Origin of the sequence: Plantactinospora mayteni, assembly GCF_016862935.1 — a bacterium.
In the GTDB taxonomy this organism is placed as follows: domain Bacteria; phylum Actinomycetota; class Actinomycetes; order Mycobacteriales; family Micromonosporaceae; genus Plantactinospora; species Plantactinospora mayteni.
Map to the genome: position 1 here is coordinate 1 of NZ_BONX01000001.1, position 57,671 is coordinate 57,671.

Consider the following 57,671-nt stretch of genomic DNA (forward strand, 5'->3'; position numbering starts at 1 on the left):
ATGAACGGCGCCGATCGGCAGTGGGAGGACGTGCCTGCCTGGCCGAAGGTCCTCGTACACGGCAACGCCACCCCCGAGCAGCTCGCCGCTGTCATGGTCGTACTCGCAGGCACCGCAAGGACGTGCGGCCCTGCCCTCGGCCGTACCTCGGTATGGGGCGAACGTGGCCGCCCTGCGCGCCAACCGTCAGCACCCGGGCCCGATGCCTGGCGCAGGTCGGCCCTGCCCCGCTGACCAGGGTGAGCCCTCGGAGCACCATCCCCGAAATCGTCGAAACCGTCGGTCGACTCAGCCTCTGCCCTGACTAGCCATGGAGCCCACCATGCTGAAGAAAGTGTTGATCGCAAACCGTGGCGAGATCGCCGTCCGTATCGCTCGGGCATGCAGAGACAGCGGCATCGGGTCGGTTGCCGTCTATGCCGATCCGGACCGGGACGCGTTGCACGTCAAGGTCGCGGACGAGGCGTACGCCATCGGAGGGACCACTCCTGCCGGTTCCTACCTCGTCCAGCAGAGGTTGCTCGAGGTCGCCCGCAAGTCGGGCGCGGACGCGGTCCACCCCGGCTACGGCTTCCTCGCGGAGAACGCCTCGTTCGCCCAGGCGGTCATCGACGCCGGCCTCACCTGGATCGGCCCCTCCCCCGAAGCCATCGACGCGCTGGGCGACAAGATCAAGGCTCGGCACATCGCGGCCCGGGCCAACGCCCCACTCGTACCCGGCACGCCCGACCCGGTCGCCGACGCCGAGGAGGTCGTCGCCTTCGCCAAGGAACACGGCCTGCCCGTGGCCATCAAGGCCGCCTACGGCGGGGGTGGGCGCGGCCTGAAGGTCGCGCGCGCCCTGGCGGAGATCCCGGAACTCTTCGAGTCCGCCAGCCGCGAGGCCGTGGCGGCGTTCGGGCGCGGGGAGTGCTTCGTCGAGCGATACCTGGACAAGCCCCGCCACGTCGAAACCCAGTGCCTTGCCGACATCCACGGCAACGTCGTGGTCGTCTCCACCCGCGACTGCACGTTGCAGCGCCGCCACCAGAAGCTTGTCGAGGAGGCACCCGCCCCGTTCCTGACCGACGAGCAGAACGCCGAACTGGTCCGCGCGTCCAAGGCCATCCTGAAAGAAGCCGGCTACCGCGGGGCCGGCACGTGCGAGTTTCTCGTCGGACAGGACGGCGCCATCTCGTTCCTCGAGGTCAACACCCGCCTCCAGGTCGAACACCCGGTCACCGAGGAGGTCACCGGCATCGACCTCGTACGCGAGCAGTTCCGCATCGCCAACGGCGAGTCGCTCGGCTACGACGACCCCGCCCCGACGCGGCACTCCATCGAGTTCCGGATCAACGGCGAGGACGCCGGCCGGGGCTTCCTGCCCGCACCGGGCGTCATCACCCGGTTCCGCGCGCCGACCGGACCGGGTGTGCGGCTCGACAGCGGTGTCGAAGCCGGCGACGTCGTCGGCGGCGCCTTCGACTCGATGCTGGCCAAGCTGATCGTCACCGGCCGCAACCGCAGCCAGGCCCTGGAGCGCTCCCGGCGTGCGCTGGCTGAATTCGTCGTCGACGGCATGCCCACGGTGATCCCGTTCCACCGCGCCGTGGTCGACGACGAGGCGTTCGCCCCGGCCGACCCGAACGAGGCGTTCTCCGTGCACACGCGGTGGATCGAGACCGAGTGGGAGAACACCGTCGAGCCCCACCCCGGCCCGGTCGCCGGGACGGACGAGAACGAGGGCGAGCGGCAGACCGTCGTCGTCGAGGTCGACGGCAAGCGGCTCGAGGTCGTACTACCGGGCGGGATGAGCTTCGATGGCAGCCCGGCGAGGAAGAAGCCGTCCACGCGCGCCAACGGCAGCAAGCGGGGCGCGGCGGTGTCCGGCGACGTACTCACCGCACCCATGCAGGGCACCATCGTCAAGATCTCAGTTGAGGAAGGTCAAGCCGTCGAGGCCGGCGAGCTGGTCGCGGTCCTGGAAGCCATGAAGATGGAACAGCCCATCAACGCCCACAAGGCCGGCACCATCACAGGCATCGCCACCGCCGTCGGCGACACCGTCCCCAGCGGCGCGGTCATCGTCGAGATCAAGGACATGGCGCCGTAAAACGCGAGCGCCTACCTCGGCGGCACCAGAACACCGTGCCGGCCGTCCGGGACCGGGTGGCTCGGGCGGGCATCGCCGGGCGGGGCAGACGTCGATGGCTGCCCCGGTGGTGGGCGATGCCGCCCGCCGTGGGCCAGCCCCTGGTGGGGCGGCCCACGGTCCGGCCTCGGACGACCCGCAGGTCGATCGCGGTACGGGTTCAGCCCGCCCTACAGGTCGGGGCGCTGCCGACCCCGCTCCCGTTGCCCTGGAAGCCGAACTCGGTCGCCTGGCCAGGAGCAAGCTGTCCGTTGTAGCCGACGTTGCCGAACCGGATGGTGCCGGTGCTGCCGCTGGCGGTGGCGTTCCAGGTGTTCGTCACCGACGCGCCACCCGGCAGAGTCAGGCTGACCGTCCAGCCGTCGGTGCCGCCGGAGCCGGCGGTGACGCGTACCGTGGTGACGAACCCACCGGTCCAGGACTGGACCGAGGCGGTGGCCGAACAACCACCGGGGGCCGGCGGCGAGGTGGTGGCCGGCGGGGTGGTCGGGTTCCCCGGCGGGGTGGTGGCGGGCGGCGTCGTCGGACCCGTGGCGCCGTCGAGGCCGAGGAAGCGGACAGCCTGGGCCCCGTCGAAGGGGATGGAATGGCCGTACCCCTGGAAACTGATCGCCTCGACCGGCGCCGTGCCACCGGTGCCGCCGTAGCGGGTACGGGTGGCGCTGGACTGCGGGTAGTCGGTATAGCTGGGGGTCTGGGACACTCCGTGCAGGTTGGTCCACTGCTTGATCTGCTCGCCGAAGTTGACGTAGCTCAGCGTGGTGTCCGTGGTGCCGTGCCAGATCTGGATCCGAGGGCGTCGCCCGGGGTAGCCGGGGTAGGCGTTGCGGACCAGGTCGCCCCACTGCTGCGGGGTCCTGGTGATCCGCCCACCGGAGCATTCGCTGTTCCACTCCGAGCCGTTGGTGGTGGCGAAACAGCCGAACGGAACGCCGGAGGAACTCACCCCGGCGCTGAACACGTCCGGATAGAGGCCGAGCATCACGTTGGTCATCATGGCGCCGGAGGAGAAGCCGGCGGCGACGATCCTGCTCGCGTCGACGGGGTAGCGCTGTCGCACGTAGTCGACCATGGATTTGAGGCCGATCGGATCACTGCCGCCGTCCCGCCGCAGGGCCTGCGGGGACGAGACGTCCCAGCACTTGCTGCTGCGGGTCACCGACGGGTAGATCACGATGTAGCCGTAGCGGTCGGCCAGGGAGCTGAGCGGGAAGCCGGTGTGCAGCGCCGGTCCGCTGCCCGTGCAGTAGTGCAGGGCGAGGAGTAGCGCCGGCCGGGCCGCCACCCGGTCCGGCACGTAGAGGTGCATCTGTAGGTTGGTCGGATTGGCACCGAAGTTGGTGACCTGGGTCAAGGTGGCGGCCTGCGCCGGTGCGGCGACCATCAGCACGGTGGTCACCGCGGCCACGGCCGTCGCCAGCCCGGCCGCCAGCAGGGAGCTTCTCGTTCTCATCGGCACTTCCTTGTCGGAATCGACGGTGGAGGTTCCAGCCCCACGGATGCCCGGCCCACGGATCGTTGCCGTTCCTGGCCGGGACGAGGCGCCGGATCCGAGCCGTCGGTGCAGGGCGGGCCGGCCCGGCCCGGGTGAATCCCGGGCCGGGCCGGCGGTGGATCAGGTCGCGGTGCAACTCGGAGTCATGCCGGATCCGCTCCCATTGCCCTGGAAGCCGAACTCGGTCGCCTGACCAGGCGCGAGCTGTCCGTTGTAGCTGACATTGCTGAACCGCACCGTGCCGGTACTGCCACTGGCCGTGGCACTCCAGGTGCTGGTGACACTGGCCCCACCGGGTAGCGTCACCGCCACCGTCCAGCCCCGGGTACCGGCCGATCCGGCGGTGACCCGCAGATTGGCGACGAACCCGCCGGTCCACTGGTTCAGCGTCACCGACGCGGTGCAGCCCGCACCACCGGCCGGTGGCGTGGTCGGGTTGCCCGGAGGCGTGGTGGCCGGCGGGGTGCCACCGCCGGCGTTCAGCTCGGCGAGAACCGCGTCGTACGCCGGCTTCTTGTTGCCGTTGCAGTCGAAGAGCAACGGGTTCTGGCCGGTACGCCACGAATCGCAGTCCCGCACGCCCCAGACCGTGATACCCGTGCAGCGCGAGATCGCCATGCAGGCGCGGGTCACCGTACGGAAGATGTTGGCCTGGTTGGAGCCCTGCTGGACGTCCAGCTCGGTGATCTGCACCTCGACGCCCAGGTCGGCGAAGCGTTGCAGGTTGGCCTGGTAGTCGCCGGGGACTGAGGTGCCCAGGTGCGACTGGAATCCGACGCAGTCGATCGGTACGCCCCGGGCCCTGAAGTCGCGCACCATGTTGTAGATGCCGGTCGACTTCGCGTTGATCCCGTCGGTGTTGTAGTCGTTGTAGCAGAGCTTGGCGCCCGGGTCGGCGGCGTCCGCGGCCCGGAACGCGGCCTCGATCCAGTCGTTGCCGGTGCGTTGCAGGTTCGAGTCGCGCCGGCCACCGCTGCCGCCGTCGGCGAACGCCTCGTTCACCACGTCCCAGGCGTAGATCTTGCCGCGCCAGTGCGACGCGACCTGGGTGACGTGGTTGATCGCGGCGCTGCGCAGGTCGCTACCGGAGAGGTTCTGCGCCCACCCGGGCTGCTGCGCGTGCCAGAGGAGCGCGTGCCCGCGCACTCTCATGCCACGTGCCTGCGCGTGCGCCACCAGTTGGTCGCCGCGGGCCCAGTTGAACTGGTTCCGCTGCGGCTCGGTCGCGTCCCATTTCATGCCGTTCTCGTTCGTGAGCTGGTTGAACTCACGGTTCAGCACGGTCATGTACGCGGAGTTGCTGAACATGTGGGGATCGGTCGCCGTACCGAAGTAGCGGCCCTTCTCCGCCGCCGCGCCGCCCAGCGTGGTACCCGCGCTGGCGGGCGGCGCCAGCGCCACCGTCATGCCGGCCACGAGTGCGCCGGCGGCGGTGATGGTCGCCATCAGTTGCAGTGTTCGCTTCCTACTCATGTCGCTGCCTTCTCGGTGTCGGTTTCCTATGGTGTGGGTGAGTGCCCGGACTCACGCGCGGTAACGCTCATGGGGTGGTGAGGTCGAAGCGGCGTACGGTGACGGCGCCGCCGAGTGCCTGGGTGGCGTGGTTGAAGATGCCGAAGCGGTAGCCCATGAAGAACTGCCAGGCGTTGTTGAGGGTGAAGGCCGGCCCGAGGCTGGTGAAGGTGGTGCCGTCGGTGCTGTAGGAGAAGCGGGCCTGTCGGCCGCTGCCGGGCCGGATGTCGGCGTTGACGCGCAGCCAGAGCCGGCCGCCGGAGACGGTGGCGGAGGCGCGCTCGGTGCCGGTGCCGGTGGTGTTCCAGTTGCTGTCCATGGTGAGGCCGTCGGTCATCACGACCCGGGCGGCGCCGTTGTCGCGTTTGACGCCGATCCAGGCGGACTGGTCGCGGAGCATGGCCAGGCCGGTCCGGTCACCGTCGCGCATGGTGGAGTAGTCCAGCTCGATGGTGGCGGTCGACGACGGCCCCTGGATGCGGTGGGTCAGGGTGTTGCGGGCGTTGTAGAGATCGTTCGTGACGGTGGCGGTCTGTAGCCGCAGGCCGTTGTTGACCGACCAGCGGGCGTTGTCCGGGACGTGGTTCCACTCGTACTGCGGACCCAGCGCCGTGCCGGCGAACGTGTCGGAGCCGGTGAGGGGCTTGACCGGCCGGATGGGCAGCGGATTGGGATAGTTGACGCCCCAGCCGCCGTTGACGGTCTGGATGCTGGGCCAACCGTCGCCGCTCCAGGTGATCGGGGCGAGCGCGGGGACCCGGCCGCCCGGATAGGCGTCGACGAAGCTCATGTAGTACCAGGCGCCGTTCTGGGTCTGGACGAGGCCGCCCTGGTGGGGTACCCCGCCGCCGGAGATCGGGCCGGGCATGTTGAGCAGCACCTGGCGCATCTCGTACGGGCCCCACGGGTTGTTCGCCTTCAGCACGTACTGGCCGTTGGCCGGGCGGGTGAGCCAGATGTAGTAGCTGCCGTTGCGCTTGTAGAAGCGGGCCCCCTCCAGGGTTCCCACGCTCGACGGGGTCTGGAACACCTGCTGCGCGCGGACCTGGGACAGGCCGTCGGCGGAGAGCTGCGCGACACTGATGGTGCCGTTGCCGTACGCGACGTACATGGTGTCGTTGTCGTCGACGAGCAGGCCGGCGTCGTAGTAGCAGTTGTTGATCCGTGAGCGCTTCGTCCACGGTCCCTCCGCCGCGCTGGCGGTGTAGACGTAGCTGCGGTTGAACTCGGTGCAGCCGACCCAGTAGAAGGTGTTGTTGCTGCGCCGGTGGCCGAGGGTGGAGGCCCAGATGCCCCGCACGTACGCCCGTCCGCCGGTCAGGCTGTAGGCGTTGTTCTCGAACTCGGCCAGGCTCGGCACCGAGTGCCCGGCGAACTCCCAGTTCACCAGGTCGTACGACCGCAGGATCGGCGCACCTGGCGAGTAGTGCATGGTCGAGGCCGTCATGTAGTAGACGTCGTTCACCCGGATGACCTCGACATCGGCGAAGTCCTGCCACACCACCGGGTTCGTGTACGAGCCGCCGGGCGGCGGTGTGCTGGGGTTGCCGCCGCCGCCCACCCGGACGAGCTGCCACTGCTGGTTGGCACCGTTCCAGTCGTCGTACTGCACGACGTTCCCGCCGTCGGCGGTCGAGGCGTTCTGCACCTCCATCACCTTGTTGCTGTTCCGGTTGACCAACCGGACGTAGCCGCCGTCGGAGTCGACCAACCGGAACTGCTGGTTCGTCCCGTTGCCGTCCGCCCACTGCACGACGGCGGCACCGTTCGCGGTCGAGAAGTTGTAGACGTCCAGCACCTTGCCGGAATGCCGCGACTTCAGCCGGTAGTAGCCACCGCCGGAGTCCACGAACTGCCACTGCTGCTGGTTACCGTCGTTCCGCGTCCACTGGGTGATCCGCGCACCGTCGTTGGTGGCCGAGTTGTACACATCCAGCGCCTTGCCGCTGTTCCGGTTCACCAACACGTACCAGGCACTGGTATCCACTGTCGCCGCGGCGGCCGGCACCGAGCCCACCGCCACGGCACCACCGCCCACCAGCACCGCCGCCACTGCCCCGGCGACAGCCCGCGGCAACCACCTCAGCCGTGCCGGTGCGGGCAAAGAAGATCCGCCAAAAATACCCATGGTTCTCCTCCAACTGGCGATACTCGGGCTAGCCGCCCCGCCGGCAGGTGCACGGCGACGCACGAGGTGCGACCCACCCTCACCGGCTGATCTAGAACGCTCACAGGGCGTCCGCATGCCCTGACGCACGCCTGGAGCGGAGGTACGACGAGGCGGCTCGCCCGGTGAGCCATCTTCACGTCGCCCTCGCCCATCGACTGTGAGCGATAACATGCCCGTCGTCAAGTTGTGGCGGCGCCGCAAAATCGATACAGCCGGGCAACCGCTTTCTTCCCCCGTTCCACCAGTCCGCACCCCCGGGCCGCCTGGCAACAGGTCCCCGCCACCCGCTTCGGGCAGCAGATACGGCCGCCAGGCGGGGCGTCGTCGCACTTGAACCTGTGTCGCCCGGATCTCGGCCGGGTATCGGGGCGGCAATGGCAGGCTTGCGGACGCGTTATCGGCGGGTGTATGTTACCGCTCACATCGACGCTCGCTTATGGCATCACTGACGTACCGTCCCCTACCCGTCAGGTAACGACCTCGGCCCGAGCGGTCCAGACGGCACAGCCGGGTCGCCGGCCGCCCGGACAGCGCCACAGCGCTTCCGTGGGCTCCGGAAGTCCCCGAGACCCGCTCGGCCGGATGCCCGCCCGCGGCGACAGGTTCGGGCAACGAGAAAGCTTCCCCCTCACTGCCGTCCCAAGCTCGACCGCAGGCCCGGCGGTCAGAAAGGTCAACATCGTGGCGATAACCCGACGACAGTTCACCCTGGGGGCCCTCGCCTCCTCCGCGCTCACCGCGACCGGTCTGGCCGCCAGCCCGGGAGCCGCGCTGGCCGCGACATACACCGCCTACGTCATGACCTACTTCACCGAGTCGCCCAACCAGAGCGGTGCCAACTACGGCCTGCACGTCGCGGTGAGCCGGGACGGGCTCACCTGGACACCGCTGAACCAGAACAATCCGCTCGTCACCCCGACCGCCGGTGACCTGGGCCTGCGCGACCCCTACATCTTCCGCAAGCAGGACGGCACCTTCGTGGTGGTCGCGACCGACCTGTACGGCACCAACTTCGGCCGCAACAGCCAGTACCTACACGTGTACGACTCGACGGACCTGACGAGCTTCACCGGGTACCGGCGGATCCGCATGCACACCTACACCAACGTCCACACCTGGGCGCCGACGGTCTTCTGGGACGCCGGGCGCGGCCAGTACGCCATCGTCTACTCGGCCAACACCAGCACGGACCTGTTCCTGGTGAACTACACCTCGGACTTCCGCACCGCCAGTGGGCCGCAGACCTACTTCAGCCCGGGATTCCCCATTCTCGACGCGGACATCCGGGTCAGCGGCGGCGTCACGTACATGTTCTACAAGAACCTCTCGAACGGGAACCTGTACGGGGCACGGTCCAGCACCGGCGCGCCGAACAGCTTCACCACCTACACCAGTGGGCTGCGGCAGGGCAACGCCATCGAGGGAGCGCACCTGGTGCCGCGCAACGACGGCGGCGCCTGGTGGCTGTGGGGTGACTCGTTCTCCCCGGTCAACAACGACATGTACCTGTGGTCCACCGGCAACGTCGGCGGCAACTCGTGGTCCGTGATGAACCAGCGCGACTACACCCCGCCGCTCAACTCCAAGCACGGCTCGATCACCGGAATCACCGACGCCGAGTACAACGCCGCGGTCAACCGCTGGGGTACGCCGAACTGGGTCCGGCTCAAGTCCTCCAACTTCCCCGACTACTTCGTCCGGCATTCCAACAACGCGGTCCGGATCGACCCGTACCCGTTCGAGCCGTACCAGGACCAGATGTGGCGGATGGTGCCCGGCCTCGCCGACTCGGCCGGGGTCTCCTTCGAGTCGGTGAACCGCCCCGGCCAGTACATCCGGCACAGCGGCTACGTGGCGCGGATCGACCCGAACGACAACAGCTCGACCTTCCGCGCCGACGCCACCTTCTACCGCACCGCGGGCCTGGCCGACAGCTCGTGGTCGTCCTTCCGCTCGTACAACGTCCCCGACCGTTACCTGCGGCACGCCGGATACGTCCTGCGCATCGACCCGCTCAGCTCCAGTTCCAGCGCGACGGACCGGCAGGACGCCACCTTCCGCGTCACCTCGTAGTCACCACCGCCCGCGGCCGGGGCTTCCGCCGTCCGGCCCGGCTCCCGCCGCCTCGACCCGTCGCACCCCACAGCACACCGCTCCTCGCCAACCTGGAGAGCCACCGTGTCACTTCCGCACCTGAGCCGGCGCCGGCTGTTGCAGGCCGCCGGCGCCGCCACCGTCGCCACCGCCGTCGGCCCAGCGATCGCCGGCGCCCACGCGGCAGCCGCAGTCCCCCCGGTCCGGCCGGACATCGGCGTCTCCGCGTACCCGTTCGAGCTCGGCCGGGTACGGCTGACCAACAGCCGATGGCTGGACAACCAGAACCGGACGATGAACTACCTGCGTTTCGTCGACGTCAACCGGCTGCTCTACAACTTCCGGGCCAACCACCGGTTGTCCACCAACGGCGCCGCCTCGAACGGCGGCTGGGACGCGCCGTCGTTCCCGTTCCGCACCCACATGCAGGGGCACTTCCTGACCGCCTGGGCGCAGGCGTACGCGGTGCTCGGCGACACCACCTGCCGGGACAAGGCCAACTCCATGGTGGCCGAACTCGCCAGGTGCCAGGCCAACAACGCCGCCGCCGGATTCAACCCCGGATACCTCTCCGGCTTCCCCGAGTCCGACTTCAACGCCCTGGAGGCGCGCACGCTGAGCAACGGCAACGTGCCGTACTACGTCATCCACAAGACCCTGGCGGGCCTGCTCGACGTGTGGCGCCTCATCGGCAACAACCAGGCCCGCGACGTGCTCCTGTCGCTCGCCGGCTGGGTCGACTGGCGCACCGGCCGGCTGACTCCCAGCCAGATGCAGAACATGCTCGGCACCGAGTTCGGCGGCATGAACGCCGTACTCACCGACATCTACCAGCAGACCGGCGACGGTCGCTGGCTGACCGCGGCGCAACGGTTCGACCACGCCGCCGTGTTCAACCCGTTGGCGGCCAACTCCGACCAACTCAACGGGCTGCACGCCAACACGCAGGTGCCGAAGTGGGTGGGGGCCGCCCGGGAGTACAAGGCCACCGGCACCACGCGGTACCGCGACATCGCCAGCAACGCCTGGAGCATCTGCGTCGGCGCGCACACGTACGCGATCGGCGGCAACAGCCAGGCCGAGCACTTCCGCCCGCCGAACGCCATCGCCGGCTACCTCCGGCAGGACACCTGCGAGCACTGCAACACCTACAACATGCTCAAGCTGACCCGGGAACTGTGGCTGCTGGACCCGAACCGGGCCGCCTACTTCGACTTCTACGAGCGAGCCCTGCTCAACCACATCGTCGGGGCGCAGAACCCGACCGACAGCCACGGGCACATCACCTACTTCACCCCACTCAACCCTGGCGGCAGGCGTGGTGTGGGTCCGGCGTGGGGCGGCGGCACCTGGAGCACCGACTACAACTCCTTCTGGTGCTGCCAGGGCACGGGCATCGAGGTGAACACGGCGCTGATGGACTCCGTCTACTTCTACAACGGCAGCACGCTGACCGTGAACCTGTTCCTGCCGTCGGTACTCACCTGGGCCCAGCGGGGCATCACCGTCACCCAGACCACCAGCTACCCGGTCAGCGACACCACCACGCTCGCCCTGTCCGGCACGATGAGCGGCTCGTGGAGCATCCGGGTACGGATCCCGGCCTGGACCACCGGCGCGACGATCAGCGTCAACGGCACGGCGCAGAGCATCGCCACCACCCCTGGCAGCTACGCGACCATCACCCGCACCTGGTCCGCGGGCGACACCATCACCGTCCGGCTGCCCATGCGGGCCGTCACGCAGGCCGCCAACGACAACCCGAACGTCGCCGCGGTCACGTACGGCCCGGTCGTGCTGTCCGGGAACTACGGCAACACCGCCCTCAGCGCCCTGCCGGCGCTCACCGTCTCGTCGGTCACCCGCACCAGTGGCAGTTCGCTGGCCTTCACCGCCGCCGCGAACGGCGCCACGGTCAACCTGGGCCCCTTCTACGACGCCCACGGGCACAACTACACCGTCTACTGGAGCACCAGCGGCGGCGGCGACCCCGGTGGTGCCAGCCACCGGCTGGTCAACGCCGGCACCGGCCAGGTCCTCGGCATCCAGGACATGTCCACCGCCGACGGCGGACTCGCGGTCCAATGGGGTGACACCGGCACCGCCGACCACAACTGGGTCGTGGTCACCGAGGGCAGCGCCGTCAAGCTACGCAACGTCAACAGCGGCAAGGTCCTCGGCGTGGAGAACATGTCCACCGCCGACAACGCCCGCGTCCTGCAATGGTCTGACAACGGCACCGCCGACCACCTGTGGACGCTCCTGGACCAGGGCGACGGAACCTACAAGATCCGCAATGTGCACAGCGGCAAGCTGCTCGGCATCCTCGACGGCTCCACCGCCTGGGGGGCGCAGGCCGTGCAGGACTCCGACAACGGCAGCGCCGACAACCGCTGGCGACTCGTCCGCAACAACTGAACATTCGCGAGCTGGCAGCGTACGTCCACCGGCAGGCCCGGGATCAGCGCTGCCACTTCGCGAGGATTGGAGAGCCAATGCGCGTACACATCCGATGGCTGGCCGCGCTGAGCATCGCCCTGGTCGCGGCCGGCACCACCGTGGTCGACGCGGTTCTCTCACCGCGTCCGGCACAGGCGTTGAACAACGGCGTGGCCCGCACTCCGCCGATGGGTTGGAACAGCTGGAACACCTTCGGCTGCAACATCAACGAAACCCTGATCCGGCAGATGGCCGATGCGATCGTCAACTCCGGCATGCGGGACCTGGGCTACAAGTACGTCGTGGTCGACGACTGCTGGATGAACTCGACCCGGGACGCGCAGGGCAACCTCCAGGCCAGCCCGAGCCGGTTCCCCAGCGGTATGAAGGCCCTCGGCGACTACCTGCACTCCCGTGGCCTGCTCTTCGGCATCTACCAGGCGCCGCTGGACCGCACCTGCGCCCAGTACTTCGGCGCCTATCCCGGCGCGACCGGCGCCCAGGGCCACGAGGTCCAGGACGCCCGCCAGTTCGCCGCCTGGGGCGTCGACTACCTGAAGTACGACTGGTGCTCCCCCAGCGGCACCATCGACGAGCAGGTGGCGAGGTTCGCCGTCATGCGCGACGCCCTCGCCGCCACCGGCCGTCCCATCCTCTACAGCATCAACCCGAACAGCATCCACGCCAAGACCGGACCGCTGCGTAACTGGGGCGACGTCGCCAACATCTGGCGTACCACCGAGGACATCACCAACGCCTGGAACACCGGCCAGACCAACGGCTACCCCATGGGCATCCAGAACATCGTCGACGTCAACGTGCCGCTGGCCCACTACGCCGGACCCGGTGCGTTCAACGACCCGGACATGATGGAGGTCGGCCGGGGCGGCATGACCGACACCGAGATGCGCAGCCACTTCGCCCTGTGGGCCATCATGGCGGCGCCACTCGTCGCCGGCAACGACATTCGCAGCATGGACGCCGCCACCCAGACCATCCTGAAGGCCCAGAACCTGATCGCGATCAACCAGGATCCATTGGGCCTACAGGCGGCACAGGTGTCCAACGACGGTACCCGGCGGGTGCTCGCCAAGCGGCTGGGCAACGGGGACGTCGCGGTGGCCCTGTTCAACCAGGGCAGCACCAGCACGACCGTCACCACCACGGCAGCGGCGATCGGCAAGTCCGGCACCTCGTTCACGCTGCGCGATGCCTGGACCAATGCCACCTCCACGACCTCCGGATCGATCAGCGCGTCGGTGCCGGCGCACGGCACCGTCGTCTACCGGGTCAGCGGCGGGGGCACCACCCCGCCACCCACGACCGCCTTCCGGCTGCGTAGCGAGTCCAGCGGCCGATGCCTCGACCTCGACGACAACAACACCGCCAACGGCACCGGAATGCTGGTCTGGGACTGCCACACCAGCGCCAACCAGCAATTCACCCAGTCCGGTCAGTCGCTGCGGGTGCTCGGCAAGTGCCTGGACATACCGACGAACGCCACCGCCGGTACCCGGGTGCAGATCTGGGACTGTAACGGCGGAACCAACCAGCAGTGGACCTTCAACGGCAACGGCACCATCAGCAACGTCAGGTTCCCCTCGCTCTGTCTGGACGTCGACAACAACGGCACGGCCAACGGCACCGCCGTGCTCGTCTGGACCTGCCACACCGCCGCCAACCAACGGTGGGCTCGGGCGTGACCGTGCTCGACCGGGTGGCCCGGGGACGTCAACCTCGGGAAGCCTTCCCCCTGGCCACCCGGTCGAGCTCGCACGCCAGAACCTCGCTCGCCCGCCCGCCCCCAGCGTGGCCAACTGAACCCCGGGTTTGAGGATCATGCCGTCCCCTACCACTTGACACGGCGGCGGGTGGCGCGCATCCTCCTGCTAAATCAGTTTAGCGACCCGCCTCCCAGACAACCCGCCGAGCGCTGGCGCCGTGTGTCGGCCGGCTGCGCGGACCGGGCGGGCCGCCTCCGGGAGGAAGGGATCTGGATGAGGCTACGAAGAGGGGTGATCGTCGGGCTCGTCTCCGTGCTGGCGCTCGCCTCTTCTGGTACTGCCTACGGAAGCCTGGGTAACCAGGGCGCTTCGGAGACGGGTGTCCGGAGCGTCACGCCGATCACCACGGTCTACACGTACGGGCAGAAGGTGTCCGCGGTCGCGGTCGAGTACGCCGGGACGGTCAACCCACGGACGGTGGACAAGACGACGTTCGGGGTGTCGGACACGATCTACAACTTCCGGTTCAACCCCATCGAGGATCTCCCGAAGCTGGCCGACCGGACCGTCACGCACACCTACACCAACAGCGCACCGACGACCCGACCGGACCGCCGCTCGGTGCCGGGCAGGTACGTCATCGTCGAGCTGGATCCGGCCGACCCCGGCGGCTGGACGGTCATCGTCTCCAAGTGCCCGACCTTTCTCTGCACCGTGAAGGTGAATCCCGAGCTCCCGACCCGGGTGGTGCAGCGGAAGGACGTCCACGGCCAACCGGGGCACGGGTCGGGTAAGGGCCCGGTACTCGCCAAAGCCGCGCCGCACCGCTCTCTCGGTGTCACCGAGAAGGCGGTCAACCTCCTCGTCGACGAGTTCACGTACGGCTCGTTCCTGAGCGGCGGAATGGTGCTGCCCTACCACTACCACCTGCCGAAGAACTACCAGCCCGGCAGGAGATATCCGCTCGTGGTCGTCCTGCCCGGTCACGGCATGGGCTGGGACGGAGACAACCTGGGGGTCCAGATCGCGGCCGACATCCCCGCGACCGCGTGGCTGCGGCCGAGCTGGACCGGCAGCAGCGAGGACGTGATCGTGCTGGCCCCGCAGAACCAGCGGGTCGGTGCCGCCGCCGAGGCCGACCTGCTGGTCAAGCTGCTCGACCAGTTCGTCCGCGACTTCGCCGTGGACACCCGACGGGTCTACGCGTCGACCGTCTCGTACGGCTCCAGGCTGCTGTGGGAGGCATTCGCGAAACGCCCTGACCTGTTCGCCGCCGGACTGCTCACCGGTGGTTTCCCGGTCAGCGCGGAGCAGGCGACCGCGATCGCGAACGCCGAGATTCCGCTCTGGATCACGCACGGCGTACACGACCACCTGCTCAACGTCTCGGGGGCGCGCAACTCCGCCGCGGCGTTGCGGGCGGCGTACGCGGGGCGGGGGAAGACACCGGAGCAGACCGCCGATCTCGTGCGCTACATCGAGTACGAGGACAACGCCTTCTCGTTGCCGGACTACCACGCGGCGTTCGGACCGACGTACGAGGACAGCGGAATCCTGCGCTGGCTGCTGGCCCAGACGAAGCCGTCAGCGTAACGCCCGGTCGGCCCGTCCTGCTCTGTCGAGGGCGGGCCGACCGGCCCGGCTCGTCCTGATGCAATCGGGCGGGGTCCGGGTGCCACCGTGCGGACGAGCTGAACCTGACCAGCACCTGGACCGACACCAAGCCCAGCCCGGACAAGATACTGGTCTGACGCGCGCCGAACCTTTACCTGTCTCTCCCGGGAGTCACCAGTGAACCTTTTTCAACCTGAACCGCGCGGCGCTCACACACCGCCTCCGACCTTGCGCTGCGACAGACCGCAAGGGGAGGTTGAAAAAGGTTCAGTGATCAGACCGACGCCGACGGCGATCGAGTGGAACGACCGCCCCTGGTGGGTAACCGGGAAGGCCGCCGTACCGTCATGACAGAGGGCACCACCCATTTTCGTGATCACGCCAGCCGTTCGGCAGGTTCGCTGGCAGGGCACGTGCTCGTCGTCGGCGAGGCGCTGATCGACATCGTCGGCACCGGCAACTCGACGCACGGCACCAAGGCGATCCCGGGCGGCTCGCCGGCCAACGTCGCGGTCGGCCTCGCCCGGCTCGGCGTTCCGACCGAGTTGGTCACCCGGTTCGGCACCGACCGGTACGGTCACCAACTCGGCGCACATCTCTCGGGCAACGGCGTCCAGCTCGCGCCGGGCTCGGTGGACCCTGGGTTCCGGACCAGCACGGCGACCGCGGTCCTGGACCGGGATGGTGTCGCGTCGTACGAGTTCGACATTCGCTGGGAGCCGCCTGGTCTGACCATGAACCGTGGCTGCTCCGCCATCCACACCGGGTCCATCGCGGCCGTCCTGGAGCCAGGGGCCGACGCGATCCGGACGTTCCTCGGCGAGGTGGCGGATCATCCGGTCACGGTGACCCTGGACCCGAACGCCCGCCCGACGATCACCCCGGATTCCGACACCACCTGGTCCGCGATACGAGGGCTGGCCGCACTGTCGGATCTGGTCAAGCTCAGCGATGAGGATTGCGCGTTCCTCCGGGCCGGATCGTCGCCGGACGAGGTCGCGGCCGAGTTGCTCGCGGCGGACCGGACCAGGTGCGTCGTGATCACCCGGGGTGGCGACGGCGCGATCGGCCTCACCCGCACAGCTCGGGTCGAGGTCAACGCGCCGGACATCACGGTGATCGACACCGTGGGCGCGGGCGACTCGTTCATGTCCGCGCTGATCGCCGGACTGCACGCGCGCGGGCTGCTCGGCGGCGCCCGGCTCGATGGCCTGGACGACGTCGTCCTGCGCGATGTCCTCGACTACGCGGTGAAGGCAGCAGCAATCACGTGTACCCGGCATGGCGCCGACCCGCCGACGGCCACCGAGCACACCAACACCTGGGGCTGACGACGTGCCGGGGTCGGGCCGATCGCTGGCCGGCGAGTCCTGATCGGCATCGGCCCGCTCATCCTCGTCAAAGGAGGCGCCTTCGGCCGGTAAACGCCTGGTAGCCGACGAGCGGTAACACCCCCTCGTGGGTGCGCTGCCGCTCGTCCACCTCAGCACATCTGCTCAGGTAACCGCCGCGATGCTCACCGCGCTGTAGATCGCCGCCAGAGCGCCGAGGGCGGTGACGGTGAAGGCGACGACAGGGCGAAGCGCGGCGCCTGCTACCCGTCCCGGGGCGGGTTGCAGGCGGGCGAGGGGAAGAATGACCGTCTCGGGCAGTCGTGCGGCTGTCGCCACCGTCACCAGCCAGCAGGCTCCCAGCGCCCAACCGGCCAGGACGTCGCTCGGGTAGTGCACACCCAGGTACACGCGTGACAGGCCCACCGCGACGGCGAGGACGCCGGCGGTCAGCCAGGCGGTGGCCTGGAGAGTCCGGCTCGCCGTGACCATGGAGATCAACCAGGCCACCGTGCCGAGGATGACCAGCGCACTGGCCGCGTGCCCGGACGGGAACGAGAACCCGGACTCGAACACGGCCCGGTACAGCGGGTCGGGCCGGTCACGGCTGATCAGAGCCTTGATGCCGGCCACGAGCAGCGCTCCACCGCCACCGGCGACGGCAGCGAGTACGACGGGCCGCCATGACCGCAGCCGCAGCGCGACGGCGCAGGCCACTGTGCTGAGGATGGCGGCGAGCAGGACCTTGCCGCCGATATCGGTGACGAGCACGACGACGTGATCGCCGCCGCCGCGCCGGTCGGCTATCCATTCGACAATCGGACGATCGACAACGGTGAGGTCGTCGTTGTCGAGTACCCCGTCCAGGATCTCCAGGAAGACCGCGATGAGCGCGAACGCCGTCGCCACGCCCGCGACGATGACGAGCAGACCCCGCACCGTCTCGTGCTCAAGCCAGCGCGGTGGTCGCCGGCGGTCCGAGCGGGCCCGGAACCGGCGCACGGCCGGTCGCGCGCAGACCACGACCCCGAACGCGACCGCCACCGCGACCAGCGCGAGGGCCAAGCTGACGAACATGGTTGCGCTCAACGGTGTTCCCACCTTCGCTCAGGCAGCGGCTCGGAGACGTCGCACGGCCTGAGTATCCCGGTTCGGGCGGGCAAAGGCGCCCGGCCCGACCCCTCGCTCCGCCGCGGACGTGTCGTCGACGGCTATCCCTTCAGGGATCCCTGGAGCAGTGCCTTGATGAACTGGCGCTGGAAGATCAGGAACACGATGAGGGTCGGGGTGAGGATGAGCAGCGATCCGGCGCACAGCAGCACCAGGTCCGTGCCCCACTGGCCCTGGAACGCGCCGAGGGCGCCGGCCATGGTGCGTTTGGTGGCGTCGTCGACGAGCACGATGGCGAGCAGGAACTGGTTCCAGGTCCACAGGAACAGCAGGATCGTCAGGGACGCGATCGCCGGCCGCGCGAGCGGCACCTGGATCCGCCAGAACAGTTGCCAGGTGGTGCTGCCGTCCATCCGTGCCGCCTCGGAGAGTTCGGTCGGCACGTTGCTGAAGTGCGCCCGCATCCAGAACACCGCGAACGGCATGTAGAGCGCGATGAGCGGCAGGATGATCGCCCACCGGGTGTTGAGCAGGCCGAGGTCCCGCATCTGGTAGTAGATCGGGGTTATCACGGCTTCGAAGGGAAGGGTCAGACCGAGCAGCAGGAGGCCGAAGGCGAACCTGCCGCCGGGCACCCGCAGCTGGCCGAGCCCGAAGCCGGCCATGGTGGCGATCAGTACGGAGATCGGTACGACCCCGACCACGATCAGCAGGCTGGAGCGGAGCAGCGCGGCCATGTTCGCGACGGTGAACGCGTCGACGAAGTTTCCCCACTGCGGATCCGACGGCCAGGCCAGCCCGGTGGGTACGGTGCCGCGGGGCTGCAACGCCGCCGACAGCATGCTCACGAACGGCAGGAGTGTGACGAGGACCAGCGCGATCAGGAAGACGCGGCCGGTCAGCCACTCGCGTCGACTCAGGTTCATCCCTTGTCCTCCCGGGTCAACCGCTGGATCGGCAGTACACACGCCAGCACCAGCAGCATGAGCACGACGGCCAGCGCCGAGGCGAGCCCGACCTGACGCTGGGAGAACGCGAGCCGGTAGATCTCCAGACCCGGCACGGTGGTTTGCAGGCCGGGGCCGCCGCTGGTGGAGATGTAGACGATGTCGAAGCTGGCCAGGGCCGCGATCACGGTCACGGTGAGGCACACCCCGATCTCGTGTCGCAGGCTGGGCAGGGTGACGGCGAAGAACTCGCGTACCGGTCCGGCGCCGTCGATGCGGGCCGCCTCGTAGAGCGCCGGGTCGATCTTGCTCATACCGGTGACCATCAGGATCGTGCAGAGGCCGAGCAGGACCCACGCGCCGATCACCCCGACAGCGGGCAGCGCCGTGTCGAAGTCGCCGAGCCAGGCACGGGCGAGCCCACCCAGGCCGACCGCGCCGAGCACCTGGTTGACCAGGCCGTTCGAGGAGAGCAGCCAACTCCACGCGATGCCGGCCGCCACCAGTGGGATCACCTGCGGCAGGAACAGGATGGTACGCACGGCGGTGCCGAACGGGCCCGCGCTGATCCGTCGGACCAGGCTGGCGACCAGCAGGCCGAGCGCGACCGGGATGAGGCTGAAGAAGATGATCAGTACGAACGCGTTCGAGATGATCTTCAACAGATCGCTGTCGGTGAACACGGTGAGGTAGTTGTCCAGCCCCGCCCACCGGGCCACGCCGATACCGTTCCACTGGTAGAGCGAGTACTGGAACGTCAGCGCGAGGGGGCGCAGCACGAAGACGGCGTACATGAGCATGGCGGGCAGCACGTACAGCCAGCCACTCCATCGGGCCGTGCGGCCCCACCGAGGTCGGTGGGGCCGCACGGGCGACGGGTGGTCCGTCGCCCGACTGGTCCGAGCGCTGCCAGCGGCAGACGTCATCGGGACAGTTCCTTCTCGTACTCGGCCTGGACCGCCTTGACGTACCCCTCCGGGGTCTGCTGGCCGGCGACCAGCTTCTGCATCTCAGGGGTGATCGCCGCGGCGAAGATGCCACCGGTGGCGTTCGCGGTGAAGTCCACCGCCCCGTTCTCCGACCCGAGTTGCTGCGACGCCTTGAGCGTCTGGGCCAACACGCTCCCCTCGGCAACGGCCGGGACAGCCAGGTCGGACGGGCCGCCAGGGTGGGAACCACCGACGGTCACGGAGATCTCCCGGGCCTTGGCGTTGGTGTGGACCCAGTTGAGGAAGAAGGCGGCGGCGTCCGGGTGCTTGGCCTTCGCGCCGACGCCGAAGGTGTTGGGCGCGGACATCGCCACGTGCCTGCCACCGCCGGCCTCGGTGGGGAACAGGAAGAAGCCCACGTTGCCGCTCGTGGACTTGTCGAGGGTGCCCGACTCCCAGTCACCGTTGAACATGAACAGGCCGTTGCCCTTCTGGAACTCACCCATCATCGCGGTGTAGTCCAGGGCGTTCGCGTCCTTCGGGAAGTACCCGGCCCGCGCCCACCGTTGGATGGTCTGGGTGGCTTTCAGCGCGGCCGGCGTGTCGAACGTGGCGCCCGGCTTCTGGAAGATCCAGTCGGCGATCTGGGCGGGGTCGCCGAACTGGTTCTGTAGCGCCTGGTGGGGGAAGTTGACACCGGCGGTGTTCTTGTTGAACTGCATGATCGGTTGCACGCCGGCGGTCTTGGCCTTGGCCAGCAGGTCCTCGAACTCGGCGATGGTGGCCGGCGGCTGGGTCATGCCGACCCGCTCGGCCAGGGTCTTGTTGTAGAACACCCCGGTCACGCTGTAGCCCAGTCCCATCCCGTACAGCGAACCGGTGCCGCGCGGACGACCTCCCTCGGCGACCCGAAGCTGCACGAGTTGCGAGGCAGGGAACGTGTCCCAGCCGTACGCGGTGAAGTACGGGTCCAGGTTCTTCAGCAGCCCGTCCTTGACCAGGTCGACCATGGTGGGCAGCCGGATGACGTCCGGCGCGTTGTCCGAGGCCAGCACCCGAGGTGCGTTCTCCACGATCACCGTGAACTGGTCCTCCCGGACGTTGAACGTCACGTTCGGGTGCTGCTTGGTGAACTCGTCGGCGAGCGCCTTCGCCAGCGGAAATCCGGTCTCCGCGTACATCTCCAGGGTGATCGGCTCGGTTCCCAGCTCGGTGCGGGCCGGTGCGGCGGAATCACCCGGGGATTCCGGATCCGCCCCAGGTGCACTACATGCAGTAACCGTCGCAGCGGCAGCCAGTAGCGAAGCAAGCACCACCAGCCTGCGTCGCGAGTACTTCGTCGAAAATCCGTACATTCCTACGGCTCCTTGACTCCTCCGTGCGCGCCTCGCCGACCGGCGGTTGTCCCGGCAGTTACCTCGGACCCGCCATGACAGCCCAGGGCCGCCACGTGGTTCGGGCTCGCGAGCCAGACCCTGACCCAGGCGCGCAGTACCAACCATGTCCGTCTCCAGGCAGGGGGCGTCAGGTGCCCTCCGCAGGAGCACAACGTGCGCTAAACTGATTTAGCAGAGCATGGACGCGAGCCGCGAAGCTGTCAAGGACAAGCCGGCAACGGCTCGGAAACGGCTGGTTCACACACCGCGCCGACGCCGACACTGGACACCGTCCGCCGACGCAGCATGATGGGCGGGGGCGGTGTCGGATCAACCGCCTCGATTCGGAGGACTGATGGGCCGCAACAGAGCAACCCTGGCCGATGTCGCACGGCGTGCCGGGCTCTCCAAGACCGCCGCGTCGATGGTGCTCAACGGGCGGGAGGGCACCCGACTCTCCGCCGAGGCGCACCAACGCGTCTTCGCGGCAGCGGAAGAGCTCGGCTACCGGCCCAACGTCGCCGCGCGCAGCCTGCGTACCCGCAAGACGGCCACCATCGCGTTCGTCTCCGACATCGTCGCCACCACCCGGTTCGCCGGCGGCCTCATCCGTGGCGCGCTGGACGCGGCCCGCGAACGCGACCACGTACTGCTCATCACCGAGACGCAGGGCGACGCGGCGTTCGAGCAGTACGCCATCGAGGCGATGCTCGACCGCCAGGTCGACGGCGTCATCTACGCGGCGATGGCGACCCGACGGCTGGCAGTACCGCCCGCCATCCTGAGCGGCCCCGTGGTGCTGCTCAACGCCACCAGCCCGGAGGCCCTGCCCTGCGTCCTACCCGACGACGAGCGAGCCGGTCGAACCGTCACCACCGCGCTCCTCGAACAGGGCCACCGCGACCGGATCGCGCTCATCGGCCGGGCCCGGCTCAAGGAGCGCGACCCCGAGGTCTCCCTCGCCGCGCAGGCTCGCCTGCGCGGAATCCGGGACATCCTCTCGGGCGCCGGCGCCACCCTGCTCGCCGAGGCGTTCTGCGGCGACTGGCTACCCGAACACGGCTACGCCGCCATGCGCGGCCTGCTGAGCAAGCCGACCCGCCCGAGCGCGGTCATCTGCATGAACGACCGGCTGGCCTTCGGCGCCTACCAGGCACTCGGCGAGGCCGGGCTGGCCGTTCCCACCGACATCTCCGTCGTCTCCTTCGACGACGACCCGATCGCCACCTGGCTGCGCCCCGGCCTGTCCACCGCCGCCCTGCCGCACGAACAGATGGGGCGCCGCGCGGTGGAGATCCTCCTTGACGACCGTGGCACGGAACCGGTCCTCGTCCCCATGCCGCTGCGTCGACGCAGGTCCATCGCCACGCCCGCGTCGTAGGCCGTACCCTCCGGCGGGGAGATGAGGCTCCGACGGGCTAAACCGATTTATCTGGTAGCTTTCCCGCCATGTTACGTCTGCCAGACCACTGGGTGTGGGATAGCTGGTACGTGCAGGACGACGATGGAGTGCGGCACGCGTTCTTCCTGCGCGCCTCCCGCGCCCTGCTCGACCCGAACCGCCGCCACCTGCGCGCCGCCATCGGCCACGCCGTCTCCACCGACCTGCGCTCCTGGCGCCTGGTTGCCGACGCGCTCGTCCCGGCCGACACACCTGGGTGGGACGACCTGGCCACCTGGACCGGAAGCACCCTACGGGGACCGGACGGCCGGTGGTACCTGTTCTACACCGGCGTCAGCCGCGCCGAGGACGGGCTGGTCCAACGCATCGGCCTGGCCGTCTCCGACGACCTGACCACCTGGCACCGGTACGGCACCGCTCCCCTCGTCGTCGCCGACCCGACCTGGTACGAACTCCTCGACCTGAACCTCTGGTACGAACAAGCCTGGCGCGATCCGTGGGTCTTCCCCGACCCCACCGGCACCGGCTGGCACATGCTCGTCACCGCCCGGGCCAACCACGGGGCGGCGGCCGAGCGCGGCGTCATCGGCCACGCGACCTCCGATGACCTGGTCAACTGGACCGTCCAGCCGCCGCTGTCCACCCCCGCGGGGTTCGGGCACCTCGAGGTCCCGCAGGTCGCGGTCGTCGACGGGCAGCCCCTCCTGCTCTTCTGCACCAACGCCGTGGCAACCCCGCACCGCGCCGAGCACCAGATCTGGACCGCCACCGGCCCCTCCATCACCGGCCCCTGGGACGTCGCGTCCGCGCAACCGGTCCGGCACCCACACCTGTACGCCCCCCGGCTGGTCCCCGACCTCGACGGAGGATGGGCTCTCATCGGCTTCGTCGACCATGTCGACGGCGAGTTCGTCGGCGAGCTCACCGATCCCATACCCGTGCACCGGCACCCCACCGGCGAGCTGGTGGTGGGCAGGCAGGCGGACGAGAGCTCGACGTCCCACCGGACGAGCCGATCCGGTGGTGGCGCATGACATTCCGTACCGCCCGGCACCCGGCGGTCGCTGCGGGGCGGGTCAGACCGCGGTGATGGTCCATTGGAGGTTGGTGCTGGAGTCCGGCGTCCAGAGCTTCACCCTCGAGCCGACCGCGGAGTCGCCGCCGCTGTCGAGTGCCGTGCCGGTACCACGGTTGAGGATCTGGTGGCGGCCGTTGCCGAGACTGCTCAGCCGCCACTGCTGGTTGTTGCTGCCGCTCCACGGGGCCTGCATGGCGGTCGCGCCGTTGCTGGCGTTGCCCCAACTGTCGGCGACCATGCCGTTGCCGCGGTTGACCAGCCGGTAGTAGCCGCCGCCCAGGTCGACCAGTTGCCACTGAAGGTTTGCGCTGCCGTCGTAGGTCCACTGTTTGAGCATCGAGCCGGATGCGACGCCTCCGCCGCTGTCGAGCGCCAGGCCGGTGGTGACGTTGGTGATCCTCACCCAGCCGGTCGGGGTGCTACCGCCGCCGAGGGTAGGGATCTGGCCGGAGAAGGTCAGCTTCACCACGTACGCCGGGGCGCTGAACGGAGCACTGGCGGGCATGGTGATGCGCAGGCCGGAGCCGTCCTGGGTGCGGCCGGGCAGGTTGACGTACGAGCCGGCGGTGGCGCCGAGCAGTTGCACCGAGGTCAGTGTGCTGAGGTTGATCCGGTTCGAGTTCAGGGTCGCGATGTTCAGGGTGCCGCCCGGCCAACCCAGCACGGTGGCGTACAGGACCCGGTTGTCCTTGCCGCGGGTGAATCGGATGTCCCGGTTGGTACCCGGGCGGGGCTGGACGAAGGAGCCGCCGCCCATCTGCGTCGGGCCCTCCCCGTACGCGGCCCAGGCCCGGGTGGCGTAGATCGACTCGCCGAACCGCCGCAGGTAGTCACCGATGCCGAGCAGGATCGTCCGCTGTCCGGACGGGATGGTGCCGTCCGCCGTCGGCGCGATGTTCAACAACATGTTGCCGTTCTTGCTGACGCGGTCGATCAGCGAGTGCAACATGGCGTTGAGCGAGTAGTAGCCGATGCCGACCGTGTAGCACCAACTGGAACTGGAGATGCTGTCGTCGGTCAGCCAGAACGGGTGCTGGATGTCCGCCGGGCCGCCACGCTCGAAGTCGTAGACCGACCCCCTGTTGTTGAGGCCGTCCTTGTACGTGGTGACCACGTCCCTGTTCCACGCCACCGCCTGGTTGAAGTAGTACGCGAGGAAGTCCAGGCGCCGGGACTCGTCGATCCGGGGCAGGTTGAAGTCCTGCCAGATGATGTCGGGCTGGTATCCGTCGATGACCTCCCTGAGCTTGTCGTACCAGAGCTGCTGCTGCTCGGCGGCGCTGAGCTGGCCGTACAGCCTGCGGAGGCTGGCGGTCGGCTGCGCCGGTACGCGCTCGTAGAAGCCGGTGAAGTTGAAGGCGTGGTGCAGCGACACGATCAACTTGAGACCCTTGGCCCGGATGGCGTCGGCGTGCAGGCGCAGCAGGTCGAGCCTGGGTCCGGTGGCGACGGAGTTCCACTCGTTCACCCTGCTGTTCCACATCGAGTAGCCGTCGTGGTGCTCGGCCACCGGCCCGGCGAACCTGGCCCCGGCGTCGGCGAACAACTGCGCCCACTCGGTCGGATCGAAGTTGCCGCCGGCGGATCTCAGTCTCGGCGCGAACTGCACCCAGTTGCCGGACCGGTCCGAAGCGCCGTTGATGAAGTTGTGGTACGGCCACACCGACGGATCTCCGTAGACGCTCCGGTGGTGGTTGTTCTCGTTCGAGCCGCTGAAGTACATGTTCCGCGGGTACCACTCGTTGGCGAACGCGGGGACGCTGAACACGCCCCAGTGGAAGTAGATGCCGAACTTGGCGTCCTGGAACCACTCCGGCGCCGGTGGATGCTGGTCGACCGACGGCCAGGTCGGCGTGTAGCTGCTCGGGCCTTCGGTGGCGTGGGCGTCGCCGACTCTCAGTAGACCGGTGAACGCGGCAGCTCCGGTCATGCCGGCCGTGGCGATGAGTCTGCGGCGCGTGAACCCAAACATTGACGAGGACATCGAGGGGATCCTCTCGAAGGACTGTAATGCCCTGCTGCACCAATCATCACATGTTAGGTTACATATCTGAAACAGTCAATGTATTGCCAGAGAGGACACCGGAAGGCGAACCTCGCCTGGACTGTCAGCCTGAGCTGGCAATATGTGAGCATCAACGAGAGCGACGGTCCATCAGCGACACTGGCGGGGGCCGGGGAACCTTGCCCAGCGGTGAGCAGAGGTCTGATGTATCCGGGACCAAGGCGTGAGGGGCGGTGAGTATCGCCGCCCGGAGCAGGTACCGTCGCCTCGGTACGCAGTCGGTTAGAATCCGCCAACCGGTCGGGTCAGCGCTCACCTCACCGATGGCCCGCCTGTGTGTCGGCCGGCCAGACGTCGAACGACGAGGGTGGCATGTCTCGCACTGACGAAGTGATCAACAGCATCAAGCGGATGATCCTCGAAGGGGTACTCAAACCCGGGGATCGGCTGCCGGTCGAGAAGGAACTCGCCGAGTCGCTGGGGGTCTCGCGTGGCTCACTGCGCGAGGGGATCTCGGCGTTGTCCCTGCTTGGCGTGGTCAACACCCGCCAGGGAGACGGGACGTACATCACCAAGCTCGACGTCACCCAACTGCTGGCCCCACTGGGCTTCGTGGTCGACCTCGAGGGTCGGGGCGACGCACGGCACATCCACACGGTTCGTCGGCTGCTGGAGTGCGAGGCCGCCCGGTCAGCCGCGACCCGGATCACCGACGAGGCACTCATCCAGGCCCGCGAACTGCTGGACGAGGCGACCCGGATCGCGGGTCAGGCGCCGCAGTACCACGAACGCATCATCGAGATCGACATCCACTTCCACCGAATCATCGCGGTGCACAGCGGCAATCCGATCCTGGTAGGGCTGATCGATGCGTTCGCCGGGCGCACGGTCCGCGGCCGGTTGTGGCGCAGCCTGCATGAGGAGGGCGCCGACCGGCGTACCCATGAGGAGCATCTGGCGATCTGGAGAGCGCTCGTGGCACGGGACCCGGAACGGGCGCGGATCCGGATGGCCAGCCATCTGATCGGGGTCGAGGAGTCTCTCCACGCGCTGGCCGACGACGAGCCGCTGCCTGAGCCGGGGGAAAGCTGACGAACGGGTCGCCAGGCCAACCGAACCCTCGGGGGCGGTCGCCGACCGGGCGGGCCCACCGATCACGGATCACCGGTCCCCCGGCCGCCGCCACCTGACCTGGGGCCGCCCCTACCAGAGTCAGCAGGGCACGGGTCCCACGTGTGCCGGCTATCTCCCCAGCCAGCCGCCGTCCACGGGGATGACCGCTCCGCTGACATAGTCCGACGCCGGTGAGGCCAGGAAGACAGCAGCGCCGGCGAGGTCCTCGGGACGTCCCCATCGCCCGGCGGGGATGCGTTCGAGAATCGCGGCGCTGCGCCCCGGGTCGGCACGCAGCGCCTGGGTGTTGTCGGTGGCGACGTAGCCGGGGGCGATGGCGTTGACGTTGACACCCCGGGCGGCCCACTCGTTCGCCAACGCCCGGGTGAGCCCGACAAGCCCGGATTTGGCGGCGGCGTAGCCGGGCACGTTGATGCCACCTTGGAAGCTGAGCAGCGACGCCGTAAAGATGATCTTTCCCCGACCGCGATCGATCATGCCCCGACCGACCTCGCGGGTGAGGACGAACTGCGCGGACAGGTTGACCGCCAGCACCTCGTCCCACAACTCGTCGGCGTGCTGCGCCGCTGGCGCGCGGTGGATCGTACCGGCGTTGTTGACCAGGATGTCGACGGGGCGGTCGCCGCCTTCGAGCCGCGCGGCGAGCGCGGCGACGGCAGCGCGGTCGGCGAAGTCGACCTGGTAGGCGGTGAAGCCACGACCGCGGCCCCGCACCCGCTGCTCCACCTCGCTGCCGGTGGGTTCGAGCTGTGCGCTGACGGCGATGATGTCGGCGCCGGCGGCGGCGAGTGCGTCCGCGATGGCCAGGCCGATCCCACGGCGGGCTCCGGTGACGACGGCGAGCCGACCGGACAGGTCGAACGGGTTCACGGCGACGTCTCCCGGCAGTCGACGAGGACCTTCATGACCTTGCCGCCGTTGCGTAGCGTGGCGAAGGCGGCGGCCGCGTTCGCCAGCGGCTCGACGTGCGTGATCAGTGTTTCGGCGGCTACCCTGCCGGCGCTGAGCAGACCGATCGCGGTGTCGTAGTCGGCACGTTCGTAGACGCGGGCGCCGACCATCGTCAGTTCGCGCCAGAAGAAGCGGAACACGTCGACCTCGCGGGGCTGGCTGTGGATGCCGACGATGACGAGCCGGCCCCGTACGGCGAGCAGCTCGACGGCGGTCTTGACGCCGGCGGCGGAACCGGACACCTCGAACGCCACGGCTGCGCCGGCGCCGCCGGTCCACGACTCCACCTCGGCGGCAACGTCGTCGGCGGCGGGGTCGAGGGCGCGGATGCCAAGCTGGCCGGCCACGGCGCGACGATGGACGTCCAGCTCCAGGACGATGACATCGGCCCCGACCGAGCGCGCGACCAGGGCGATCAACAGGCCGACGGGCCCCCCGCCGATCACGACGGCCTTCTCGCCAGCGTGCAGGTCGGCGCGGCGCACGTCGTGCACGGCGACCGCGGCGGGTTCGACAAGCGCGCCATGGATCAGGGACAGGTTCTCGGGGAGGGGGACCACGACCTCCGCCGGTACGGTCCACCGCTCCTGCAGCGCGCCCGGTGAGTCGATGCCGATGAAGTTCAGCCGGTGGCAGATGTGTCGGTGACCGGCGCGGCACGCGGGGCAGGTCCCACACCATCGCAGAGGTATCACGGTGACCGGCGTACCGATGGCGAGGCTGGAGACGTCGGGCCCGAGGGCGGCGACGCGGCCGGACATCTCGTGGCCGATCGTCTGTGGTAACGCCACCCGGTGATCCATCGTCCCGTGCAGGATGTGCAGATCGGTGCCGCAGATGCCGGTGTACGCCACCTCGATCTGCACCTCACCGACCCCGGGAGGGACGGGCGGGCGGTCCTCGATCAGGATGGTCGAGTTGCCGGCGTACAGGGCTGAACGCATGGAACCTCCGCTCGCGGTTACCGATCCTCACGCAGGTGTGCGCGTAACCAGGTCTCGGTCGTGGTGATGTGCAGCAGGGCAGCAGCTTGCGCCTGGATGGCGTCCCCGGCAGCCAGCGCCAGGTAGATTGCCTCGTGTTCGCGCAACGTGCGCCCGGCCGCGTCGGCGTCGACCAGCCCCCGCCACACCCGGGCGCGCAGGGTTCTGCTGGAAATGCCTTCCAGCACCGTCGACAGTGTCTCGTTGCCGGTAGCGGCGACGACCGCGCGGTGGAAGGCAAGGTCGTGCTGGTTGAGCAGTTCCACGTCGTCGGCCGCGGCGCGCATGGCCTCCAGATGGCCCTCGACCTCGGCGAGCTGCCGCGGCGAGATGCGGGTGGCAGCGAGCCCGGTCGCGGCGGTCTCGAACAGCCTGCGCACCTCGGTGAGCTCCAGCATGGTGTTGCCCTGGAGCAGCTCGACCGCACCACCGATGCCTTCCAGCAGCACTCGCGGTTCCAGGCTGGTGACGAAGGTTCCGCTGCCCCGTCGCACCTCCAACACTCTGGCCGCCACGAGCGCCCGCACCGCCTCGCGCATGATGTTGCGCCCCACACCCAGCTCGGCGGCGAGTTGCTGCTCCGGCGGGAGCTTGGAGCCGGGCGGCAGCTCGCCCGCCTGGATCAACTCGCGGAGGCGGGTCATCGCCTTGTCGGTCAGCGACATGTCGGATCCCTTGTGATGTCCCGTGTCCCTTGTGATGTCCCGTGCCGAAAGGTCGCGGGGTTGAGGTCGGCAACCGTAGCAAAGTAATCCCATGTCTGGAAGCCGAAGGGGCGACGACTCCGAACAGATGCTCAACATGGACTTGATGAACTCGCTGGTACTGCCCAGGTTTCCATCCTGAGTCTAGACGCAGCCCTTGAGGCGGGTTATAAAGACATCCCATGGCACACGGTTCAGTGGGCGATGCGACATCGCGGCGGCGGACGGCAACACCACAGCCGACAGGACCAGCGGCGGGACGGGGCGGATGGCTATGACCGAGGTGATCAGCGCAGTCGACGCGGTCGACGTCCGGTTTCCCACCTCCCGCGAGCTGGACGGCTCCGACGCGATGAACCCGGAACCGGACTACTCGGCGGCCTACGTGACCGTCCGGACCAGCAGCGGCCAGGAAGGATTCGGCCTGGCTTTCACCGTGGGACGCGGCAACGACGTCCAGGTGGCCGCGGTCCACGCGTTGGCGCCCCTCGTCGTCGGCCTGCCGGTCGCGGACGTCCTCTCCGACCTGCGGGGTTTCTCGGAGAGGCTGACCGGCGACAGCCAGTTGCGCTGGCTCGGCCCGCACAAGGGCGCCATCCACATGGCCGCCGGAGCGATCGTCAACGCGACCTGGGACCTGTACGCGCGCCGGGAGGGCAAGCCGCTGTGGCGGCTGCTGGCCGAGATGACGCCGACACAGCTCGTCAGCCTCATCGACTTCCGGTATCTACGGGACGCCCTCACCCCCGAGGAGGCGCTGGAGATCCTCCGGCGCGCCCGGCCAGGACGGGCGGAACGCCAGCAGCGGTTGCTCGAAAGCGGATACCCGGCGTACACCACCACACCGGGCTGGCTCGGCTACACGGACGAGAAACTTGTGCGGCTGTCGAAAGAGGCCGTGAACGACGGCTTCGATCTGATCAAGCTGAAGGTCGGGGCGGACAACGAAGCCGACGTACGACGGCTGGCCCTGGCCCGCGAGGCGGTGGGCTCCGACATCCGGATCGCCATCGACGCCAACCAGGCATGGGGAGTCGATCAGGCGGTCACCTGGTTGCAGTCCCTGGCACCGTACGACCCGTACTGGATCGAGGAACCGACCTCGCCGGACGACATACTCGGCCACGCCGCGATCCGCAGAGCGGTCGCGCCGGTCAAGGTCGCCACCGGCGAGCACTGTCACAACCAGGTCATGTTCAAACAGCTGCTACAGGCCGAGGCGATCGACGTCCTGCAACTCGACGCCACCCGCGTCGCCGGCGTGAACGAGAACGTCGCGATCCTGCTGCTCGCCGCCAAGTTCGGCGTGCCGGTCTGCCCGCACGCCGGTGGCGTCGGCCTGTGCGAGATGGTGCAGCACCTGGCGATGTTCGACTACGTCGCCGTCAGCGGCAGCACCGACGGCCGCGTGATCGAGTACGTCGACCACCTGCATCAGCACTTCGTCGATCCCGTTGTCGTCCGGAATGGACACTACGTGGCGCCGCGGGCCCCCGGCATCGGCGCGCGGATGCATCCCGAGTCGATCGCCGCGTACCGCTTCTCGACCGGATCGCAGGCCAAACACGCACGTTGGTGGGTCGGCCAGTGAACCTCGTTGGCTGCCTCCCCCGCAAGCCAACGACCAGCATCGGAACTCACACGGGGGCATCTTCCAAACAGGAGCCGTGATGAACCGTAGCCCAATCGCCGCGACCGCGGCCGTTGTCATGTCCGTCGCACTGCTCACCGGCTGCGCCGGCAGCGACAACTCCACCGGTGACAACGGCAGCGCCGGGGTGGTCGGTGTCGACTACCCCCGGTCGGACACCGACTTCTGGAACTCGTACATCAAGTACACCCCGCAGTTCGCCGACGAGCTGGGGTTGGCTCTGAAGACGACCAACTCCCAGAACGACGTGGCCAAGCTGACCTCCAACGTGCAGTCGTTCATCAGCCAGGGCGTCAAGGGCATCGCGATGGCGCCGCAGGACACCGCCGCGATCGCACCGACGCTACAGACGCTGGCCAGCAAGAAGATTCCGGTCGTGACCATCGACACCCGCCCCGACCAGGGTGAGGTGTTCATGGTCGTACGCGCGGACAACCGCGCCTACGGCGAGAAGGCGTGCCAGTTCCTGGGAACCAAGCTCAACGGCACCGGCAAGGTGGTCATGTTGCAGGGTGACCTGGCCTCCATCAACGGCCGCGACCGCACCGAGGCGTTCAGCGAGTGCATGAAGAAGAACTTCCCAGGGATCACGGTCTTCGGCGAGGCGACGAACTGGGACGGTGCGATCGCCTCGCAGAAGTTGCAGATCCGGCTGACCGAGCACCCGGACATCAAGGGTGTCTACATGCAGTCCAGCTTCGCGCTGGCCGGTACGCTCCAACTGCTGAAGCAGCGCGGCCTGCTCGCCGCGCCGGACGACCCGAAGCACGTCTTCGTGGTCTCCAACGACGGCATCCCGAAGGAGCTTCAGGACATCGCCGCCGGCAACATCGACGCCACCGTCTCGCAGCCCGCCGACCTCTACGCCAAGTACGCGCTCTATTACCTCAAGGCGGCCATCGAGGGCAAGACGTTCCAGCCGGGCCCGACCGATCACGACAGCACGATCATCCAGGTACGCGACGGGGTGCTCGAAGACCAGCTCTCCGCGCCGCTGGTGACCCTCGACGGCGGAACCTATGGCGGCGTACCGAGCCTCAAGCCCGACGACAAGTCCCTCTGGGGCAACAACATCGGCTGACCAGCCGCAGAGGAGAACATCGGCAGATGAGCGGCAACGAGAAGTCGCCGACGCACTCGTCATCCGCCCGGGACGGCGACGGGCGGGCCCCGTCGGGCCCGCCCGTGGCGGAGGCGACCGACATCACCAAGCGGTACGGGTCGACGGTGGCGCTCGACCACGCGCGGCTCACCGTACGCGGCGGCGAGACGCACGCCCTGGTCGGCCGGAACGGGGCTGGCAAGTCCACCCTCGTCTCGATCCTGACCGGTTTGCAGCCCCCCGACTCCGGAGAGATCCGGTTTTCCGGGCAGGCGGCACCACGGCTGTCCGACCGCGACGCCTGGCGGCAGCGGGTCGCCTGCGTCTACCAGAAGTCGACTATCATCCCCCAGCTGACCGTGGCCGAAAACCTCCTGCTCAACCGGTACGACCGGGGCCGCGGCGGGCTGATCAGCTGGCGCTCGCTGCGCCGCCGGGCCCGGGACCTGCTGGCCGTCTGGTCGGTCGACGTCGACGTCGACGCAAAGGCCGGGGACCTCAGCGTCGAGCATCGCCAGTTCGTGGAGATCGCCCGGGCCCTGTCGTTCGGTGCCCGGTTCATCATCCTCGACGAGCCGACCGCCCAACTCGACGCCGGCGCCATCGCCCGCCTGTTCGACCATATCCGTGACCTACAGAACCAGGGCGTCACCTTTCTGTTCATCAGCCACCACCTACCGGAGATCTACGAGATCTGCGACATGGTGACGGTCTTCCGCGACGCCCGCCACATCGTCACCGCCCCGGTCGCCGACCTCCCACGCGGTGAACTCGTCGCCGCCATGACCGGCGAAGCCACCGCGCTGGATGCCCCGCGCTCACGAACGGCGCCAGCGGGCCCCGCCGACGCGGTCCTCGACGTGGCCGGCCTGTCCCTCGACGGCGTGTTCGACGACGTGTCATTCCAGGTCCGGTCCGGCGAGATCGTCGGCCTCGCCGGCTCCGGCGGCAGCGGCAGGACCGAAGTGGCCGAAACCATCGTCGGACTCCGTGCGCCGCAGGCCGGCACCGTCACGCTCAACGGCCGGTGTCCACGAGCCGGCAACGTCAGCGCCGCCCTGGCCAGCGGCGTGGGATTCGTCCCCCAGGACCGCCACCACCAGGGCCTGGTCGCCGGCATGTCGATTGCCGACAACGCCACCATGACCATCCCGGAGCGCCTCGGCTCGGCCGGCTTCCTCAGCACCCGCCGCCGCGACGCCATCGCCAACACCCTCATCGACGCCCTGGCCGTCAAGACACCCGGACCAGACCTGCCCGTCTCCGGACTCTCCGGCGGCAACCAACAGAAGGTCGTCATGGCACGCGCACTCGCCAACGACCCCCGCCTGCTCGTCCTCATCACGCCCACGGCCGGCGTGGACGTCCGGTCCAAGGAGTTCCTCCTCGACAAGGTCGACGAGGTCGCCGGCACCGGCACCGGCGTCGTCGTCGCCTCCGACGAACTCGACGACCTGCGCATCTGCGACCGCGTGCTGGTGATGTTCCAGGGCCGCGTCGTCGCCGAGATGCCCAGCGGCTGGCGCGACCACGACATCGTGGCCGCAATGGAAGGACTGACCGTCGATGCCTGAGACCCTGACCGCGGCTGACACCACCGACGACCCCGGCGTCACGGCCGGCCCAGCGCCTCGCCGCCCCGGCGGCAGGCCGGCGGTCGCCCGGCTGCGGGACCTCGCACTGGTACCGGCGATCGTGCTCATCGCCATCGTCGGGCAGATCGTCAACCCGGTCTTCCTCCAGCCCGACAATCTGATCAACATCACCCAGACCATGTCCGAGATCGCGCTGCTCGTACTGGCCCAGACCATCGTCCTGGTCGCCGGCAAGATGGACCTGTCGCTGGAATCCACCTTCGGCCTCGCCCCGGGCGTGGCCGCATGGCTGACCGTCGCCGTCGGCACCGGGCATGGCATCGGGCTCGTACCCGGTGCCTGGGGCATCCCGATCACTCTGGCGGTCGGCGCGCTCATCGGCATCGCCAACGCCGCGCTGATCGTCCGGTTCGGCCTACACGGCTTCATCGTCACCCTCGGGATGCTCATCGTGCTGCGTGGCCTACTCACCGGCATCTCCGGCGGTCAGACGTTCTTCAACCTCCCCGAGTCGATGATGTATCTCGGCACCGCCATCTGGTTCGGCGTTCCCGCATCCATCTGGCTCTGCGTCGCCCTGTTCGCGGCCGGGATCATCCTGCTCGGCTACACCGCCTTCGGGCGATCCCTGTACGCCATCGGCGGCAATGTCGACGCCGCCAGGGCAGCCGGCATCCGCACCGACCGCGTACTCTGGATCGCCCTCGTCGGCGCCAGCGTCCTGGCCGCCCTGGGCGGCCTCATGCTCTCCGGCCGTCTCGCCTCCGTCGCCGCCTCGCAGGGCAACGGTGCCATCTTCACCGTCTTCGCCGCGGCGGTGATCGGGGGTGTCAGCCTGAACGGCGGTAAGGGCACAATGTTCGGCGCGTTCACCGGCATTTTACTGCTCTTCATGATCCAGAACGTACTGACGCTCGCCGGCGTCCCGGCACAGTGGATCGGCGCGCTCAACGGCGCCATCATCCTCATCGCGCTCGTCGTGTCCCGGATCACCGGAGGCAAGGCGCAGGAGTAGTGGTCGCCGACCGTGCCGCGGCATCAGGTGTCAAACAACGGACCTGCTGGGCATCGCGGCGCGGAGCAACCTGGTCCGGGGAGTCGTCGGTGATCGAGGTGGCGGCCTGTGCCGGCGTGGCGGTCATCCCATATCGGGGAACGCGGAGGCCACCGGCCGGCGGTCGGCGTTTCCGCCGGCCGGTGGAGTCTCGACCGGCGGTGGGACGCCTCCGCCGGACAGCCGTTCACCGCGCCGTCACGAGATGGTGACCGAGTAGGAGTTGGTCTCCACCCGACCGACCGTTGCCTGTGAAGATCTCCGGACCGGCCTGCACGCTGGTCAGGTACTTGGAACTGCTCATCCAGCCGCGCGAGACCACGTCGTTGGTGAAGTCGCGGAGGTTGAGCGTCGCGCTGGTGATGTTGCTGGTGCGTACGTAGGAGTACACGTTCCAGGTGCCCACGACCCCGTGCTCCTCGTCTGACATGTGCCTTTCAGGGGGTTGTCACGTCGAACCGGTTGACGGTCACCGAGCCGCCGAGGGCCTGGGTGGCGTAGTTGAAGATGCCGTAGCGGTACGCCATGAAGAACTGCCAGGCGTGGTTGAGCGTGAACGCCGGCCCGAGGCTGATGAAGTTGCTTCCGTCGGTGCTGTACGAGAAACGAGCCTGCCGGCCGGCGCCAGGTCTGACATCGGCGTTGACCCGCAGCCAGATCCGTCCGCCGGAAACCGCGGCGGATGCCTGCTCGGTGCCGGTCCCGGTGGTTTGCCAGCTGGAGTTCATGGTCAGCCCGTTGGTCATCACCACCCGGGTGGTGTTGTTGTCGCGTCGGATGCCGATCCACGCCGACGAGTCGCGCAACATCGCCAGCCCAGCCCGGTCACCGTTGGCCATGCCCGAGTAGTTCAGCTCGATCGTCGCGGTCGACGACGGACCCTGTATCCGGTGGGTCAACGTGTTCCGCGCCTGGTACAGGTCGTTGGTCACCGTCGCCGTCTGCAACCTCAACCCGTTGTTGACCGACCAACGGGTGTTGTCCGGGTTGTGGTTCCACTCGTACTGCGGCGCCAACGCGGTGCCGGCAAACGTGTCCGTACCGGTCATCGGCTTCACCTGCCGGGGCGGGCGCGGCACTGCCGGATACGGGTACGTGGCGCCCCAGCGGCCGTTGACGGTCTGTAGCACCGGCCAGTCCCCGACCCAGTTGACCGGAGCCAGCGTCGGGATGCGGCCACCAGGATAGGCGTCGATGAACGCCAGGTAATACCACTGGCCGTTCTGGGTTTGCACCATGCCGCCCTGGTGCGGCACCGAACCCGGCTCGCCCTGGATCGGACCGGGCAGGTTCAGCAGGACCTCGCGTACCTCGTACGGTCCGAACGGGCTGCGCGACCTCAGCACGTACTGGCCGTTGGCCGGCTTGGTGAGCCAGATGTAGTAGTAGCCGTTCCGCTTGTAGAACCGGGCGCCCTCGATGTAGCCGATGTTCGACGGGGACGTCCACACCTGTTGGGCGCGGACCTGGGACAGCCCGTCGGCGGACAACTGCGCCACGCTGATGTTGGTGCTGCCGTAGGCGACGTACATGGTGTCGTTGTCGTCGATCAGCAGACCCGCGTCGTAGTAGCAGTTGTTGATCCGCGACCGCTTCGTCCACGGCCCTTCCACGGTGCCGGCCGTGTATACGTAGGTGCGGTTGAACTCGGTACAGCCGATCCAGTAGAACGTGCGGTTGCTCTGCCGGTAGTTGAACGCTGACGCCCAGATGCCCTTCACGTACGCCCTGCCTCCGGACAGGTTGTACGCGGACGAGTCGAAGTCCAGACTGGGCACCGAGTGGCCGGCGAACTCCCAGTTCACCAGGTCGTACGACCGCAGGATCGGCGCTCCCGGGGAGTAGTGCATGGTCGAGGCCGAGTAGTAGTACACGTCCCCGACCCGGATGATGTCGATGTCCGCGAAGTCCTGCCACAACACGGGGTTGCTGAAGGTCGACGACGGCGGCCACGGCCCCGAGGTCGTCGGCGGCGGCGAAGACGTCGGCGTGGAGGTGGGTGGCGCGGAGGTGGGCGGCCCACTGGTAGGGGTGGCGGCACCGGTGCAGGTCGTGCCGTTGAGCGCGAAGCTGGTCGGGACCGGGTTCGACGAGGTCGAACTGCCGTTGAACCCGAAGCTCGCGCTGCCGTTTGTCGGGAGACTCCCGTTCCAGTCGGTGTTTGTCACGGTCACGTTCGGACCGGATTGGGTGAAGCTGCCGTTCCACAGTTGGGTGATGGTCTGACCGGCGCCGAACGACCAGGTGAGCTGCCAGCCGTTCACCGGGTCGCCGAGGTTGTCGATGGTGACGTTGGCGCCGAACCCGCCCGGCCACTGGCTGCTGATCGTGTACGTCACTCGGCACCCGGCGGCGGCGCTCGCCCCGGTCACGGTCATGCCGACCATGACCAGCGCGGCGGCGACGCCGGCGGCCAGCATCGATTTCCCAGGTGTTCGAGACATGCCACTCTCCGTCCCTCCGTTAGGTTCAATCGGTCAGAGTGCGGTGCAGGCCGATCCGTTGAGAGTGAAGGCGGTCGGCTTCGCGTTGCCGCCGGTCCAGTTGGCGATGAACCCGAAGGTCGCGGTCCCACCGGGGCTGATCAATCCATTCCACGACACGTTGGTCGCGGTGACCTGTGCGCCGGTCTGGGTGAAACTGGCGCCCCACCCCTGATCCACCCGTTGACCGTTGGTGAACGACCAGCGCAGGCTCCACCCGTCGACCGCCGCGGTACCGGTGTTGCGGATCGTCACATCACCCTGAAAGCCGTCGGGCCATTGGCCGGTGATCGCGTACGTCACCTGGCACAGGCCGGTCGGCGCGGACGGGCTGGTCGTGGGCGTCGGGCTCACGGTCGTGGGCGTGGCGGTCGGGTTGCCCGGTCCGGCACTGACGCGGTAGACGGTGGTGCCGTGGCCCGGCACACTGGCGGAGATCGTTCCGGTCGTGCTGCTCGTTGCGTTTGTCCACGCGTCGCGCAGGGTGAACGAGCTGCCCGACAGACCGATCGCGGACGCGGTGGTGGAGATCGTGGTGGTAGTAGTTCCTTGGTTGAACAGGGCCACCGCGACGTCGCCATTGGCCAATCGCTTGGCCAGCACCCGACGGGTACCGTCGAAGGACACCTGAACCCCCTGCAACCCGAGCGTGTCCTGGTTGATGGCGATCAGGTTCTGGTTCTTCAGGATCGTCTGGGTGGCCGCGTTCATGTTCCGCAGATCGTTCCCCGCGATCAGCGGGGACGCCATGATCGCCCACATCGCGAAATGGGACCGCATCTCGGTGTCGGTCATGCCACCCCGGCCGACCTCCATCATGTCCGGGTCGTTGAAGCTGCCCGGGCGCGCGTACCCGGCCAACGGCACGGTGACGTTGATGATGTTCTGGATACCCATCGGATAACCGTTGGTCTGACCGGTGTCCCAGGCGTTGGTGATGTCCTCTGTGGTCCGCCATATATTCGCCACATCACCCCAGTTGCGACGCGGCCCGGTCTTGTCATGGATACTGTTCGGGTTGATGCTGTACACGATGGGCCGCCCGGAGGCGGCCAACGCGTCACGCATTCTGGCGAACGTACGCACCTGATCGTCGATGGTCCCGGAGGGCGAGCACCAGTCGTACTTCAGATAGTCCACGCCCCACGCCGCGAACTGCCGGGCGTCCTGCGCCTCATGCCCCTGCGCGCCCGTCCGCCCCGGATACGCCCCGAAGTACTGCGCACAGGTCCGATCCAACGGCGCCTGATAGATACCAAACTTCAACCCGCGGGCGTGAATGTAGTCACCCAGAGCCTTCATACCACTGGGGAACCGCCCTGGATCACCCTGCAGATTGCCGGCCGAATCACGGTTCGGGTTCATCCAGCAGTCATCCACCACCACATACTCGTAGCCCACGTCCCGCATCCCGGAGCTGACCATCGCATCCGCCATCTGACGGATCAATCCCTCGTTGATGTTGCAACCAAACGTGTTCCACGAATTCCAGCCCATCGGCGGAGTTCGCGCCACACCGTTCTCCAACGCCTGCGCGTCGGAGCTCCGCAGCACGGTAGCGACGGCCGTCACCGCCAGCAGCCCAGCCGCCAACGCGGTCGCCAACCGGCGCCCGCCAGCGAGGTTCCTCATTGCCTCTGGCCCCCTTCCCGAGTGGTCAGGTCGTGGTGCAGGTGATGTTGGTCGGCGGGTTGTTCGTACCGTTCACGGTGGCGATGAAGCCGAAGGTGGTGGAGGCGCCAGCGGCGAGCGCACCGTTGTAGGCGACGTTCGCCACTGCCACGTTCGCGCCGTTCTGGGTGTACGACCCACTCCAGATCTGGTTGATGACCTGCCCGTTGGGGAATGCCCAGGAGACGGTCCAGCCCGTAATCGGTTTCGATCCGGCGGTCACTCTGACGTCTGCCTGGAAGCCACCGGGCCACGAGCCGGTCACGGAGTACGCCGCTGTCGCCCCCGACGGCGTGGGCGAGCTGGTCGCGCTCGGCGGGGCGGACGGACTGGCCGAGGGCGTGACGCTGAGGGTCGGCGACGGCGTCACGCCGGGCCGCGCCGCCCGGTAGGTGTGGCCGGCCCGGACGGTGAGCTGGATGACGTCGGCCTCGGGTCGCGTGGTGGCCGGCGTGGTGCCGTCGGTGACGTCGACCACCGTGTGGTTCCCGGTGAACAGCCGGGCGCGGAGCTTGACGGTGCCGTCGCGGTCGGCCCGGATGAGAAACTCGTCGGCCTGTCCCCTGGTCCATGCCATGCCGACGGTGTATCCGCCGCGGCCACGCAGCCCGGTCACGTTCCCGGTGGGCCAGGCGGTTGGCAGTGCGGGGAGCAGGTGTAGTTCGTTGTGGTGGCTCTGTAGCAGCATCTCCGCGATGCCGGAGGTGGCGCCGAAGTTGCCGTCGATCTGGAATGGTGGGTGCAGGTCGAACATGTTCGGCGCGAGCCGGTCGGTCCGTACCAGATCCCGGATGAGTTTGTGCGCGCGGGTGGCGTCCTCCATCCGCGCCCAATAGTTGATCTTCCAGGCCAGGGACCAGCCCGTCCCGTCATCACCACGCAGATCCAACGTCCGACGCGCCGCCTCATACAACTGCGGCGTACCACGCCGGGTGATCTGGTTACTCGGATGCAGACCATACAGGTGCGAGATGTGCCGGTGGGTCCGCTCGGTCTCCACCCAGTCAGCGAGCCACTCCTGAATGTTCCCCCGGGACCCGACCCGCATCGGCGCCAACCGCTCCCGGGCCGCCCGCACCTGAACCCGGAAATCGGCGTCCACCCCCAGAACCTCGCCGGCCCGGACGACACCGTCGAACAGATCCCGCAGAATCTGATTGTCCATCGTCGGCCCCGCACACACGCTGACCCCGGAGTGGTGAGCGAGCTCCGGCGAGTTCGACGGATTGGTGACCAGGAACCCGAGCGACGGATGGGCGACCAGGGTATCGAGGAAGAACTGGGCCGCACCCTTCAACGCCGGATAGTTGGACCGAAGGAAGCCGACATCACCAGTGAAAAGATAATGATCCCAGATCAGACTGGCCAGCCACGCCCCACCGGTCTGCCACATACCCCACAACGCACCATCGACCACCGACGTACCCCGCCACCCGTCGGTGTTGTGATGCGCGACCCAACCACCCGCGCCATACTGCACCTGCGCCGTACGAGCACCCGTCACCGCCAGATCCCGGACCAGATCGAAGACTGGCGCGAAACACTCGGCTAGATTCGTCGTGTCCGCAGGCCAGTAGTTCATCGGCAGATTCGCGTTGATCGTGTACTTCGAGTCCCACGGCGGAGCCATCTGATCATTCCAGATACCCTGAAGATTCGCCGGCTGCGTACCCGGCCGCGACGAAGAGATCAACAGGTACCGGCCAAACTGGAACAACAACGCCGAGAACTGCGGATCATCCACACCCCCATGCTGCGCAATCCGCACATCAGTCGGCTGATCGGCCGCGGACGTACGCCCCAGATCAATCGACACCCGCCCGAACAACCGCTGGTAATCAGCCACATGCCGACCCCGCAACTGGTCGTAGCCGACGTTGCGGGCGGCGTTGAGACGGGTACGCGCGATGCCCTGGTAGTCGCCGTTGACGGTGCGATAGTTGACGTAGCTGGAGCCGATCGAGACCAGCAGGGTGACGCTGGTCGCGCCGGACACCCGCAGCGTGCCGGCGGAGTTGCTCACGGTGCCACCGGTGGCGACGGCGTTGGCCAGGGCGAGGAACCGCACCGAGCCGTTGATGCCCTCCATGTTGCCGGAGATCCCGTCCAGTGCGATCGTGGCGCCGTCCGGGCTGGACACCGTGGTCCGTTGCGGACTGTCGAAGGTGGCGTTGAACGTGATCGAGTTGGCCCGGTCGGCGGTCAGCCGGACCACGATCACCTGGTCCGGGGCGCTCGCGAACACCTCACGCTGGTACCGCACGCCGTTCAACACGTAGGTCGTGGAGGTGGTGGCGGTGGTCAGATCGAGAATCCGGTTGTACTGCGACGCCCCGCTGGCGGTGCCGAAGGCGAGCCGAAGGTTGCCGACGGGTTGGTAGGCGAGCTGCCCACCCGGGGTCCCCATCATCGCCTGGTTGATCAGATTCTGCGCCTGGCTCCACTGATCCGCGAAGACCAGTCGCCGGATCTCCGGCAGCGCCGCCGCGCCGCGAGGGTTGGCGGAGTCGTACGGCCCACCGGCCCAGACCGTGTCCTCGTTGAGCTGGAGCCGTTCCGTGTCGACATTCCCGAACACCATCGCACCGAGACGACCGTTGCCGATCGGAAGCGCCCGCAACCAATCGGCGCCCGCCGGCTCGTCGTACCACAGCGCCAGGTCGTTGGCCGCGAGTACCTCGGCTGGCGCGGTCGAACCGGCCCGGGCCAGGGCGGTCCACCCGGCCGGGAGCAGCGCGGCTCCCATTCCGGCCGCGCCGGCGGTGAGGAGTCTCCTTCGAGTCACTTCGGACATATTGATCTCCATTATCGTAAGTGAACCTTTTCCACCTGGACCGTGTGGCGTCCGCCCCGACCTCGACCTGCGGCCAGGACGGACCACAAGGGAGATTGGAAAAGGGTTCGGTGATCAGGGGCTGGTGCACGTGAGGGACGGGGTCGAGGGCGTACCGCTGCCGATGAAGCCGAACGTCGTCCCGGCGCCCGCGCCGAGCGAGCCGTTCCACGCGACGTTCCGTACGGTCGCCGCCGATCCGCTCGTGGTCAGCGTCCCGTTCCAGATCTGGCCGATGGTCTGTCCGTTCGCGAGCGTCCAGCGGACCGTCCAACCGTTGATCGCCGCGGATCCGGCTGTCACGGTCACGTCGCCCTGGAAGCCACCCGACCAGGAGTTGGTGGTGCGATAGGTCGCGGCGCACAACCCGGACGGCGTGGTCGGCGGCGGCGTCGTCGGTGGAGTCGTCGGTGGAGTCGTCGGCGGCGGTGTGGTCGGGTCGCCGGCGTCGAACTGCCACCAGTTGAGGTTGAAGAGGTTGCCGCTACCGCCGGTGAACCGCAGATACAGGTCGTGGGTGCCGGTCGCGCCGTTCACCGCGCAGGAGACGGTGGTCCAGGTCTGCCAGCCGCCGGTGCCCGGGACGTTGCAGGTGCCGACGACGGGGCCGTTCGTGCCGTCCAGGCGCACTTCGATACGGCCGCCGCTGGTGGCCGAGGCCACCCGGGCGTTGAACGACGTCGCGCCGGTACCGAAGGCGGCGCCCTTGACTTTGGTGTAGTCGCCGTTGCTTATCTGGGCGACGTTCATTCCGCCTTCGCTGGACGGTTCGGTTTCGACACCGACTTCCCAGGCGATCGTCTCGGCCTCTTGACGCAGGTAGGGGTTCAGGGTGCCGATCTGCGGAGGACCGGCGGTGGTCATGTTGATCGTCGGGATGGTGCCGTTCGTGTTGTAGGTGAACTTCTCCACCGCCACCGACCGGGTGAAACCACCACCGCCCGGTAGCGCGCCGTTGTGATAGAAGAAGTACGAACCGCCGTTGAAGTCCACGATCCCGGGGTGGTTGGTGAAGCTGCTACCCTGCCGGGGCATGATCGTGCCCCGGTATGTCCAGGGCCCGGTCGGGGTCGGGGCGGTGGAGTAGGCGATGAACTCGGCGCAGCATTCCGCCGCGAAAATCATGTAGTAGAGGCCGTTGCGCTTGTAGACCCACGGCGCCTCCTCGTACAGGGTGGGCCGACTGGGGTTGCCGGTGCGGGTGCCGAACCCGGCCGTGGTCAACGGGATCTGCGTCGGGTTGCCGGTGTACGAGATCATGTCCGGGTTCAGCCGCACGTACCACAATCGCGGGTTGCCCCAGTACAGATACGCCTGGCCGTCGTCGTCGATGAACACCGCCGGGTCGATCTCACCGTTGGCGACCAACGGCCGACCCAACGCGTCCCGGAACGGCCCGGTCGGGCTGTCCGACACACCCACCCCGATGGCCATCGACCCGGTGGCCCGGTTCTTCACCGGCACGTACCAGTAGAACTTGCCGTTTCTGTATGTGGTGTGCCCGGCCCACGCGTCCGCGCTCGCCCAACTAAAAGTGGACAGGTTCATCGGTGAGCCGTGATCGGTCCAGTTGACCATGTCCGCCGACGACCACACCCGCCACTCCCGCATGGTGAAGTAGGTCGAACCGTCCTCGTCACGGCCGGTATACAGATACACCCGGCCGTCGTGCACCAGAGGGGCCGGATCAGCGGTGTAGATCGTCTGGACAATTGGATTGTCCGCCCGCGCGGGAGCCGGCACGGCGAACAGCGCCACAAGACACAACACGCTCGCGACGCGGGCCACAGTAGCCCTGAATCCTTCCCTGGCCGAAAATGGGAATGCGAATCTCACGACTGCCCCTTGAGGAGTGGTTTCTGAACCGGGTGGTCGCCGACCGGGCACGCGGTCGCGTGCCCGGTTGGCTGTCGCGGTGGCGAAGGAGCCGTTACGCCCGCGCGCAGGTCAGGGACGGCACGCTGTTGGTGCCGGTCCAACTGCCGATGAAGCCGAAGGTGGTCGAGGCGCCCGCGGCCAGGTTGCCGTTCCAGGTCTCGTTCGAGACGTTCTGGGTGCTGCCGCTGGGTGCGTTGCGGCCGCCCCAGATCTGGGTGATGGTCTGCCCGTTGGTGAAGGTCCAGCTCACCCGCCATCCGGTCAGGCCGCCGTTGCCGGCGGTGACGGCCACCTCGCCCTGGAATCCGTCCTGCCACTGACTGGCGATCCGGTAGGTGGCGGCACAGCTTCCCGGCGGCGGGCTGGCCGACGGCGACGTCGTCGGCGGCGTGCCAGGGGTCGTGGTGGGCGGGGTCGGCGGCGTGCCCTGGAACTGGGTGAAGAACCTCCACACCTCTCCCGGAACCCAGGTCCTGGACCCGCTGTCACCCGGGGCGCCGTCCTGCGGAGCGGCGATGTGACCTCCGTCGAACGCCGCCCAGACAACCGGATGCCCGGCCGAGCACCCCGAGTAGGTGGTGACCCTGTGTGTCAGGCTGCCCGCCGTCGGCTCCGGCGGATTCGAGGCCGCGCAGCCGTTGTTCCTGACGAACCGATCGCGCAACGACCGGCCGCTGGCGATATTGTCGCCGATGCCATGCACCCCGAGATACGCGACGGGCTGGGTGCCACCGTTGCACCCGCTGAGCGTGCCGGGAGAGGACTGGACGGCAACCGCGCGGAACACGTTCGGCCGGGCACACGCGAGCGCATAACTCATGGCGCCGCCATAGCTGAAGCCCACGGAGAAGCGCTGCGTGGTGTCGACGCAGAGCCCGTTCTCGATTAGCCGGAGCATGTCGTCGGTGAAGGTCACGTCCTCGCCGCCCGCATTGGCCCAACCGTTGCCGATGCCCTGGGGCGCGACGAATATCGTGCTGTTGTTCGACAGTCGCAGCAGTCCGTAGTACGCCCACACGTCCCGTTGCACGGTCTGACCAGTGGCGACGTCGACGGCAGTACCGCCCCACCAATGGAACCCGAAGACCAACCGGTACGGACGGTTTCTGTCATAGCCGTCGGGAACCCTCAGGATGAAGCTACGGCTCTTGCCGCTGCTCTGGATCGTGTGCGTGCCACTCGTGAGCGCCGGATTCTTACCGCATCCAGCGGTCGCCGCGAGGGTTCCGACATCCGCTGCCGAGGCCCTGCCACCGAGCCCACCGCTCAGCATCGCGCCACTGATGGCCACGACGAGAGCCGCCACCGCAGCCGGCCCGGCAATAAATCTGCGCCTTAACATGACAAAACTCCCTCTGCTCGTCGAAACTGGCATACGTGGGGTGTGGGTCTTGGCCCGCAGAGACCCGCTCTCGCGACGCGACCGTGCCCGGAAGGGTCGCCCGGTGGACACGGCGCTTGCCCAGTCACCATGCCTGCCATCGAGGGCTGTCAACGCGACCGTAGGGCAGTCATCAGATGAAAGTCAATAGTGGACGCGCAGTCCAATCCTCCACCTGGCATTTCTCGCCGAGCGCTGCGTACCCTAACCAGGATTCGTCTGATGACCACTTGAGCCGGACGCTGCGCGCCGGCCGAAGCCGTGGGCGTCGCGGGCGACGGTCTTGATCAACCACTGCTGCGGGAGTGAGCGCGGCCACGGCAGGTGATCATCGAGTGACGAGGGTTGGGATACTTGTCCGCTGGCGATCACCTTCGGTAGGTGGGGCCGGGGAGTTCGGCCCGGACGGCCCCGGAATCGCTGATGGTGAGCCGACGACGGGAGGTCGCCGGCCCACCAAGCCTGCTGGCTACCGAACCCGCAGCTTCTGCTGGACTGCCGCGTCGGGAGCGTAGGTCGAGTCACCGGAGTAGGCGACGTGGACCGGGTAGACGCCTGTGGCCAGTCCGGTGGTCGGCAGTGTGAGGACGGCCGCGCCGCCGACCAGCGGAACCACCTGCGTGATACCGCCGAAGGTGACGGCGATCTCGCCGGTCACCTCCGGAGCCTTCCCGTGCGGGGACTGTCCGCACCTCGACGTCCAGGGTGAGCTGGCTCGCCGTCATCCCGTCGTGCGCGCCGGGGACCTGAGTCGTCGTGCGGGTGGTCGAGAGCTCCGAGCCAGATCAGCGCGCGGGCATGCAGTGCGTAGGCGAGTGCTTCCGCTGGCCAGTCGTGGCAACGGGCGGCGGCGTTCATCGCGACCCGTTGCCTGCCGGCCGGTGGGAGACCCTAGTCCTCAGCCGCCCGGCTCAGGGTGCCGTTGAGGTAGAGCCCCTCCTGGCAGGTCCGCGGCGCGGAAGCACCGACCGGGGTGCCGGGTTGCCGGCACCCGACCGTGAGGGTCACCCGGGCTCCGGCCGGCACCCGGATCGGGGTGACCGAGTGGTAGTCCTGGTTGCGAAAGTTCTCCAGGCCGTAGGTGACCACCCGCACCTCGTCGGCGGTGATGGTCAGCGTCCCGGTGTCCCCCTGCGGGTTGTCGACCAGGAAGTCCGTGATCAGGAGCACCCGGTTGCGGGGCACGGTGTAGCTGCGCGAGGCCGTGCTCCCGGGATTGGTCCGCAGCACAAGCGCGGTGGCGAACTGCCCACCGCCGGTGCCGTCGCTCCCACTGGCAGCCTCCGGCGACGGCGGCGGGGCGGTGGGGGTGTCGGCGCGTTCCTCCGCGACGGCGTCGCGCGCGGCCTGGCCGGCGGCCTCGCTCGCCGCCTCCTCCGCCTCGTTCGCGACCTGCGCCACCTTGTCGTCGACGGCCTCCTCGGCCGCCGAGCGCACCGCCGGGCGCAGTAGACCGAACCAGAGGGCGAGCAGGAGCAACAGCAGCGCCAGCAGCAGCGCCAACACTCTGAGCAGCCAACCGGAGAGTACGGGCTGCTGCACCAGTGTCCCGTCCAGGGTGACGGCCCGACCCGCCCGGTCGGTCAGCAGCGCCCGGAACGGCAGGTGTCGCGGTGCGCCGCGCCAGAGCAGCCGCCGGGCCCGTACGCCGAGGACGGCCAGATACCGCTCGCCCGCAGCCAGGGTCGTCGCCCTCGGCCGGGGCGCGAAGCGTAGCTGCTCGGCTCCGTCGGCCGCGGTGACGGTCAGCGCCTCTTCGACGTTGCCGCCGTTGACCACGGCGAGGCGATAACGGGCGCCGAGCAGTGCCCGCCGCACCTGTGGCCGCAGCTCCGCGGTCACCTCGGAGAACGGCGCGATGGTCAGCACGCCTTCCTCGACCGTCGCGGTCTGCGGTGCCTCGGACGGGACCACCCGGACGCCGTACGGCAGCTCCCCGGCCCGGACCTCGGCGGACCGGGGCGGCCGGACGGTGAGCACGACGATCTGGCTGGCGCCGGGATAGAGGGAGACCCTCGGCGGGTCGAACGTCGCCCACGCGTCGGGCATGCCGACGATGGCGAGGTCGTACGCTTCGACGACGTCACCCGAGTTCCGGACGGTCACCGGGATGTCGGCGCTTTCTCCCGGCACGACCACTGTCGGGGTGTCCACCAGGCCCAACGAGACACTCATGTCCGCCCACGCTAGGCGCGCGGCACTGCCTGCCGACCGTCCAGCCGGGTACCGGCACGGGCAGAACCCTTGCCCGTTAGGTCCACGTTAGGTGCACGCGAAGTCGGATCCGGCACCCTCTGCCGTACCGCCGCGCGCTGGTGCCCGGCGCGCCGGCACCGTCCGGACCGGACGCCCGGGACAGGGCGCCGACCTGTGTGGGGGAGGCTGGAGATGCACCGTGTCACGGTGAGCGTCCACGCGGAGGACCCGATCTCGCGGCTGGGGGTGGAGAGCCAACTCCGCGCCAGGCCGGACCTGTGGGTGGTCGAGCCGGGCCAGGAGACGCCCGAGAGTGTCGCGCTGGTGGTCGTCGACGCCCTCGACGAGTCGGCCACCCGGCTACTGCGCCGGCTGCACCGGGCCGGCCCGGCCAAACTGGTGCTGGTGCCGGCCAGGATCGACGACGCCGGGCTCTCCCTGGCGGTGGAGCACGGCGTGGTGGGGGTGGTCCGCCGGGCCGAGGCGAGCGCGGAACGGCTCAGCCACATCGTCCTGGCCGTCGCCCGCGGCGAAGGAGCGCTCCCCGCGGACCTGCTGGGTCGGCTGATGGCCCAGATGGGGCGGCTCCAGCGGCAGGTACTCGAACCGCGGGGCCTCACCCTGCTCGGGTTGAGCACCCGGGAGGTGGACGTGCTTCGGCTGATCGCGGACGGACTCGACACCCGGGAGATCGCCAGCAAGCTCTCCTATTCGGAGCGGACCGTGAAGAACATCCTGCATGACGTCACCAGTCGGCTACAGCTGCGCAACCGGGCGCACGCCGTGGCCTATGCCCTACGCAACGGGTTGATCTAGACGGTGCTCGCCACCGCGGATTGCCTGAACGGGCCGGCACCGCTGCCCCCACCGGTGCCCCCCGGGCCGAGGCGGCCGGCCGGAGGAACCCCGGAGGATGACGATGGCCGCCCCGTACACCGCACGCCCCGCCGAGGTCCACTTGCGACGCATGATCGGATTCCCCGCCGTCCTGGCGGTGCTGCTCGTCGCCGCGCCGCCGCCTACCGCCGGGTTCGTCGCCCAGGGCCGGGCCGCCGCGCCCGCACCAGCCCCGACGGCGGTGCCCGTACCGGCCCCGAACGCCGACCTGAGCCAGCGAATCGCGTACGCGGGCACCGGGCACCGCAGCCTCGGCGTGATCCGGGGCGAGGGGTCTGCGGCGACCGCGGTGCCGTTCTTCGACACCGGACCTGACCACTTCGACGACGAGGTCTCGGCCCGCGGGTCGGCGGTGACCTGGGTGAGCCGGCGCGACGCGCGCAGCACCGAGGTGTACCTGCGCCGCGGCACGGGTCCGGTGCTCCGGGTCACCCGGAACTCGACCGACGAGTCCCGGCCGGTGCTCTCCCCGGACGGCACCCGGATCGCGTACAGCTCCGCCGCCGGCCGCGCCGACGGCGGGCACGACGTCTTCGTGGTCGACGCCGACGGTGGCGGCAGCCGACGGGTGACCGACGGGACCGGCGACAACACGTGGCCGACCTGGTCACCGGAGGGCACGACGCTGGCCTTCGCCGGTCAGCGCGGCAACGACAGCGTCCCCCAGATCTACCGGCTGCCCGCCGAGGGCGGCCGGATCACCCGGGTCACCGCCGAACCCACCGGGGCCGCCGAGCCGGCCTGGGACCCGAACCCGGCGCACCAGCGCATCGCCTACACGATTGGGCCCTCCGGCCCGAGTCCCGAAGTGTGGCTGACCGCCCCGGACGGCACCGGCCGGGCCCAGTTGCTGCCGGCCGGCTGGCAGGCCCGGCAGCCGGCCTGGACGGCCGACGGGGCAACCGTGGCGTTCGTCAGCCGTACGCTGCCGGACGGCGAGACGAGCGGGGACGTCGACCGGGTCTACTCGGTGCTGGTCCAGGAGGACGTCTGCGAGTGCGTGGTGGTGCCACGGCTCGGCGAGGACCGCGACGTCAGCCATCCCACCTGGTACACCGCCCCCGGCGCCAGCAGCGAATCCCTGCTGGTCGGCCGGACCAGTGCCCCCGACCGGACCACCGCCACCCTCCAGGACATCCGGCCGAACGGGGTGGATCCCCGCGACCTGCGCCTGCCGGTGCTGCGTGAGGACCCCGGGGCGATCATCGACTCGCGGCTGCTCTGGGAGCCGGTCGACGGCGATCCGTGGTTCGAACGGCAGGCGTACTCGCCCGACGGGCAGCAGATCGCGGTCAGCCGGTTCGAGACGGTCGGTGGCGTCCGGACCGAGCGGATCTGGATCGTGGCCGCCGACGGGCGCCAGCCACGCCTGCTGCCGATCGAGGGGCGGGGCCGCGGCGACCGGGAGACCGACCCGGCCTGGTCACCGGATGGCACCCGACTCGCCCTGGTCCGCAACTCGCCCGGGGACGGGGCCGAGGCGCCGCGTACCCCGTCCCGGATCGAGGTGGTCGACGCCGGCACCGGGCAGCGCCTGCTGGACCTGCCGATCCCGGACGCGCTGGCCGGGCTCGACGACACCCAGCCGGCCTGGTCGCCCGACGGCACCCGGCTCGCCTTCACCCGGGGCACCTACCGGGGCGACGTCTCCACCCACATCTGGACCGCCAATGCCAGCGACGGGCTCGACCAGACCGACCTGACCGAGACGATCTGCGGCAGCGAATGCCCGGTCGTCGACGACAGCGCCGGGTACTCCCCGGACGGCACCCGGCTGGTCTTCAACCGGGAGGCCGACGGCCTGGTCCTGGTCGACCTGGCCGACGGCGGCTGCCGGCTGCTGCTCCCCGCCGGCGGCGGATCCTGCGCCCTACCGGTCCCCAACCGGCCCGACGGCCCACACCAGCCGCGCGACGTGGCCTGGTCGCCGGATGGCGAGCGGCTCGCCTTCTCGGCCCGCCGGGCCGAAGACAACAACTCGCCCGAGGCGCTGTGGAGCTACGATCTCGCCGACGGCACGGTCGGGCCGCTCACCGGGCACCTGCCCGGACGGCAGAAGGAGCCGACCTGGCAACGCCGCGTCGATGTCGCCGCCACCGTGTCGGCCCCCGCGCCCAGCACTGTCGTCGGCGGCCGGACCTCGCTGCGGCTCGCCGTCACCGACCAGGGGCCGACCGCCGCCGACGACGTCCGGGGCACCCTCCGTGTCCCGGCCGGGCTGTCGGTGACGGGTCTCGACACACCGGTCGGCGACTGCGTGCTCGCCACCCTGCGCTGCGCGCTGGGCCGGCTCGGGGTGGGACGTACCGTCGAAATCAGGGTCGACCTGGTGGGCACCGCCCTCGGCAGCTTCGAGGTGGGCTGGTCGGTCGAGGCCAGCCCGACCGACGCGGACCCGTCGGACAACCGCGCGGTGACCACGGTACGGGTCGCCCCCGCGCCACCCGGCAGCCCGGCCGATCCGACGTTGACCGTCTCGGTCGACCCGCGGCCGGGATACGTCGGCGGCACCGTCACCGTCACGTACACGGTGCGCAACGCGGGCGGGACGACCGCGACCGGTCTGCGGGTCCGGCCCGGGCTGCCCAGCGGCGTACCGGTCGGCGGGCCCCTCGCCAACTGCCCGGTCGACGGCTGCCCGGTGCCGGACCTCGCCCCGGGCGCCGCCGCCACCGTCACCGGCACGCTCTCCCCGGGCGCGGCGCTCAGCACGACCGTCCGGGGCACCGTCACCACCACCGGCGGCAACACCGACCCGGACAACGACACCGCCACCGCCCCGCTCCGGGTCGTCGCCCCACGGATCGTGGCGCTGCCGTCGATCGGGCCGCCCGGCTTCGTCGCCGCCATCCGGGGACTCGACTTCCCACCCGGCCGGCCGGTGCGGCTGACCTGGGACGTCGGCATCACCGCAGCCGCCGCACCGGTGCGACCGGCGGCCGACGGCACCTTCACCGCCCAGTTGCTGGTGCTGCCGAAGGACCGGTTGGGCAGGCGGCTGGCGGTGGCCACCGGCACCGGGTTCAGTCCGGTGAGCACACCGTTCCTGGTGGTGCTGCCGGCCCAGCAACCACCCGGGCTGCTGCACCGGAGCTGGTGACGACGATGGGGGCGGAGGCGTGATACACGAGGTCGACGAGGCACTGCGCGGGCTGGTCGTGGCCGAGGCACTGGCGGGTACCGGAGTGGACGTGTCGTTCGACGCACCCACCCGGGACTGGGCGAACCGGCGCAACGCGCCGACGGTGAACCTGTTCCTGTACGACATTCGGGAGGACCGGTCCCGGCACTTCCAGGGCCGGGTCGCCGAGCGGGACGCGGCGGGTCAGATGGTGGCCTGGCACGACTCGCCGCACTTCTTCGCCCTGTCCTATCTGGTCACCGCGTGGACCAACCGGCCCACCGACGAGCACCGCCTACTCTCCGCCCTGCTCACCAATCTGGTCCGGTACGACGAGCTGCCGGCCGACCGGATGACCGGCTCGCTGGCCGCGCTGCGCCTGGCGGTGCCGATGGCGGTCGCCGCACCGCCCGGCGAGGGACGTGCCCTGGCCGATGTGTGGACCGCGCTCGGCGGGGAACTCAAACCGTCGTTGGACCTGGTGGTCACCGCCCCGGTCTCGGCCCGCCGGACGCCGGCCGCGCCTCCGGTGCGGGAACGGACTGTCGGGGTCAGCGACATCACCGGGGCGCGGGCGAGCCGGCGTACCCGCGTCGTCCCGGACGGCCGCCGATGACCGGACGGCCGCCGATGACCAGGCGGCCCCGGACGAGCGGCGCGGACGGCACGGCGTACCTGTTCGCCCGGCTCGGGCTGGTCGCCGCGCGGGTACGTCGGCTGGTGGCCGAGCGCCGCCGCGACGATCCCGACCCGGACGACGCCTTCCGCGGGCTGTACGTGTCGGCGGCCGACGCCGAACGCCTGGCCGCCACGCCGTCAGCGACCACCGAAACCGGCTGCGGGGACCCGTCCGACGCCCAGGCGTTGGCCGAAGTGGAGGAGACGGCGGACCGGGCCGCCGCGGACGGGACCGAACCCCGGCTGCGCCGGCTGGCGCGCGGCTTCGGGCTCACCGCGTTGGACCTGGAGTTCCTGCTCGTCGCGTTACTGCCCGACGTCGAGGCGCGGTACGAGCGGCTCTACGGCTATCTCAACGACGACGTCAGCCGGCGCCGGGCGACCATCGGGCTGGCCCTGGAGCTGTCCGGGATCCCCGCCTCGGCAGTCGCCGGACGATCCCGGCTCGACGGCTCCGCGCCCCTGGTCGGTGGCGGTCTGCTGCTGGTCGAGCGGGCGGACCAGCCGTACCTGTCCCGATCGTTACGGGTACCCGACCGGGTGGCCGGGTATCTGCTCGGCGACGACACCGTCGACGCCCAGCTCGCCGAGCTCGCCTGGCCGGCGGAGGAGGACGAAGACGCGGCCAGCATCGGCGACGCGGCGGCGCGGGCCGACCTCGCGAGCCGGCTCGGCGCGGCGCTGCGTGCCGGGGTACACCTGGGCTACCTGCGGGAGCGGTCCGGCGCCGCCGCCGACGACCTGGCGATCGCGGCGCTGGTCACGGCCGGCTGGTCGGTGCTCCGGCTCGACCTGGACGCGCTGACCGCCGCCTCGGCCCCGGCCGACCTGCTCGCCGTCGCGGTGCGGGAGGCCCGGCTGCGCGGCGCCGGCCTGGTCGCCGGCCCGGTCCAGGCACTCGACCCGGCCGGAAAGCCGGCACACGCCCGGCTGCTCCGCCGGGTCGCCGACCAGCCGGTACCGGTGCTGCTCACCGGGACGGTCGAGTGGGATCCGCACTGGAGCCGGCAGGCGCCACTGCTGGTCACCGCCGCGCCGCTGGACGAGCGGGGCCGGGCCAGGCTGTGGCGGAGAGCCGTCGGGGCACGGGCCACGGACCGGCCCGCCGGCTGGCTCGATGGAGTGGACCCGGCGCGGGAGCTGGCGCCGTACCTGCTCGGCCCGGACCAGCTACGGCGAGCCGCGCAGGCCGCCGACCAGCTCGCGCTCTTCGCCGGTGCGGACCGGGTCGACGCCGGCCACCTGCGCGCCGGGGTACGCGGACAGAACGCCGGCGGCCTGGCCCGGCTGGCCCGGCGGATCGAACCCGGCGTCGGCTGGGCCGACCTGGTGCTCCCCGACCCGGTGCACGACCAGTTGCGGGAACTGGCCCTGCGGGTGCGGTACCGGGACCGGGTGCTGGGCCGGTGGCGGATGCGCCCCGGCGGCGGCCGGGGGCGGGGCGTACTGGCGCTGTTCGCCGGCGACTCGGGCACCGGCAAGACCATGTCGGCGGAGGTGGTCGCCGCCGACCTCGGCCTGGACCTGTACGTCGTGGACCTCTCCACGGTGGTGGACAAGTACGTCGGCCAGACGGAGAAGAACCTGGAGCGGATCTTCACCGAGGCGGCCGGCATCAACGGACTGCTGCTCTTCGACGAGGCGGACGCGATCTTCGGCAAGCGGTCGGAGGTCAGGGACGCCCACGACCGCTATGCCAACCTGGAGAGCGCCTACCTGCTGCAACGGATGGAGTCCTTCGACGGGGTCGCGGTGCTCACCACGAACCTGCGGGCCAACCTGGACGAGGCGTTCACCCGGCGGCTCGACCTGATCGTCGACTTCGCCATGCCGGACGTGGCGCAGCGGCGCGCGCTCTGGGACCGCTGCCTCGGCACCGAACTCCCCCGCGACGAGGATCTGGACCTGGACTTCTGCGCCCAGAACTTCGAGCTGGCCGGCGGCAGCATCCGGGCCTGCGTGGTGACCGCCGCGTACCTGGCGGCGGAGGCCGGTCGGCCGGTACGGATGTCGGACCTGATCGGCGCGGTGCAGCGGGAGTACCGCAAGCTCGGCCGACTGCTGCTGGAAAGCGAGTTCGGCGCGCACCAACCACGTACGGAACCCGCGCGGGTCCACTGACGAGGAAGAGGGCAGCCATGCGAGCACATGATCCGCCGGACCGCGACGCCTCGACCCGCCCCACCACGCCGACCCGACCGGAGACCACCGCTGCCGGGTTGACCCGACCGGAGACCACCGCCGGGCTGACCGGTTCGGCGGCCGCGATCCTGGCCCTGCAACGCCGGGCCGGCAACGCCGCGGTGACCCGGGCGGTACAGCGCCGCGGCAGCGACCCGGACCAGGAACACCCCCACGACGGCCGCCACGACGGGCTCGCACCCGGGTCCGAGCCGGTACAGCGGTCGGCGGTGCACGAGGTGCTGCGCTCACCCGGCACCTCGCTGACCGAGCCGGTACGGCAGGACATGGAAGCCCGACTCGGCGCCGACTTCTCCGACGTACGACTGCACACCGGCCCCCTCGCCGAGCGCTCGGCGGCGGAGGTGAACGCCCGCGCCTACACGTCGGGACCGCACGTGGTACTCGGCCAGGGTGGCACCGACCGGCACACCCTCGCCCACGAACTCACGCACGTCATCCAGCAACGCTCCGGCCCGGTCGCCGGCACCGACAACGGTCACGGCCTGCAAGTCTCCGACCCGGGCGACACCTTCGAGCGGGCGGCGGAGTCGAACGCGCGCCGTGCCCTCAGTACCCGGCCCGCACAGCCGGCGGCGCGGACCGCACCCGAACCGACCGGATCGCCGTCGGGCACCCCGGCGGTCCAGCGGGTGAGCGCCGACGAGCTGCACCGGGAGCCGACCGGCCCGTCCGTCCAGGTCCGCGGCCCACGCCGGTCGTTCTCCGGCCGACGCGCCACCGCTCAGGCGAGCCAGGACACCTGGGACCAGCTGAGCGCCGCTTATCAGGCGGCCACCGGGCAGACGCCGGTCAAGGAGCGAATCAACCTCGACACCGACCTGACCTCGCTGAGCGAGATGAGCCCGCCGGGGGCGGGGTACCAGCTCGGCACCGCCCTGAACCAGGTGGCGATGCAGGAGGGTATCTCGTTGGCAGGCGGCGCCACCGGCGCCCGCAGCAACGCCGAGATGATGGAGGAACTGGGTCGTAGGGATCCGGTGTCTCGCCCGTACTGGGAGGCACAGGCCGCCCGGGACCAGCAGCTCGGCAACGACGCGGTTGCCCGGGCCACGCGGTACCAGGACGAGGACGGTGCCGACAACGCACAGGCGCGGAGGGCGGCGACCGCCGGGATGCTGCGCGGAATCCCGATGCCGGCGGCCGACGCCACGGACATGCTCCTGATGGCCAGTGACGGTCTGGTCATCGGCGGAGCGCACCGCGAGGAGCCGTTCTTCTCCTGGGCCACCGACAACATGGCGCGGTTACACCAGAACGGGGTGCAGACCCTCTACCTCGAGTCGCTCCGGGAGGACGCACACCAGCGCCTGGTCGACGCGTATCTCAGCAGCGGCGACATGAGCCCGGAGCTGACCAACTTCTGCGCGACCTACCAGCGGTCACACGCCGTCGACCTCGCCGGGTTCCTGGCCGCGGCCCAGAGCACGGGCGTACGGGTCAAGGGCACGGGCGGCCGTCCCGCGCGCCAGCAGGGAATGAACATCCACAGCCGCGCGGTCATGCTGAACACCTACGGAGAGCAGGTGGTCCGGCGGGACCGGGCGCAGACGGTCGCCAGGGGAGAAGAGCCTGGCAAGTACCTGATGCAGGCCGGCGAGTCGCACGCCCACACGCACGCCAACACCCAGCCGACCCCGGCCGTCGCGGGCGGAGTGAACCTGCCCGACCAGTTCCCAGGCATCAACGAGTTGCTCGACGTCCCCGCCGTACGTCTCGAAGACAGCTATGGCGGCGGCAAGCACTTCCGCCCCATCTGACCCTGCGTCCCGCACCGCACCGCACCGCTCGGCACCGGCACCGCTCGGCACCGGCACCGGCACCGGTCGCCGTCGCCCGCCTCAGGCGGGAGCGGGCTCGATCCTGTCCGGGTCCGCCGACTCGGCCGTGGCGGCGGTGGCCGGCGGTTCGCCTGCCAGGAACTGCCCGAAGTCGTCCCTGGTACCGACCAGCGCCGCGAAGATCGCCTTCAACTGCTGCTCGTCCTGGCCGGCCTTGTTGATTTTCCTGGTCAGCTCCTCGTCCTGCGCCTTCAGCCGTCTCAGCCAGTCGCCGCTCAACGTGACCCGCATGGTGTCCAGCTTGCCCACCCCGAGCTTGTCCTGCTTGAGGCCGCCGAAGCTGGACGCCGGGTTGGCGGTCTTCTCGGTGGACTTGGCGGTGTGTCGGTATCCGACCGGGTTCTTCGGGGCATTCGGGTCCGGCTTGGGCCGCAGTGCGTCGGGCAGGTGCATCGCCGCGACGAAGAACTCCTTCAGCGCGTCGGAGACGCTCTCCGGAGCGGTGGTCTCCATGCCGATTTCAAGCACGCCGATGCTGCGGGCGGTGGGCGGTCGGTATACCAGCAGGATGTGACCGTGCATGCCGTTGGGTAGCACCACGTCGCCGTTGAAGTCGCGGCTGCCGATCCCGCCGGCCGCCACGTCGGCGCCGCGCTCGTCGCGCCGCGGGAACTCCACGAGCTTGCGGATCGTCGCCCCGTGGCCGCCGCGCTCTCTCAGCGTCTCCTCGTTGCCGCCGGTCACGTCGTGTGTGCTGAACGGCCGCTTGTCCAGGTCGTACATATCCAGCCAGGTCGGCAGCGACGTGCCGTCGATCGGTTCCTCGGTCCGCCCGTGATGGGGAATCTCCACCCGGACATTGACCCGGCCGCCGTGGGCCAGCGCCCGGGCGACGTTGCCGGTGTGCCGGCGCCAGTCCCGGTCCGCCGAGTACTTTCCCTCGGCCCCGGCCACCTCCAGCCCCTGCTGGATGATCACGAAGAGTCGCCTGAGCAGCGTGTTGGCCTGCTGATTCTTTTTGTTGTACGCGTCGATCTGCTCCGGGCTCAGGCCCTCGGCGCCATCCTGGTCGGCCCGTAGTTGGTTGCTGGCAAGGGTCGCCGCGAACTTGTCGCGCACATCGACGTTGAGCTCCGCTTCCAGTTCCTGTAACAGCGGGTGCTCCTTCGGAAGGGAGTGCATCTGGATGCCCCGGGCCAGCACATACGCGGGGCTGTCCCGGACGCGCGCGGCATCCGGGCCACCGCGCGCCTCCCAGGCCAGGGTGGCGACGAACAGCCGCTTTCCGGGCGGCAGTTGCAACCAGTCGTAGTACCTGCTGGCGTTGAGATACCGCTGGGCATCGTCGTGCGTGCCGGTCTCGACCCGCAACGCGTCGCCGGGGTCGGCCCGCTCGATGTGGGACTGCTCCTCGGAGCTGAGCAGCGGTCCGTTCGACAGCCGCAGGTTGTAGTCCTGCCGCAGTTGGGCGACCTCGGTCGACTCCTTGCTTTTCCCCTTCTTCTTCCCCTGGTTGTCGCCGGGTGCCCGTTGCACCGGTACGGACGGGGCGGCGCCGTGTTCACCGGAGAGGGCCGCGGCGACGGCGGCGTTGCCGGCGGTGTGCTGAAGCGCCAGTATCGAATGTTCTGGGCCGGCGCCGGACGCGGCGTCCCTGCGCTGGCCCGACCCCACCGTGCCGCGCTCACCGGCATGCTTCTCCTGCCGCCACTCGCCTGACCGCATCGCGCTCCTCCGGGCCGCCGGCTCTCCTGCTGTTGTTCAGTGTGTGCCGTCGGTGGTCCCGCCGCGGTGACCGCGAGGGCACACTCACGGGTAGGGCCGGCGGGAACATCGGGGAAGCGTCGGCGGCGCGTGCGGGCACCTGCCAGGCCCGGCTCGTCCTGGTTGAACTCGTCCTGGTTGAACTCGTCCTGCTTGAACATGACACTCCCCCGACCGGTCGACGCGGGGAAGCGGACCACGCGGATCAGGCCAGCCGTAGCGCCCGCTTCAGGAAGGTGACCGCCTGGTTGATGG

General features: G+C 69.3%; 40 protein-coding genes (1 of these 40 running past the window's edge). 19 read left to right on the top strand and 21 right to left on the bottom strand.

The features are described 5' to 3' along the window. On the top strand, positions 1-234 hold the full coding sequence (locus Pma05_RS43870) for an acyl-CoA carboxylase subunit epsilon (RefSeq protein ID WP_203855122.1): 234 nt from the start codon (positions 1-3) through the stop codon (positions 232-234). 91 nt (positions 235-325) lie between these two features. Beyond that, complete coding sequence (locus tag Pma05_RS00010; RefSeq protein WP_203855223.1) at positions 326-2,092, top strand: ATP-binding protein; 1,767 nt, start codon at positions 326-328, stop codon at positions 2,090-2,092. A gap of 199 nt (positions 2,093-2,291) precedes the next feature. Here Pma05_RS00010 and Pma05_RS00015 read toward each other — a convergent pair whose 3' ends face one another. The 3 genes from Pma05_RS00015 to Pma05_RS00025 form a co-directional block, all read right to left on the bottom strand. Then, entirely contained in the window at positions 2,292-3,584 is a 1,293-nt protein-coding gene (locus Pma05_RS00015) for an extracellular catalytic domain type 1 short-chain-length polyhydroxyalkanoate depolymerase (RefSeq protein WP_203855123.1), read from the bottom strand. Between the two features lie 162 nt (positions 3,585-3,746). Next, on the bottom strand, positions 3,747-5,099 hold the full coding sequence (locus Pma05_RS00020; protein WP_203855124.1) for a glycoside hydrolase family 10 protein: 1,353 nt from the start codon (positions 5,097-5,099) through the stop codon (positions 3,747-3,749). Between the two features lie 67 nt (positions 5,100-5,166). Next, positions 5,167-7,215: a family 43 glycosylhydrolase gene (locus Pma05_RS00025; protein WP_239311410.1), complete on the bottom strand. Its 2,049-nt coding sequence runs from the start codon at positions 7,213-7,215 to the stop codon at positions 5,167-5,169. A 774-nt stretch (positions 7,216-7,989) separates the two neighbouring features. Here Pma05_RS00025 and Pma05_RS00030 point away from each other — a divergent pair. The 5 genes from Pma05_RS00030 (at position 7,990) to Pma05_RS00050 (ending at position 16,510) form a co-directional block, all read left to right on the top strand. Further along, entirely contained in the window at positions 7,990-9,381 is a 1,392-nt protein-coding gene (locus Pma05_RS00030) for a glycoside hydrolase family 43 protein (protein ID WP_203855126.1), read from the top strand. Positions 9,382-9,486: 105 nt separating this feature from the next. Beyond that, positions 9,487-11,820 carry a beta-L-arabinofuranosidase domain-containing protein gene (locus tag Pma05_RS00035; protein WP_203855127.1) on the top strand — a complete coding sequence of 778 codons (2,334 nt, stop codon included), beginning with the start codon at positions 9,487-9,489 and terminating at the stop codon, positions 11,818-11,820. Positions 11,821-11,897: 77 nt separating this feature from the next. Further along, on the top strand, positions 11,898-13,544 hold the full coding sequence (locus Pma05_RS00040; RefSeq protein WP_203855128.1) for a glycoside hydrolase family 27 protein: 1,647 nt from the start codon (positions 11,898-11,900) through the stop codon (positions 13,542-13,544). A gap of 294 nt (positions 13,545-13,838) precedes the next feature. After that, on the top strand, positions 13,839-15,158 hold the full coding sequence (locus tag Pma05_RS00045; protein WP_203855129.1) for a hypothetical protein: 1,320 nt from the start codon (positions 13,839-13,841) through the stop codon (positions 15,156-15,158). A 368-nt stretch (positions 15,159-15,526) separates the two neighbouring features. Further along, positions 15,527-16,510: a carbohydrate kinase family protein gene (locus Pma05_RS00050; RefSeq protein WP_203855130.1), complete on the top strand. Its 984-nt coding sequence runs from the start codon at positions 15,527-15,529 to the stop codon at positions 16,508-16,510. A gap of 165 nt (positions 16,511-16,675) precedes the next feature. On the opposite strand, the gene Pma05_RS00055 is transcribed toward Pma05_RS00050, so the two are convergent. From Pma05_RS00055 to Pma05_RS00070, 4 genes are all read right to left on the bottom strand, one after another. After that, complete coding sequence (locus tag Pma05_RS00055) at positions 16,676-17,599, bottom strand: phosphatase PAP2 family protein (protein WP_203855131.1); 924 nt, start codon at positions 17,597-17,599, stop codon at positions 16,676-16,678. A 122-nt stretch (positions 17,600-17,721) separates the two neighbouring features. After that, the gene (locus Pma05_RS00060; RefSeq protein WP_203855132.1) at positions 17,722-18,546 is read right to left on the bottom strand and encodes a carbohydrate ABC transporter permease; all 825 of its coding nucleotides are present in this window, start codon (positions 18,544-18,546) and stop codon (positions 17,722-17,724) included. Further along, complete coding sequence (locus Pma05_RS00065; RefSeq protein WP_239311412.1) at positions 18,543-19,367, bottom strand: carbohydrate ABC transporter permease; 825 nt, start codon at positions 19,365-19,367, stop codon at positions 18,543-18,545. Before Pma05_RS00065 ends, Pma05_RS00060 begins: the two co-directional genes overlap by 4 nt. A 122-nt stretch (positions 19,368-19,489) precedes the next feature. Next, complete coding sequence (locus tag Pma05_RS00070) at positions 19,490-20,677, bottom strand: ABC transporter substrate-binding protein (protein ID WP_239311415.1); 1,188 nt, start codon at positions 20,675-20,677, stop codon at positions 19,490-19,492. A 550-nt stretch (positions 20,678-21,227) separates the two neighbouring features. Between Pma05_RS00070 and Pma05_RS00075 the strand changes: the two genes are divergently transcribed. After that, the gene (locus tag Pma05_RS00075) at positions 21,228-22,253 is read left to right on the top strand and encodes a LacI family DNA-binding transcriptional regulator (protein ID WP_203855135.1); all 1,026 of its coding nucleotides are present in this window, start codon (positions 21,228-21,230) and stop codon (positions 22,251-22,253) included. 68 nt (positions 22,254-22,321) lie between these two features. Next, positions 22,322-23,308, top strand: coding sequence for a family 43 glycosylhydrolase (locus Pma05_RS00080; RefSeq protein WP_203855136.1), 987 nt, complete (start codon positions 22,322-22,324; stop codon positions 23,306-23,308). A 42-nt stretch (positions 23,309-23,350) separates the two neighbouring features. Here Pma05_RS00080 and Pma05_RS00085 read toward each other — a convergent pair whose 3' ends face one another. Beyond that, on the bottom strand, positions 23,351-25,282 hold the full coding sequence (locus Pma05_RS00085) for an alpha-L-fucosidase (protein ID WP_239311417.1): 1,932 nt from the start codon (positions 25,280-25,282) through the stop codon (positions 23,351-23,353). A gap of 447 nt (positions 25,283-25,729) precedes the next feature. Here Pma05_RS00085 and Pma05_RS00090 point away from each other — a divergent pair, with 447 nt between their 5' ends. Further along, on the top strand, positions 25,730-26,449 hold the full coding sequence (locus tag Pma05_RS00090; RefSeq protein WP_203855137.1) for a FadR/GntR family transcriptional regulator: 720 nt from the start codon (positions 25,730-25,732) through the stop codon (positions 26,447-26,449). A 150-nt stretch (positions 26,450-26,599) separates the two neighbouring features. Here Pma05_RS00090 and Pma05_RS42180 read toward each other — a convergent pair whose 3' ends face one another. The 3 genes from Pma05_RS42180 to Pma05_RS00100 all read right to left on the bottom strand — a co-directional run bounded on the left by Pma05_RS42180 (position 26,600) and on the right by Pma05_RS00100 (position 29,090). Beyond that, positions 26,600-27,361 carry an SDR family oxidoreductase gene (locus Pma05_RS42180; protein WP_275414619.1) on the bottom strand — a complete coding sequence of 254 codons (762 nt, stop codon included), beginning with the start codon at positions 27,359-27,361 and terminating at the stop codon, positions 26,600-26,602. Beyond that, positions 27,358-28,308, bottom strand: a complete 951-nt coding sequence (locus tag Pma05_RS42185; protein ID WP_239311419.1) for a zinc-dependent alcohol dehydrogenase — start codon at positions 28,306-28,308, stop codon at positions 27,358-27,360. The genes Pma05_RS42180 and Pma05_RS42185 overlap by 4 nt, the downstream gene beginning before the upstream one ends. Before the next feature lie 95 nt (positions 28,309-28,403). Further along, the gene (locus tag Pma05_RS00100; protein ID WP_203855138.1) at positions 28,404-29,090 is read right to left on the bottom strand and encodes a FadR/GntR family transcriptional regulator; all 687 of its coding nucleotides are present in this window, start codon (positions 29,088-29,090) and stop codon (positions 28,404-28,406) included. Positions 29,091-29,403: 313 nt separating this feature from the next. On the opposite strand from Pma05_RS00100, the gene Pma05_RS00105 reads away from it, so the two are divergent. The 4 genes from Pma05_RS00105 (at position 29,404) to Pma05_RS00120 (ending at position 34,492) form a co-directional block, all read left to right on the top strand. Then, the gene (locus Pma05_RS00105) at positions 29,404-30,720 is read left to right on the top strand and encodes an enolase C-terminal domain-like protein (protein WP_203855226.1); all 1,317 of its coding nucleotides are present in this window, start codon (positions 29,404-29,406) and stop codon (positions 30,718-30,720) included. A gap of 79 nt (positions 30,721-30,799) precedes the next feature. Continuing rightward, positions 30,800-31,861, top strand: coding sequence for a sugar ABC transporter substrate-binding protein (locus tag Pma05_RS00110; protein WP_239311421.1), 1,062 nt, complete (start codon positions 30,800-30,802; stop codon positions 31,859-31,861). Positions 31,862-31,887: 26 nt separating this feature from the next. After that, positions 31,888-33,456, top strand: coding sequence for a sugar ABC transporter ATP-binding protein (locus Pma05_RS00115; protein WP_203855139.1), 1,569 nt, complete (start codon positions 31,888-31,890; stop codon positions 33,454-33,456). Beyond that, entirely contained in the window at positions 33,449-34,492 is a 1,044-nt protein-coding gene (locus Pma05_RS00120) for an ABC transporter permease (RefSeq protein WP_203855140.1), read from the top strand. The genes Pma05_RS00115 and Pma05_RS00120 overlap by 8 nt, the downstream gene beginning before the upstream one ends. 226 nt (positions 34,493-34,718) lie before the next feature. On the opposite strand, the gene Pma05_RS00125 is transcribed toward Pma05_RS00120, so the two are convergent. The 8 genes from Pma05_RS00125 to Pma05_RS00160 all read right to left on the bottom strand — a co-directional run bounded on the left by Pma05_RS00125 (position 34,719) and on the right by Pma05_RS00160 (position 46,952). Next, complete coding sequence (locus tag Pma05_RS00125; protein ID WP_239311423.1) at positions 34,719-34,937, bottom strand: GH12 family glycosyl hydrolase domain-containing protein; 219 nt, start codon at positions 34,935-34,937, stop codon at positions 34,719-34,721. Positions 34,938-34,968: 31 nt separating this feature from the next. Further along, on the bottom strand, positions 34,969-36,975 hold the full coding sequence (locus Pma05_RS00130; RefSeq protein ID WP_203855141.1) for a family 43 glycosylhydrolase: 2,007 nt from the start codon (positions 36,973-36,975) through the stop codon (positions 34,969-34,971). Positions 36,976-37,008: 33 nt separating this feature from the next. Next, positions 37,009-38,646: a cellulose binding domain-containing protein gene (locus tag Pma05_RS00135; RefSeq protein ID WP_203855142.1), complete on the bottom strand. Its 1,638-nt coding sequence runs from the start codon at positions 38,644-38,646 to the stop codon at positions 37,009-37,011. A 25-nt stretch (positions 38,647-38,671) separates the two neighbouring features. Beyond that, positions 38,672-41,479 carry a glycosyl hydrolase family 95 catalytic domain-containing protein gene (locus Pma05_RS00140; RefSeq protein ID WP_203855143.1) on the bottom strand — a complete coding sequence of 936 codons (2,808 nt, stop codon included), beginning with the start codon at positions 41,477-41,479 and terminating at the stop codon, positions 38,672-38,674. A gap of 114 nt (positions 41,480-41,593) precedes the next feature. Continuing rightward, on the bottom strand, positions 41,594-43,306 hold the full coding sequence (locus Pma05_RS00145) for a family 43 glycosylhydrolase (RefSeq protein WP_239311425.1): 1,713 nt from the start codon (positions 43,304-43,306) through the stop codon (positions 41,594-41,596). 142 nt (positions 43,307-43,448) lie between these two features. After that, positions 43,449-44,738, bottom strand: a complete 1,290-nt coding sequence (locus tag Pma05_RS00150; protein WP_203855229.1) for a CE1 family esterase — start codon at positions 44,736-44,738, stop codon at positions 43,449-43,451. Positions 44,739-45,246: 508 nt separating this feature from the next. After that, complete coding sequence (locus tag Pma05_RS00155) at positions 45,247-45,435, bottom strand: hypothetical protein (RefSeq protein WP_203855144.1); 189 nt, start codon at positions 45,433-45,435, stop codon at positions 45,247-45,249. A gap of 233 nt (positions 45,436-45,668) precedes the next feature. After that, entirely contained in the window at positions 45,669-46,952 is a 1,284-nt protein-coding gene (locus Pma05_RS00160) for a COG1470 family protein (protein ID WP_203855145.1), read from the bottom strand. Positions 46,953-47,180: 228 nt separating this feature from the next. Here Pma05_RS00160 and Pma05_RS00165 point away from each other — a divergent pair, with 228 nt between their 5' ends. From Pma05_RS00165 to Pma05_RS00185, 5 genes are all read left to right on the top strand, one after another. Beyond that, positions 47,181-47,789 carry a helix-turn-helix transcriptional regulator gene (locus Pma05_RS00165; protein WP_239311427.1) on the top strand — a complete coding sequence of 203 codons (609 nt, stop codon included), beginning with the start codon at positions 47,181-47,183 and terminating at the stop codon, positions 47,787-47,789. A gap of 151 nt (positions 47,790-47,940) precedes the next feature. Next, positions 47,941-50,970, top strand: coding sequence for a DUF11 domain-containing protein (locus Pma05_RS00170; RefSeq protein ID WP_203855147.1), 3,030 nt, complete (start codon positions 47,941-47,943; stop codon positions 50,968-50,970). Positions 50,971-50,989: 19 nt separating this feature from the next. Beyond that, a complete protein-coding gene (locus Pma05_RS00175) occupies positions 50,990-51,607 on the top strand; it encodes a Pvc16 family protein (protein ID WP_203855148.1) in 618 nt (205 codons plus the stop codon). Between the two features lie 14 nt (positions 51,608-51,621). After that, a complete protein-coding gene (locus tag Pma05_RS00180) occupies positions 51,622-53,790 on the top strand; it encodes an AAA family ATPase (protein ID WP_203855149.1) in 2,169 nt (722 codons plus the stop codon). Between the two features lie 17 nt (positions 53,791-53,807). Then, positions 53,808-55,631: an eCIS core domain-containing protein gene (locus Pma05_RS00185; protein WP_203855150.1), complete on the top strand. Its 1,824-nt coding sequence runs from the start codon at positions 53,808-53,810 to the stop codon at positions 55,629-55,631. Positions 55,632-55,712: 81 nt separating this feature from the next. On the opposite strand, the gene Pma05_RS00190 is transcribed toward Pma05_RS00185, so the two are convergent. Further along, positions 55,713-57,377 (bottom strand): hypothetical protein, encoded by a 1,665-nt coding sequence (locus Pma05_RS00190; protein WP_203855151.1) that lies wholly within the window; start codon positions 57,375-57,377, stop codon positions 55,713-55,715. A gap of 244 nt (positions 57,378-57,621) precedes the next feature. Then, positions 57,622-57,671, bottom strand: the 3' portion of a protein-coding gene (locus Pma05_RS00195) for an alpha/beta hydrolase (protein ID WP_239311429.1). The gene runs 919 nt beyond the window's last position; the window shows 50 of its 969 coding nt (coding positions 920-969); its start codon lies off the right edge, out of view; it ends in the stop codon at positions 57,622-57,624.

Excerpts from the sequence above, each read along its gene's own strand:
- Pma05_RS43870 (WP_203855122.1), top strand. The coding sequence starts at position 1 with ATGAACGGCGCCGATCGGCAGTGGGAGGACGTGCCTGCCTGGCCGAAG.
- Pma05_RS00015 (WP_203855123.1), bottom strand. The coding sequence starts at position 3,584 with ATGAGAACGAGAAGCTCCCTGCTGGCGGCCGGGCTGGCGACGGCCGTG.
- Pma05_RS00020 (WP_203855124.1), bottom strand. The coding sequence starts at position 5,099 with ATGAGTAGGAAGCGAACACTGCAACTGATGGCGACCATCACCGCCGCC.
- Pma05_RS00040 (WP_203855128.1), top strand. The coding sequence starts at position 11,898 with ATGCGCGTACACATCCGATGGCTGGCCGCGCTGAGCATCGCCCTGGTC.
- Pma05_RS00045 (WP_203855129.1), top strand. The coding sequence starts at position 13,839 with ATGAGGCTACGAAGAGGGGTGATCGTCGGGCTCGTCTCCGTGCTGGCG.
- Pma05_RS00050 (WP_203855130.1), top strand. The coding sequence starts at position 15,527 with ATGACAGAGGGCACCACCCATTTTCGTGATCACGCCAGCCGTTCGGCA.
- Pma05_RS00060 (WP_203855132.1), bottom strand. The coding sequence starts at position 18,546 with ATGAACCTGAGTCGACGCGAGTGGCTGACCGGCCGCGTCTTCCTGATC.
- Pma05_RS00065 (WP_239311412.1), bottom strand. The coding sequence starts at position 19,367 with ATGCTCATGTACGCCGTCTTCGTGCTGCGCCCCCTCGCGCTGACGTTC.
- Pma05_RS00070 (WP_239311415.1), bottom strand. The coding sequence starts at position 20,677 with ATGTACGCGGAGACCGGATTTCCGCTGGCGAAGGCGCTCGCCGACGAG.
- Pma05_RS00075 (WP_203855135.1), top strand. The coding sequence starts at position 21,228 with ATGGGCCGCAACAGAGCAACCCTGGCCGATGTCGCACGGCGTGCCGGG.
- Pma05_RS00080 (WP_203855136.1), top strand. The coding sequence starts at position 22,322 with ATGTTACGTCTGCCAGACCACTGGGTGTGGGATAGCTGGTACGTGCAG.
- Pma05_RS00085 (WP_239311417.1), bottom strand. The coding sequence starts at position 25,282 with ATGACCGGAGCTGCCGCGTTCACCGGTCTACTGAGAGTCGGCGACGCC.
- Pma05_RS00090 (WP_203855137.1), top strand. The coding sequence starts at position 25,730 with ATGTCTCGCACTGACGAAGTGATCAACAGCATCAAGCGGATGATCCTC.
- Pma05_RS00100 (WP_203855138.1), bottom strand. The coding sequence starts at position 29,090 with ATGTCGCTGACCGACAAGGCGATGACCCGCCTCCGCGAGTTGATCCAG.
- Pma05_RS00105 (WP_203855226.1), top strand. The coding sequence starts at position 29,404 with ATGACCGAGGTGATCAGCGCAGTCGACGCGGTCGACGTCCGGTTTCCC.
- Pma05_RS00110 (WP_239311421.1), top strand. The coding sequence starts at position 30,800 with ATGAACCGTAGCCCAATCGCCGCGACCGCGGCCGTTGTCATGTCCGTC.
- Pma05_RS00115 (WP_203855139.1), top strand. The coding sequence starts at position 31,888 with ATGAGCGGCAACGAGAAGTCGCCGACGCACTCGTCATCCGCCCGGGAC.
- Pma05_RS00120 (WP_203855140.1), top strand. The coding sequence starts at position 33,449 with ATGCCTGAGACCCTGACCGCGGCTGACACCACCGACGACCCCGGCGTC.
- Pma05_RS00130 (WP_203855141.1), bottom strand. The coding sequence starts at position 36,975 with ATGTCTCGAACACCTGGGAAATCGATGCTGGCCGCCGGCGTCGCCGCC.
- Pma05_RS00135 (WP_203855142.1), bottom strand. The coding sequence starts at position 38,646 with ATGAGGAACCTCGCTGGCGGGCGCCGGTTGGCGACCGCGTTGGCGGCT.
- Pma05_RS00140 (WP_203855143.1), bottom strand. The coding sequence starts at position 41,479 with ATGTCCGAAGTGACTCGAAGGAGACTCCTCACCGCCGGCGCGGCCGGA.
- Pma05_RS00150 (WP_203855229.1), bottom strand. The coding sequence starts at position 44,738 with ATGTTAAGGCGCAGATTTATTGCCGGGCCGGCTGCGGTGGCGGCTCTC.
- Pma05_RS00160 (WP_203855145.1), bottom strand. The coding sequence starts at position 46,952 with ATGAGTGTCTCGTTGGGCCTGGTGGACACCCCGACAGTGGTCGTGCCG.
- Pma05_RS00170 (WP_203855147.1), top strand. The coding sequence starts at position 47,941 with ATGATCGGATTCCCCGCCGTCCTGGCGGTGCTGCTCGTCGCCGCGCCG.
- Pma05_RS00180 (WP_203855149.1), top strand. The coding sequence starts at position 51,622 with ATGACCAGGCGGCCCCGGACGAGCGGCGCGGACGGCACGGCGTACCTG.
- Pma05_RS00185 (WP_203855150.1), top strand. The coding sequence starts at position 53,808 with ATGCGAGCACATGATCCGCCGGACCGCGACGCCTCGACCCGCCCCACC.
- Pma05_RS00190 (WP_203855151.1), bottom strand. The coding sequence starts at position 57,377 with ATGCGGTCAGGCGAGTGGCGGCAGGAGAAGCATGCCGGTGAGCGCGGC.